The organism is Roseburia sp. OM03-7AC (assembly GCF_003462625.1).
Taxonomy (GTDB): Bacteria; Bacillota; Clostridia; order Lachnospirales; family Lachnospiraceae; genus Roseburia_C; species Roseburia_C amylophila.
On record NZ_QTZJ01000003.1, the window covers coordinates 115,343 to 173,013 of the forward strand.

Annotated in this window: 54 protein-coding genes, 3 pseudogenes and 1 riboswitch (2 of these 58 running past the window's edge); of the genes and pseudogenes, 29 read left to right on the top strand and 28 right to left on the bottom strand. The window is 44.3% G+C overall.

The window, feature by feature from the left end:
• Positions 1-3, top strand: partial view of an alpha/beta hydrolase gene (locus DXB39_RS08525; protein ID WP_117841667.1) — the 3' portion only. 576 nt of this gene lie to the left of the window's left edge; only the last 3 of its 579 coding nucleotides appear in the window; its start codon lies off the left edge, out of view; its stop codon occupies positions 1-3.
• Between the two features lie 25 nt (positions 4-28).
• Here DXB39_RS08525 and DXB39_RS08530 read toward each other — a convergent pair whose 3' ends face one another.
• The 13 genes from DXB39_RS08530 to DXB39_RS08590 form a co-directional block, all read right to left on the bottom strand.
• Positions 29-898: an ABC transporter ATP-binding protein gene (locus DXB39_RS08530; protein ID WP_117697743.1), complete on the bottom strand. Its 870-nt coding sequence runs from the start codon at positions 896-898 to the stop codon at positions 29-31.
• A complete protein-coding gene (locus tag DXB39_RS08535; protein ID WP_117841604.1) occupies positions 895-1,614 on the bottom strand; it encodes an ABC transporter ATP-binding protein in 720 nt (239 codons plus the stop codon). The genes DXB39_RS08530 and DXB39_RS08535 overlap by 4 nt, the downstream gene beginning before the upstream one ends.
• Complete coding sequence (locus DXB39_RS08540) at positions 1,614-4,445, bottom strand: ABC transporter permease (RefSeq protein ID WP_117841603.1); 2,832 nt, start codon at positions 4,443-4,445, stop codon at positions 1,614-1,616. Before DXB39_RS08540 ends, DXB39_RS08535 begins: the two co-directional genes overlap by 1 nt.
• Before the next feature lie 11 nt (positions 4,446-4,456).
• Complete coding sequence (locus DXB39_RS08545; RefSeq protein WP_117841602.1) at positions 4,457-6,727, bottom strand: biotin/lipoyl-binding protein; 2,271 nt, start codon at positions 6,725-6,727, stop codon at positions 4,457-4,459.
• Complete coding sequence (locus tag DXB39_RS08550) at positions 6,724-7,710, bottom strand: hypothetical protein (RefSeq protein ID WP_117841601.1); 987 nt, start codon at positions 7,708-7,710, stop codon at positions 6,724-6,726. Before DXB39_RS08550 ends, DXB39_RS08545 begins: the two co-directional genes overlap by 4 nt.
• A gap of 9 nt (positions 7,711-7,719) precedes the next feature.
• Positions 7,720-9,174 (bottom strand): DUF6034 family protein, encoded by a 1,455-nt coding sequence (locus DXB39_RS08555; RefSeq protein ID WP_117841600.1) that lies wholly within the window; start codon positions 9,172-9,174, stop codon positions 7,720-7,722.
• Positions 9,175-9,374: 200 nt separating this feature from the next.
• Positions 9,375-9,812, bottom strand: coding sequence for an EAL domain-containing protein (locus DXB39_RS08560; protein ID WP_158561824.1), 438 nt, complete (start codon positions 9,810-9,812; stop codon positions 9,375-9,377).
• 78 nt (positions 9,813-9,890) lie between these two features.
• Entirely contained in the window at positions 9,891-10,703 is an 813-nt protein-coding gene (locus tag DXB39_RS08565) for a hypothetical protein (protein ID WP_117841598.1), read from the bottom strand.
• Complete coding sequence (locus DXB39_RS08570) at positions 10,679-12,106, bottom strand: sensor histidine kinase (RefSeq protein ID WP_117841597.1); 1,428 nt, start codon at positions 12,104-12,106, stop codon at positions 10,679-10,681. The genes DXB39_RS08565 and DXB39_RS08570 overlap by 25 nt, the downstream gene beginning before the upstream one ends.
• Positions 12,103-12,762 carry a response regulator transcription factor gene (locus tag DXB39_RS08575; protein ID WP_022243011.1) on the bottom strand — a complete coding sequence of 220 codons (660 nt, stop codon included), beginning with the start codon at positions 12,760-12,762 and terminating at the stop codon, positions 12,103-12,105. The genes DXB39_RS08570 and DXB39_RS08575 overlap by 4 nt, the downstream gene beginning before the upstream one ends.
• 300 nt (positions 12,763-13,062) lie before the next feature.
• Positions 13,063-14,658, bottom strand: coding sequence for a GH1 family beta-glucosidase (locus tag DXB39_RS08580; RefSeq protein ID WP_117841596.1), 1,596 nt, complete (start codon positions 14,656-14,658; stop codon positions 13,063-13,065).
• A gap of 67 nt (positions 14,659-14,725) precedes the next feature.
• Entirely contained in the window at positions 14,726-14,971 is a 246-nt protein-coding gene (locus DXB39_RS08585; RefSeq protein ID WP_117841595.1) for a hypothetical protein, read from the bottom strand.
• A gap of 195 nt (positions 14,972-15,166) precedes the next feature.
• Entirely contained in the window at positions 15,167-16,102 is a 936-nt protein-coding gene (locus DXB39_RS08590) for a glycoside hydrolase family 113 (RefSeq protein ID WP_117841594.1), read from the bottom strand.
• Positions 16,103-16,255: 153 nt separating this feature from the next.
• On the opposite strand from DXB39_RS08590, the gene DXB39_RS08595 reads away from it, so the two are divergent.
• Complete coding sequence (locus DXB39_RS08595) at positions 16,256-17,152, top strand: AraC family transcriptional regulator (protein WP_117841593.1); 897 nt, start codon at positions 16,256-16,258, stop codon at positions 17,150-17,152.
• 24 nt (positions 17,153-17,176) lie between these two features.
• Here the strand turns inward: DXB39_RS08595 and DXB39_RS08600 are convergent, their stop codons facing one another.
• Genes DXB39_RS08600 through DXB39_RS08615 form a run of 4 tightly spaced genes read right to left on the bottom strand, consistent with a single transcriptional unit; the run spans position 17,177 to position 19,001 of the window.
• Positions 17,177-17,494: a LiaF transmembrane domain-containing protein gene (locus tag DXB39_RS08600; RefSeq protein WP_117697767.1), complete on the bottom strand. Its 318-nt coding sequence runs from the start codon at positions 17,492-17,494 to the stop codon at positions 17,177-17,179.
• A gap of 5 nt (positions 17,495-17,499) precedes the next feature.
• A complete protein-coding gene (locus tag DXB39_RS08605; RefSeq protein WP_117841592.1) occupies positions 17,500-18,036 on the bottom strand; it encodes a hypothetical protein in 537 nt (178 codons plus the stop codon).
• Between the two features lies 1 nt (position 18,037).
• On the bottom strand, positions 18,038-18,496 hold the full coding sequence (locus tag DXB39_RS08610; protein ID WP_117841591.1) for a hypothetical protein: 459 nt from the start codon (positions 18,494-18,496) through the stop codon (positions 18,038-18,040).
• A 1-nt stretch (position 18,497) separates the two neighbouring features.
• Positions 18,498-19,001 (bottom strand): RNA polymerase sigma factor, encoded by a 504-nt coding sequence (locus DXB39_RS08615; RefSeq protein ID WP_117697773.1) that lies wholly within the window; start codon positions 18,999-19,001, stop codon positions 18,498-18,500.
• A 710-nt stretch (positions 19,002-19,711) separates the two neighbouring features.
• Here DXB39_RS08615 and DXB39_RS08625 point away from each other — a divergent pair.
• Complete coding sequence (locus DXB39_RS08625) at positions 19,712-21,070, top strand: MATE family efflux transporter (protein ID WP_243006014.1); 1,359 nt, start codon at positions 19,712-19,714, stop codon at positions 21,068-21,070.
• 111 nt (positions 21,071-21,181) lie between these two features.
• On the opposite strand, the gene nrdD is transcribed toward DXB39_RS08625, so the two are convergent.
• The 5 genes from nrdD to DXB39_RS08650 all read right to left on the bottom strand — a co-directional run bounded on the left by nrdD (position 21,182) and on the right by DXB39_RS08650 (position 29,202).
• Complete coding sequence (nrdD, locus tag DXB39_RS08630) at positions 21,182-23,344, bottom strand: anaerobic ribonucleoside-triphosphate reductase (protein ID WP_117841589.1); 2,163 nt, start codon at positions 23,342-23,344, stop codon at positions 21,182-21,184.
• 94 nt (positions 23,345-23,438) lie between these two features.
• Positions 23,439-25,361 carry a type I pullulanase gene (pulA, locus tag DXB39_RS08635; protein ID WP_117841588.1) on the bottom strand — a complete coding sequence of 641 codons (1,923 nt, stop codon included), beginning with the start codon at positions 25,359-25,361 and terminating at the stop codon, positions 23,439-23,441.
• 108 nt (positions 25,362-25,469) lie between these two features.
• Positions 25,470-25,545, bottom strand: a riboswitch (cyclic di-GMP riboswitch).
• 88 nt (positions 25,546-25,633) lie between these two features.
• Positions 25,634-27,103: a UDP-N-acetylmuramoyl-L-alanyl-D-glutamate--2,6-diaminopimelate ligase gene (locus DXB39_RS08640; protein ID WP_117841587.1), complete on the bottom strand. Its 1,470-nt coding sequence runs from the start codon at positions 27,101-27,103 to the stop codon at positions 25,634-25,636.
• 17 nt (positions 27,104-27,120) lie between these two features.
• Complete coding sequence (gene dapF / locus DXB39_RS08645; RefSeq protein ID WP_117841586.1) at positions 27,121-27,981, bottom strand: diaminopimelate epimerase; 861 nt, start codon at positions 27,979-27,981, stop codon at positions 27,121-27,123.
• A gap of 36 nt (positions 27,982-28,017) precedes the next feature.
• On the bottom strand, positions 28,018-29,202 hold the full coding sequence (locus tag DXB39_RS08650; RefSeq protein WP_022243024.1) for a trans-sulfuration enzyme family protein: 1,185 nt from the start codon (positions 29,200-29,202) through the stop codon (positions 28,018-28,020).
• A gap of 209 nt (positions 29,203-29,411) precedes the next feature.
• Here DXB39_RS08650 and DXB39_RS08655 point away from each other — a divergent pair, with 209 nt between their 5' ends.
• The 3 genes from DXB39_RS08655 to DXB39_RS08665 all read left to right on the top strand — a co-directional run bounded on the left by DXB39_RS08655 (position 29,412) and on the right by DXB39_RS08665 (position 32,895).
• On the top strand, positions 29,412-30,245 hold the full coding sequence (locus DXB39_RS08655) for an AraC family transcriptional regulator (protein WP_117841585.1): 834 nt from the start codon (positions 29,412-29,414) through the stop codon (positions 30,243-30,245).
• A gap of 537 nt (positions 30,246-30,782) precedes the next feature.
• Entirely contained in the window at positions 30,783-31,946 is a 1,164-nt protein-coding gene (locus tag DXB39_RS08660; protein WP_117841584.1) for an SLC13 family permease, read from the top strand.
• An 88-nt stretch (positions 31,947-32,034) separates the two neighbouring features.
• Positions 32,035-32,895 carry a class I SAM-dependent methyltransferase gene (locus DXB39_RS08665; RefSeq protein ID WP_117841583.1) on the top strand — a complete coding sequence of 287 codons (861 nt, stop codon included), beginning with the start codon at positions 32,035-32,037 and terminating at the stop codon, positions 32,893-32,895.
• A 118-nt stretch (positions 32,896-33,013) separates the two neighbouring features.
• Here DXB39_RS08665 and DXB39_RS08670 read toward each other — a convergent pair whose 3' ends face one another.
• Entirely contained in the window at positions 33,014-33,310 is a 297-nt protein-coding gene (locus tag DXB39_RS08670) for a hypothetical protein (protein ID WP_117697786.1), read from the bottom strand.
• Positions 33,311-33,525: 215 nt separating this feature from the next.
• On the opposite strand from DXB39_RS08670, the gene DXB39_RS08675 reads away from it, so the two are divergent.
• Positions 33,526-34,356, top strand: a complete 831-nt coding sequence (locus DXB39_RS08675; protein WP_117697788.1) for a substrate-binding periplasmic protein — start codon at positions 33,526-33,528, stop codon at positions 34,354-34,356.
• Entirely contained in the window at positions 34,343-36,535 is a 2,193-nt protein-coding gene (locus tag DXB39_RS08680) for an ATP-binding protein (protein ID WP_117841582.1), read from the top strand. The genes DXB39_RS08675 and DXB39_RS08680 overlap by 14 nt, the downstream gene beginning before the upstream one ends.
• Before the next feature lie 96 nt (positions 36,536-36,631).
• Here the strand turns inward: DXB39_RS08680 and DXB39_RS08685 are convergent, their stop codons facing one another.
• The 4 genes and pseudogenes from DXB39_RS08685 to DXB39_RS08700 all read right to left on the bottom strand — a co-directional run.
• Positions 36,632-38,653, bottom strand: coding sequence for an ABC transporter permease (locus tag DXB39_RS08685; protein WP_117841581.1), 2,022 nt, complete (start codon positions 38,651-38,653; stop codon positions 36,632-36,634).
• Positions 38,646-39,413 carry an ABC transporter ATP-binding protein gene (locus DXB39_RS08690; protein WP_117841580.1) on the bottom strand — a complete coding sequence of 256 codons (768 nt, stop codon included), beginning with the start codon at positions 39,411-39,413 and terminating at the stop codon, positions 38,646-38,648. Before DXB39_RS08690 ends, DXB39_RS08685 begins: the two co-directional genes overlap by 8 nt.
• A 256-nt stretch (positions 39,414-39,669) precedes the next feature.
• Complete coding sequence (locus tag DXB39_RS08695; protein ID WP_243006013.1) at positions 39,670-40,131, bottom strand: transcriptional regulator; 462 nt, start codon at positions 40,129-40,131, stop codon at positions 39,670-39,672.
• A gap of 58 nt (positions 40,132-40,189) precedes the next feature.
• Positions 40,190-41,629, bottom strand: a pseudogene (locus DXB39_RS08700) (recombinase family protein); the annotation flags it as partial.
• A gap of 300 nt (positions 41,630-41,929) precedes the next feature.
• On the opposite strand from DXB39_RS08700, the gene DXB39_RS08705 reads away from it, so the two are divergent.
• The 11 genes and pseudogenes from DXB39_RS08705 to DXB39_RS08755 all read left to right on the top strand — a co-directional run bounded on the left by DXB39_RS08705 (position 41,930) and on the right by DXB39_RS08755 (position 50,511).
• A complete protein-coding gene (locus DXB39_RS08705) occupies positions 41,930-42,913 on the top strand; it encodes a DUF6017 domain-containing protein (RefSeq protein WP_022621156.1) in 984 nt (327 codons plus the stop codon).
• Between the two features lie 23 nt (positions 42,914-42,936).
• The gene (locus DXB39_RS08710) at positions 42,937-43,158 is read left to right on the top strand and encodes a DUF5348 domain-containing protein (RefSeq protein WP_002569164.1); all 222 of its coding nucleotides are present in this window, start codon (positions 42,937-42,939) and stop codon (positions 43,156-43,158) included.
• A gap of 41 nt (positions 43,159-43,199) precedes the next feature.
• Positions 43,200-43,676 carry a PcfB family protein gene (locus DXB39_RS08715; RefSeq protein WP_002586631.1) on the top strand — a complete coding sequence of 159 codons (477 nt, stop codon included), beginning with the start codon at positions 43,200-43,202 and terminating at the stop codon, positions 43,674-43,676.
• Positions 43,673-44,425, top strand: a pseudogene (locus DXB39_RS08720) (type IV secretory system conjugative DNA transfer family protein); the annotation flags it as partial. The gene DXB39_RS08715 and the pseudogene DXB39_RS08720, both read left to right, overlap by 4 nt.
• A gap of 691 nt (positions 44,426-45,116) precedes the next feature.
• A complete protein-coding gene (ltrA, locus tag DXB39_RS08730) occupies positions 45,117-47,027 on the top strand; it encodes a group II intron reverse transcriptase/maturase (RefSeq protein WP_117841578.1) in 1,911 nt (636 codons plus the stop codon).
• A gap of 132 nt (positions 47,028-47,159) precedes the next feature.
• Positions 47,160-48,224 (top strand): annotated as a pseudogene (locus tag DXB39_RS08735) (VirD4-like conjugal transfer protein, CD1115 family); the annotation flags it as partial.
• Positions 48,211-48,381: a hypothetical protein gene (locus DXB39_RS14930; RefSeq protein ID WP_002569167.1), complete on the top strand. Its 171-nt coding sequence runs from the start codon at positions 48,211-48,213 to the stop codon at positions 48,379-48,381. The pseudogene DXB39_RS08735 and the gene DXB39_RS14930, both read left to right, overlap by 14 nt.
• A 407-nt stretch (positions 48,382-48,788) precedes the next feature.
• Complete coding sequence (locus tag DXB39_RS08740; protein ID WP_008395948.1) at positions 48,789-48,947, top strand: Maff2 family mobile element protein; 159 nt, start codon at positions 48,789-48,791, stop codon at positions 48,945-48,947.
• Between the two features lie 136 nt (positions 48,948-49,083).
• Positions 49,084-49,293, top strand: coding sequence for a helix-turn-helix domain-containing protein (locus tag DXB39_RS08745; RefSeq protein ID WP_015514784.1), 210 nt, complete (start codon positions 49,084-49,086; stop codon positions 49,291-49,293).
• A 221-nt stretch (positions 49,294-49,514) separates the two neighbouring features.
• Complete coding sequence (locus tag DXB39_RS08750) at positions 49,515-50,042, top strand: hypothetical protein (protein WP_117841577.1); 528 nt, start codon at positions 49,515-49,517, stop codon at positions 50,040-50,042.
• 43 nt (positions 50,043-50,085) lie between these two features.
• Positions 50,086-50,511: a hypothetical protein gene (locus DXB39_RS08755; protein ID WP_022261510.1), complete on the top strand. Its 426-nt coding sequence runs from the start codon at positions 50,086-50,088 to the stop codon at positions 50,509-50,511.
• A 44-nt stretch (positions 50,512-50,555) separates the two neighbouring features.
• Here DXB39_RS08755 and DXB39_RS08760 read toward each other — a convergent pair whose 3' ends face one another.
• Positions 50,556-51,377 carry a helix-turn-helix domain-containing protein gene (locus DXB39_RS08760; RefSeq protein ID WP_006859270.1) on the bottom strand — a complete coding sequence of 274 codons (822 nt, stop codon included), beginning with the start codon at positions 51,375-51,377 and terminating at the stop codon, positions 50,556-50,558.
• A gap of 251 nt (positions 51,378-51,628) precedes the next feature.
• On the opposite strand from DXB39_RS08760, the gene DXB39_RS14770 reads away from it, so the two are divergent.
• The 10 genes from DXB39_RS14770 to DXB39_RS08815 all read left to right on the top strand — a co-directional run.
• Entirely contained in the window at positions 51,629-51,820 is a 192-nt protein-coding gene (locus DXB39_RS14770; protein WP_154314213.1) for a hypothetical protein, read from the top strand.
• Positions 51,821-51,912: 92 nt separating this feature from the next.
• Positions 51,913-52,098: a hypothetical protein gene (locus DXB39_RS08770; protein ID WP_033118356.1), complete on the top strand. Its 186-nt coding sequence runs from the start codon at positions 51,913-51,915 to the stop codon at positions 52,096-52,098.
• Entirely contained in the window at positions 52,099-52,431 is a 333-nt protein-coding gene (locus tag DXB39_RS08775; RefSeq protein WP_006859272.1) for a hypothetical protein, read from the top strand. It begins immediately after the preceding gene.
• Positions 52,428-52,730: a DUF3847 domain-containing protein gene (locus tag DXB39_RS08780; protein ID WP_006859273.1), complete on the top strand. Its 303-nt coding sequence runs from the start codon at positions 52,428-52,430 to the stop codon at positions 52,728-52,730. The genes DXB39_RS08775 and DXB39_RS08780 overlap by 4 nt, the downstream gene beginning before the upstream one ends.
• 287 nt (positions 52,731-53,017) lie before the next feature.
• Entirely contained in the window at positions 53,018-53,377 is a 360-nt protein-coding gene (locus DXB39_RS08785; protein ID WP_117841576.1) for an SdpI family protein, read from the top strand.
• 152 nt (positions 53,378-53,529) lie between these two features.
• Positions 53,530-55,119, top strand: a complete 1,590-nt coding sequence (mobQ, locus tag DXB39_RS08790) for a MobQ family relaxase (RefSeq protein ID WP_006859284.1) — start codon at positions 53,530-53,532, stop codon at positions 55,117-55,119.
• A 64-nt stretch (positions 55,120-55,183) separates the two neighbouring features.
• Positions 55,184-55,825, top strand: coding sequence for a CHC2 zinc finger domain-containing protein (locus tag DXB39_RS08795; protein ID WP_014081132.1), 642 nt, complete (start codon positions 55,184-55,186; stop codon positions 55,823-55,825).
• Between the two features lie 13 nt (positions 55,826-55,838).
• Positions 55,839-57,131, top strand: coding sequence for a virulence-associated E family protein (locus DXB39_RS08800; protein ID WP_007884071.1), 1,293 nt, complete (start codon positions 55,839-55,841; stop codon positions 57,129-57,131).
• A gap of 242 nt (positions 57,132-57,373) precedes the next feature.
• Positions 57,374-57,571 (top strand): hypothetical protein, encoded by a 198-nt coding sequence (locus DXB39_RS08810; RefSeq protein ID WP_006858666.1) that lies wholly within the window; start codon positions 57,374-57,376, stop codon positions 57,569-57,571.
• A gap of 6 nt (positions 57,572-57,577) precedes the next feature.
• A protein-coding gene (locus DXB39_RS08815; RefSeq protein ID WP_007884068.1) for a recombinase family protein crosses the window boundary here: on the top strand, positions 57,578-57,671 show its 5' end (the start). 1,571 nt of this gene lie beyond the right edge of the window; only the first 94 of its 1,665 coding nucleotides appear in the window; it begins with the start codon at positions 57,578-57,580; the stop codon falls past the right edge of the window.

Here is a 57,671-nt window from a genome sequence, read left to right on the forward strand (position 1 = left end):
TAAATACTTTGTTGCAGCAAGTACCGGTTTATTCTTTTTGAATCAGGATTTTGCCATCCTGAACCTCAATCCGCACTTTATTGGAATCGATACCGGCTTCTTCTAACATTTCTTCTGTCAGCTGCAGCCGGTGGGCTTTATCTAAAACGGAATATTCTTCATGGGTAAATTCTGCTGCACTTGCAAGACGCTGCAGTTCTTCTAAAGATACTTTCCGAATCTTTTCGGTACTGATTTTGCCATCGGAAATCAGCACTGTCCGCTCCACTTTATCCGCCAATGCCATATCATGGGTCACTATGATTATTGTAATTTTAAATTCTTCATTCAGTTTGTGGAACAGCTCAAATATCTGATTTGCAGTCTTTGTATCTACTGCGCCGGTAGGTTCATCCGCCAGAAGAATCGACGGCTGATTGGAAAGTGCAACGGCAATGGCAATCCGCTGCTGCTCGCCACCGGATAGCTGGGAAGGGAACTTATCCGCATGTGCTTCCATACCGACTGCCTTTAATAAATCTCTGGCACGCTTCCGCTTCTCCCGGGCGGATGTTCCCGGATGAACCTGCATGGGTGCTTCAATATTTTCCAGCGCCGTAAGATAAGAGAAAAGATTTCTTGCACTCTTCTGCCAGACGAATCCCACTTTGTCACGGCGGTATAAAACCAGTTCTTTTTCCGTATAGGACGATAAGTCCTTTCCATCCACCATAAGGATTCCTGCTGTGGGTGATTCCAGTCCTCCGATGATATTAAGCAGCGTCGACTTTCCACTGCCGGATTTGCCGATAATTGCCATCATTTCCCCATCTTCTATCGTAAGATCCAGTCCTTCCAGTGCCATGACTTTATGCTGTTCCATCTCATATATCTTTACCAGGCTGTCACACTGAATCATTTTACCAGCCTCCCATCCTTTAATTCATAGACGAAATCACCAAGTTCCATCAGATTCGGGTCATGGGTGGTCATGACTACAGTGATATGCTCCTGCTCTACCAGTTCACGGAAAAGTTTCATGACTGCAAGCCCCGATGCCGTATCCAGTGCACCGGTTGGTTCGTCTGCAAAAATCACCTGTGGTCTGTGGGCAACTACCCGGGCAATTGCCACCCGCTGCTGTTCACCGCCGGACAACTGATATGTCATATGATAAATCCGTTCTTTCAGTCCGACCCGCTCTAAGATTTCTATTACACGCTTCTTCTGTTCTCCCCTATTTTTCTGCTCTTCCTTATCCTTCTTCCGTTTCTCTTTATCATCGGATAACCGCAGGGCAAATTCCACATTTTCATAGGCATTCATCACAGGAATCAATGCCACAGACTGAAAAACAAATCCCATCCGGTAACGCCGCAAGTCCTCCCGCTCCCTGTCTTTTAAATGTTCCAAATCTTTTCCGAAAAATTCCACTTTTCCTTCCGTCGGTACATCAAGAGCACTTAAAAGATTAAGAAGGGTTGTCTTGCCGGAGCCGGAACGTCCCTTTAAAATAGTAAGACTGTTGCTTGGTATCTCCATGGAAACGCCGTCCAAAGCCCGGACGATGCTGCCATCTCCCGACGAAAAATATCTTTTTATATTTTCTGTGCGTATTGCTATCGTCTGTTCCATCAGCTGTCCTCCCCTAACCGAAGTGCCTTTGCAATTTTCATGCTCCGCAGTATTTTCCGGATAATCAGATAACAGAATAACATCACTGCCAGAAGTACCGCTAAAAGCTTCAAAAGGTCTGTAGGATAAATGTATATTTCTATGGCAAGATTATGCTTTTGCGGCAGATAGACCACCATAAGCAGACGTACAAACAAAAGCGTTGTCACTGCTCCGATTCCGCCACCGGCAAGCAGTGGCCCGGCGGAAGTAAATAGCTGTTCCGTCAAAAGCAGCTTTCGAATCTCTCCCATGCGCATTCCCATTGCCCGGTAGACTCCCAGCAGCAGTTCCCGTTTTTTCAGTGTCATAATCCAATAGAGTAAAAATCCTACCGAACATACCACCAAAGATAAAATAAAGCTTAATGTAAACATTCCATTTGTCACCTGTACCATGGCTGAATTCCGGTTGTCGGCAAGCTGTTCCTGCAATAAGGTAATATGTTGCGGCTGAACACCTGCTGCCGCAAGACTTTTCGTAAACATAGTCTCTTTCACACCATCTGAAAGCTTCATCCACACCTGGTAAGGGGTCTGACCAAAAGCACTGATAACGGTGGCATAATTTGCTACCAGAAGATACTGTTCCTGTTCATTTAAATTGCCTTCTTCATCCTTTACATAAGCATATCTTTCATAACCAGGGAAGCAGTCTATGATTGCACAGACCTTTGCCTGCCTGCTGCCCATGGCATCTTCACCAATCTCTGCCGGCAGATACCTTGTATAACTTAAAGTATCTCCCACCTTTAACTTTAATTTGTCTGCCAGATTGGAAGAAATTATTACCCCATCCGGCTCCTCTGCCAGTGCATTCAGTGCATAAAACCAGTGTTCTTTGTTGACACCAGCTTTAAGCCGTGCAGTCTCCCCGAATCCTTTTGTGTGGATTGCCATAAGTTTTCCATCAAAAACTGTTCCGTTTTTCGCAGTAATATCCGTCTTTTCATCGATCAGTACCCTTGTGGCATTTTCACAGACATTTTCTTTGATTAATGTTTCATATCTTCCAAAATCAGGCTCCAGATATTTCCAGCTGGTTTCCTTTTCTTCCATTTTCGAAACCTGCAGCCGGAAGTTTTCTTCCACCACTGCATCTGCTCCGGTGACATATGCAATCTGCTCTTCCATATTCTGATTCATGGTCCGTGCCATATTCGCATCAAAGATTCCACTGGCTATGGTCATAACCAGAAACACTGCTAAAAATCCCGATTGATACCAGGTTCTTTTCAACTGTAAAAATGCCGCATATCCTGCCGGGTGGAATCTGTTCTTAAAAACTCTGTCCACTGCAAGAATCAGATTATAAAAGAGACGTATAAACAATAATCCTGCTGCCAGTATAAACACCGATGTATTCAAAAGGATTACCGGGTCCATTCCCTTTCCGGCAATCATTTCCATTGCAAGACTCTCCTTCTGCCGGTTGTAGTTATAAAGCAGATACCCGGATAAAAGTAATAGCAGAATATCCAGATAACATTTTTTCCAGAATGGATTTTTCACAACACCGTTTTTTGCCATACTTTCATTTACAATGGTGTATTTTGTCCGCCGCAGCGCCGGTATGGTCAGAAACAGAATTACAATAGCCGCCGCCACCAGAGCGTAGAGAATCATTCCGCCATTTAAGGTATACATGCTTACATCTTTTCCGGTAAATTTTAAAAACCCGTCGGTGGAAGCTGCTCCTTTGCACATTCCATATCCCAGCAAAAGTCCAAGCACTGCGCCTATCAATGCCAGAAAGGATGCCTGCAGAAGATAAATCATTCCCACCTGCAATTTGGTTGCGCCCCGGCTCCGGAGTACCGCAATTTCTCCTTCTTCCAGAGAAAGTATCTGGGAGGATACCATATAGATAAATAACAGCAGCAGTACAATGCATGGCAGTTCCAATGCCCACAACATCTGCTGTATGGTTCGCTGCTTTGTGAAAAAGGACGCCAGGGTATCTGCCATATTATCCCGATACTTTGTATCTGATGTCCGGAACTGCTGCATATAATCTGCATATTCTGCCGCATGCTTTGCATCTATCTGCCGGTAATCTAACATCAGATTTTCTTCGTAACTGATTTCATCCTGTCCAAAGGAATCTATCATGGCATCAAAAGTATTCTCTGATACAAACAGTGTATTTCCAAAATCACTGAGCGTGTGATACCAGTAACTATCATTGATATTCTTTTCTTTTATGATGCCTGTCACCTTAAAATCCACTTCATAAACTTCTGCTTCACCCTGGATTTTCATATGAAGCACTTCTCCTGTCACCAGTCCGTAGGCATCCATCGTCTCTTCACTGACAAGGCATGGATAACAGCCGTTTATTTTCACCTGATTTCCGCTGTCTAAACCCTCTCCGTATGTAATATCTGTGTTCTTCGATAATTCCGGCAGATATCCAACGGTAAAATATTCATTGGTTCCGCCCAGGCTGGTATCTGCTTTTCCACCGGAAAGGCTTAAATACTGCTCGGATGCCACTGTATCCACCGCCACATATTCGGTCCATTTTTTCTCATATGCCACAAGTTTCTCTAACACTTCCTTTGCAGAACTATAATCCTTCGAAGAATAGCTGCCACTACGATTCATCACTGCAGGAAATGTTTCCTGTTCCTTTGCATATGTTTCAAATCCTGTTCTTAATACCTGGTTTCCGGCACCACGTTCAAACATCGGATGACAGACAAATAATGCGATAAATAATGTAATTCCAAGAAGCAGGCACAAATTCAGTCCTTTTTTATTCTTTATTTTACAAAAGACAAAACGTAACATTCCAAATCCTCCTACTCTCTTGCCAGTACATCGCCAGACTCTATTCCAAAGAGAACCACTTTCCCATTTCCGGTAAGTGTATCATCCAGTAAAACATACTGTTTCACCAGATGGTCCCCTTCTATCTTCCACACAAAATATGACACTTTATCCGGATGCATTGCATCCTTCTCTTCATAAATCATTCCTGCCGGAAGCACTATAACATCCTCCATGGAAATATAAGGGAAGTCCACGCTTTCTCCATTTCCCATATCATCTACGATTTCATCATTCATCCGTACATAAAATGCCGGTGTATCATACCCGGAGGTTGTCTGAAAGGTATAATGAGCACCATTTTCATCGATATAAAGACAGCCCTCATCCAGATTATTGCTGCCTGCTGCAAATCCCACACAGGTTCCGGTGTAAGTCGTATCCCCGGATGTAATACTTACCGGTTCTCCCGCCTCTGCAATATCATCCGTATACACCGTTACGGACTTACTGCTCACCATCTGCACCAGAAGTAAGTCTGATGCTTCTCCTTTCATCTTAAGGATTTCCTCTCCGGCTTCTACTGTGTCTCCTTCCCAGGCAGTTATTTTCGAAACCTGTCCATCCGCATCTGCATAAACGGATAATTTTCCGGTTCCGTCATTTCCGCGGCTTAACGTATCGTAAGCTGCCTGCAGTTGTTGCAGCGTATAGCTATGGTCTGCTTCTGCAACTTCTTTTTGAAGGGTTATGATCTGCCGGTCATAGTCACTGACAGAATCTGTGGCATTCTGCAATTCTATAAGCTGTGCATCGTAATCTGCCTGCTGTTTCTGATATGAAGTATTCTCCGTCTCTATGGCATTGGCTGCTTCTGTAATGGCTGCCTTTCCTTCCCCGGTATCGATAATATAAAGAAGGTCTCCCTTTTTTACTTCCGCATCCTTTTCTACCGCAATTTCTACAAGCACTCCTTCTTTTTCTGTAAGATAAACCCTCGCATTCTTATCTGCCCTGCCATATTTTAATCCGTGGTTTTCCACCTGAAAATCTGACCGTTCCACCATATACTCCGTATAATCCGAAGGCATCCGCTCCATTGTCTCATAATAGACCGCTTCCCCTTCCTCTAATCCATCCGTAATCTGGGTATTATGGTCATCTGCCGCCCCTGCTGTTACTTTACGCTTTTCTCTGGTATCATCCCCGGCTTTCACATAAACATAAGTTTCCCCATCTTCCTGATACAGGGAATTGTTTCCCACCAGCAGGACATGCTCCGCTCTTTTCTCTTCAAAATATATTGGATATAGCTCTCCCGCCTTAAGCTCCACGCCCTCCGGCTTTTCTATCAAAACATTGGGATAATTATTATTTATCTTTGCAAGCACCAGCTCATCGGTGCTGTATTCCCGCTCAGTAACCGGCACTCTTTCGCCAGATTGCAGCATATATTTTTCAGGAACATCTTTATATTTATAATTCTGTACCGTTACATCCTTAAGCTCTATTGCAAGGTCTTCTGTATCTGCCACAACAACGACATTTTCTCCTGTACCGGCATTCCGGCTTACCGTCAGGCTCTTGGTATAAACCACTTCACCACTGTGATTTGCCTTTAACGTTCCATCTGCTATCAGAGCGTCCAATGCTGCAATCTCTTCATTCAGCTTCTGCACCCGGTACTCATGAAGCTTCGTATCGTAGCGGCTGTTTTCCTGCAGGACGGCTATCTGAGAGGTGATGTCCTCTGCCTCTGTCTCCTGCGTGTTATTCTCTGTTGCAGATTCCTGCATATTATCCTCTTCCTGAATGTTATTCTCTGCGGCATCCTGAATGTTATTCTCTGCAGTATCCTGCTGCTTCTGCTGGTTTGCCAATTTATCCTGCTTCAATTGGTTGATTTTCTGGTTTAATTCGTATACGGTATTTTCATGCGACAGCTCCTGCTGCTTTGCTTTCCGGGACGCACTTGCCTCGTCTACATCTGCGTATGCCAGCACATCACCTTTTTCTACGGTATCGCCCGGTTCTACCAGAATCTTTGTCACCGTGACATTGGCTTCATATGCCTGTCCGTACTCCTTTGGCACTGCCGTTCCCAGCAGCACGTTGGTGGTTCCGATATTTCCATAGGTCACCTGCTGATAAGAAGCATTACTTGCCGCCGGCTCTTCCAGGTCTGGTATTGTTTCTGTTTTCTTACTTCCACAGCCGCCAATTAACATTACAAAAAACAGGCCTGTCAGGACTACTGGAATCACGCTTTGTGCGTTTCCTGCGTAACTTTTTTTCTTTCTCACAGAGTCACCTTCTCTCCACCGGAAAGTCCGGATGTAACAACCCAATGATTCCCTACTTTTTCTCCAACCGTTACCGGCACTACCTTTCGATATCCGCTATCATCCAGAAGATAGACAAAGTGTCCCTCTTCACCTTCCTTTACGGCAGAGGCTTTCACATAAATGACATTTTCCAGCGTGGGCTTCGTAATCACAAGACTCAGCACGTCTGCCTCTGAAAGTGATGTCATATCCGATACCGGTGAAAATATGATTTTATTTTCTTCCACACCGGCAACCTTTAATTCATAGGACAGTGCATCCAGTGTAGCTGTATAAGTATCTCCCATGTTAAATTCATAGCCTTCCGGCAGGTCTGCTTCATAGTTACCGGTTCCACACACTTCAGTAATCAGATTATTTCCCGGCACAAAGCCTCCTTTTTGCAGATAATTATCCATGGCTGTAATGGTACCGGATTCTTTGGCTGTAATCTGATAGCGGGACAGCTTTTCTTCTGCCTCTTCCACATAAAGTTCTGCCACTTCAATATCCCGCTTTAAATTTGCAATATCTTCATTATAATCCAGGGATGCATCACAGCTCATGAGGTTTACATAATGTTCTACCAGAAGCTGTTTATCCGCAATCTCATCCTGATACTGTGTCATTTTTGCTTCCAGACTGTCTGAACGGAAGGATACCAGCAACTCTCCCTTTTCCACTTTATCGCCTACTGCCACATATACTTTGTCTAATTTCAATTCCGTATTTGTTGCATCATAAGTAATCTTTTCCAAACCCTCTGCTTTTAATTTCAAGGTAATTTCCGGCGTCAGATTTCCTTTTTTCACTTCCGTGGTATCATAAGCCAGCTTCTCATATGGTGTCCGGGCAGTTGACACAAGCTCTGGCTCTGCTTTTCCGCATCCCGTCAGCAAACTGCCTGCTGCCAGGCACAAAAGCAGTTTCCATTTTCCAGTTCTTTTCTTTCTATCTGCCATAGGCACACCTTACCTTTCATCCAAAGGATGAATCAGTGTACCATCCATGGCATTGACAAATACCGGATGCCGGTTCATATCATTTCCGGATGCCATATAAAGACACCACGCCGGCACATAACTGTAGCAGCCTTCCTTCTGGTCATCTTTGATACGCGCATAACCAAGCTTTAACTTATTAAAACTCTTCCACTCATCCAGTTGGTAATCGTCTCCATTTTTTATAATCTCATCTTTGATTATATTTTGAATCGTTGATAACGGCAGCAGTTCCACTTCTTTTGAAATCTTTGTAACGCTTACCGGATACTGCATAAATACTTCTGTAATTCCATTATCCGTAACCGCAAATCGTATCTCATCCTCTAATTCAAAATTTACATCACTGTTTTCCGGCGTAACCCAGGAAATATCAAAGTCGTTATAATCCAAAGAATCACTAAATGCCAGTCCATTGACACCGGTTCCATAACCAAAGAGGTAGCCCCAGTCGATGACCTCCGCATAATCGGTATACTGTTCTCCATCCACTTCTATCTCATTTGCGCCATCCCAGGAATAATCCTGCTGCCCATAAAGCACCTGATTATCACGTCCTGTTTCTTTTAAGAACTGCTCCACTAACTGCTTTGCATCTTCTTGGGAAATACTGCATCCATTTTCCTTTTCCGAATTGTCGATATATGCAGTTACTGTATCATTCCCATATACAGCATCATAATCCTTTAGAGACTGTGGGCCATAATACTGATCCACATAAATGTCAGTCTTGTTTTTCACCAATGGTGATGCCACAATGTAGGCAATTGCATTTTTGTTTGTTTCTTTTACTTCAAATCGCACATTGCATAAAAGGTCTCCACAATACCCTGCATATTCATTGCAGCTGTCATAATCCTCTGCTGCAGTATAGGTATCTTTTGCAGTCTCTAATGCTTTTTCGTATTGTTTTTTCTGTTCTTCGGTTTCTTCCTTCCAGTCATTCAGCATTTCCTTATGTCTTTCTACATCCTGATGATGTACATTATTCTCCAAATCATCGATTTGAGACTGGACAGCAACAATCGTTCCATCCATGCTGTCAACGGCAGTCTGTAATTCTTCTTTTGTCAGATGCTCAAAATCATGGTAATAAATTTCAGAATCTTTAAAATATGCTTTCAGGAACTTTTTCTTATAATCGACATCTATCTTTAATTCTTCTGCCGCTACCACAGACATGGCATCTGCTTCCGGCACATCAATAGATGCATTGATTCTTACCTTCACATCTCCGTCAGAGGTTGTTACCGTAAAGCTGTCATCCCAGTTATCCGCTTCCCGGAATTCATCCAGTGTACCAACCACCCCTTTGGTTTCCTGTTCTGTTTCCATCTCATAATCTACTTTTTTCTCACCACATCCGGTAAGAAGTACCATCACCATACCTGCCAGAATCATTTTTCGTAAGATTGGATGTTTCATGCTGTCCCCTCCGTTTTCCATCTTTTATTTTCTGTTTACCTTTCCATTTTCCTCGTTTCTGGTGTTACTTTAACATGAAGATGTAAACTTTTTGTATCTTATCATTACAATAAAACCGGCAATTCTATGGCTGTATTTCTTATCGCCACAAAACTGCCGGTCTTGATAATTCTATTTTTACTTTTATTTTTTGTCTTTTCTTATTTTTTCCAGCTGTTCGAAAGAAGTATCTCCAGTTCATCTGCTCCAACCGGTCTGGAATAATAGTATCCCTGAAACCATGTGGCTCCCACAGTCCGGAGATAATCTTCTAATGCCTTATTTTCCACGCCCTCCAGACAACTCTTGATATTGGCTGCATTGGCAAAATCCACCATGCTCTGGACAATCGCCTTATTCTTTTTATTTACAAGAATCTTCCGGATAAAGCTCATATCAATCTTAATCTCATCAATCAGCATCTCCAGTGCCATGGCAGAAGATGAACTTCCTGTTCCAAAATCATCCATGGCAAATTTGATTCCATAGCCTCTTAATACTGCCATCCGCTCATTGATTACCGATACCGGAAGGCTTCTGCTGTAAAAAGCTTTTACTGTCCCACAAAGCCTGTTCCAGAACAAAATTTCCCAAATCATACATGGAAGGATCATTTTCGCAATAACTGCAGGTGACCATTTATGCCCCTGAAAATACCTTGCCTTCTTTTTTCTTTTTTATTTTACCATGTTACGCTTCGTTTGGCTATCTGATATTGTGCTGATTCCATAGATAAATCTTGTTTTATCAAAGAGTTCAAAGTACCGGTATGTGGCATCCTTTTCTTCCTGTATGTTATCGGATTTTATCCTCAGTCCGGCTACGTCCAACCCCGTGTAGGAAAGCTGTTCTGCCAGCTCTTTATCCACTGTTTTTTCTTCTTCATTGTCTTTAACGGATGAGGAAGCTTCCTCTGTAGCTGTAACATCCGATAAAATATCTTTTCCTTCTGCCTCCGCCAGCAAAACGGTGCCATCCTCTAACAGAAATACCGCATGCTTCTCTGTGCCATCATATTTTGTAAAAATAAGTTTCCAGTAGTAGGCACTGTAGGTATGAAATGTTGTATCCACCGCTTTCTCCGGAAATGCTTCCCAGGTATACCAGTTGGCATAAGAAGAAGCTAAATCGGAAGGATACTGCCCTTTCTGATAAATGGCTTCCATACTGTCTCTTGCCAGTGCCGCTGCCTCGTAATCCTTTAAAGTCATCTCATAGGAATAGGCTTCCTGTGTCTCACTCTCCCACTGCCCGGTAATCAGCTGGATGCGGTCATTAAGCTTAAGGCTTTCCGATGCCTCCTTTGCCAGCAGGGAATCGGAAGCAATATACTGTGCCGGAACCGCCTGCACTTCTCCCACTGCTTTACGTTCCTGCCCTTCAATCAGAATTCCCGGCAGAAAAATTCCTGTCAGCACCACCAGAAGTGTTCCTGCTATCATTCCACAGACACTTCCTTTTATCTTTAATTTTGTTCTTTTCTGAAACATATCCGCATCTTCGTCCCCTTCTTTGGCTCACTTTCTACGATAAGTTCCGCCTGATGATGTTCTAAAATCAATGCCACTAATGACATTCCGATTCCAGCTCCGCCTTCCTGTCTTGCCCGGGATTTATCTGCCATATAGAATTCATCGCAAATCCGCTCTGTCTCTTCCTTGGTCATGCCGATTCCATAATCTTTTACGGAAAGTTCATAATAAAATGGATTTTCCTCTTCCTGTATTCTCTTTCCGCTAAATTCAATGACACCATGCTCTTTGGATGCTTTTCTTGCATTATCCAGTAAATTCACCAGTACAGTCACCAGAAGTTCTTTATTTCCGTACAGTACTGCCGGCTCGATATTTTCCTTTAACACAAGCCCTTTTGCCTCAAAGGACGGTGTCACCACCTTAAGTACTTCACTGCTTACATTTTCAACCTGAACTGCTTCCTTTTCCATTTCATGTTCCCTTAAATAAATCAAATCAAAGAGCTTTCCCGACATCCGCTCTAACCGTCTGCCTTCGGAAAAGATATAACTTAATGCCAGAAGCTGTTCTTCTCTTGGAAGCTCCATGGAACGCATGGTATCTGCATAACCGATAATGGAAGTCATCGGTGTCTTAATCTCATGGGTAAAGTCTGCTACAAACTGATCCCTTTTCCGTACCATTCCCTGAAGCTCTCCTATCTTTTCTGATACTGCTTCTGCCATCCGGTTAAAGTTTTCTGCCAGAAGTCCTACTTCATCCTGACTCTTTACTGCAATCCTCGTCTCATAAGAGCCATCGGTAATCTCCTCTGCCACCCGGTTCAACTGCTCCAATGGCCTGGTCAGATACCGGCTGATAACATAAATAAACAGAGATTCTATCATAAGGCAAATGAAAAGAATCAGCCGGAAATAACGGATTTCCCGATCTCTTAATGCGTAGGCATCGGACACATCACTTCTGCTGATCATGCAGAGGTTCTCATCCCCTACCTTACTGGCTGCCATCACATAAATATAATAATGACCGTCCTCTTCAAAGATGGCATAATTCTTATTTCCATCCTCCTGCTGTGCTTCCCAGACTTTCTTTAAATTGGCATTTTCTTCTGTTTCGTTATAAACCAGCTTATCCCCATAATAAATAAAAAATGTCACATTTTCTGCCCGCATACCGCTGCTGACCTGTGCTCCAATGTCTGGAAGTGCGCCCTTTACCGACTCTTCCCGGTTCAACGCCTGAAGTACTTCATATTCCACCGAGGATTGCACCAGATTATTCTGAATGACTGCATTAGAAATCTGTGTTTCCTTCGCCAGTTCAAAATTCTTATGTATCATCAGATAGCCCACCAGTCCCAGACTGACGGAAAGCAGGATTAAATTTGTAATTAATACTTTATATCGAAATTTCATGCTTTATCCTCTAACCGGTATCCTGCCTTAAATACTGTTTTAAGCTCCGCTCCAAGATTCAGTTTTTTCCGTAATCTCTGGATATGAAGGTCTAAGGTTCTTGACTCTACGGAATATTCCGTTCCCCAGATTTCTTCATAGATTCTTTCCCGGAACAGTGTAATATTCCGGTTGCGCATCAGAATTTCTAAGAGTTCAAATTCCTTTGGCGTAAGCTCCACTTCTTTTCCTGCCTTTGTCACCACCTGATTTTCACTGTCTAATTCAATATCCATAAAAGTAATCTTCTGCTCCATCTTATGATAGCGGCGCAGCACAATATTAACCCGTGCCAAAAGTTCTACCACTTCAAAAGGCTTTACCATATAATCCTCTGCCCCGGAGGTCAGCCCCTGCATCCGGTCTTTTAGGGAATCCTTTGCAGTCAGAAAAATCACCGGAATTCCCATTGGACGGATGTATTCCATCAATTCAAATCCATTTAATTCCGGCAGCATAACATCCAATATAATCAAATCAAAATTTTCTGTTTCCAACAGGTCTGCAGCTTTCATTCCATTGTATACACAGACACACTGATAGCCTGCCTTCATCAGATTCAGCCGGATTAAATCCGATATTGCCTTTTCATCCTCTACAACCAATATCCGTATCATGCTGCCCGCTCCTTTTACTACTCTTTGATGTTTATTTTAACATATATTTGTATCTAAAATGTATCTGAACATTAAAAAAGAATGTGCCTTGCACATTCCCGCGCCTGCGGCGGTCGCTTGCGACATCTACCTTATACGCCGCAGTGCGCATCCTCGCGGAGCGTTTTTTGCTTTACAGGAAAGCAATTTCCTGTAAAGCAAAAAAAGTTTCTTCTATTCCTTCTGATTGCTCATCGGAATAAAAGAAACTTTTTTTATTCTCATTTTCTCTGGTCTAGAAGAAACAATTATTTTTTCATGCTACGCCTGCACCAGTGTCATTTTTCCACTGCAATGCATCTTCCGGATGCCCTCCGGTATCGTAAGCCTGTCTCCGGCATCTACCCAGATGCTGCCAATTAAACCGCTGCCGGATGCCACATAAATGACATCTGTGCTGTCAGAAAGCAGCAGATCCATTTCCCTCTCTACCTTAAATCCTGCACCTGTTACTTCTGCAGCACCACGCTCTATCCGGATTTTTCTATCCGGCTGGTTGCAGGATAACACTGCTCCATTGCTTTCCATGACTTTCTTATACCAGAATGCTGAATCCTTTACATAACGCTGCTGGGTTGCAAAGTCCACATAAATAATTCCGAACCGTTCGGAATAGCCCTCATGCCATTCGAAATTGTCCAAAAAAGTCCATAAGAAATAACCGGCAATCTCTGCTCCTTCATCCGCCGCCTTCTGCAGATTGCCAAGGTACTCATCTAAGAACTGGATACGGTTGGCATCATGTACACTGCCATCTGCTTCCACATTGTCATGACAGGACATTCCATTTTCCGTAATATAAATCGGAAGCTGATAACGTTCGTAGAGGAATTTTCCTGCCCAGTATAGGCATTCCGGTGTCACCGGCCATTCTGCGGCAGTCTTTGGGAATCCTGCCGGACGGTCTGCGAATTCCGGCTCACCATCTGCTCCTGCACGAACCGGATATCCGTTATAAATATTCTGTCCGTAAAAATCAATGGGCTGGTGAATCAGTTCCATATCTTCTTTCGTGATTTCCGGCAGATACTCCTTGTATTTCTCAAGGCCTTCCTTTGGATAATGTCCTAAAATAACCGGGTCAGAATACCAGGATACATTCCAGGTCCAGTTGTCGACATCATTATAAAAGCCAAAATATACCTTTTTTGCAGCTTCAATATCTTCCGGGGAATTACTTGCCGGATATGCCACCCCACTGGTTGGTGCATAGCCAATCTGAATCGGCTGCTTTGCATATTTCCGGAGCGTAATAACTGCTTTTCCATGTGCCCGCAATGCATTATGGGCAATCCGGAAGCTTTCCTCTGGTGTGACTTTCTTTCCCGGTGCATGAATACCACGGTAATATCCCAGTCCGATAAAGCACTGTGGCTCATTCAAAGTAAAAATCTTGTCGCAGATATCAGTAAAATTCTCTGCTACTACTTTTGCATATTCTGCAAACCAGTCTATGATTTCTTCATTGAGCCAGCCGCCTTTATCCTCCAATGCCTGCGGAAGTTCCCAGTGATAAAGGGTCATATATGGCTCAATGCCGTTTTTCTTCATTTCAAGAATCATATCACGATAGAGTGCCACCGCTTTTTCATTGACTCTTCCGGTTCCCTCCGGCATCAATCTCGCCCAGCTTACGGAAAAACGGTATGCCTTCACACCAAGTTCTCTCATCAGCGCATAGTCCTCTTTATAACGGTGCATGTCATCGGCACTGACATAGGCATTATGATGTTCGAAAGTTCTTCCCTCTTCGGTAAAGGTGTCCCAGATGCAGGTTCCTGCGCCATCGTTTTTGTCTCTTCCTTCTACCTGATAGGCACTGCTGGCAACGCCCCATACAAAATCTTTTCGAAACATTTGTTTTCCTCCTGATTCTATTTCTTGTGTTATTCTTCTGCTATTGTAAAAAATGACATTTATTTTTTTATGCAATATCTGCGCAGTTTACCGAGCACGGATGCCGCATAAGAACTGCAAGGGGCACTAAGAATTTTGCGAGACCTGTTCTTTCTTCCGGCAACCGGCACAAATTCACTTCCATGTTCATATGTGCCTCGCTGGCACTTCCCTGTGCCAGCGTTGCCAGATGTCGGACAAAATTCCAGGTGCCCCTAACAGCCCTTAAAATGCATTCGTACTTCGGCAAACCTCTCAGATATATTCTAATCATAAAAATATATCATTTTTCACAATTGCAGAAGGATTTCTCAATCGATTTCGTTATAAAAACACTCTACCACGAAACAACTGTTCCGGGATAGAGTGTTTTACCTTAAAAATGGTAGAAATCTATTTTATTAAAAAAAATCAGAATGTACGGATTCCATATGACATAACAGTTTGTTTTAAGTCATTTGACTTTTTGTTACTTTTGAATAGAATCGTAGTATTTTTTCACGATTTTCTCCGCTGGTTTTGCATATATTTCATAATCTTTTCTCTTTAGGGCAGCATTCTTCGTGTAGAGATGACTGTTCCAGGACCAGAATGCCATGCCCCTCACCCATTCTCTTTTTAAGCAGGCTTCAAACATTGCCTCATACCAGTCTGCCTGTCCCTTAGCATCTGCTTCTCCCTGCACCGTCCAGTCATTTGGCACTTTATTAGAATCCACGATAGACATACATCCTGCCTCTGCAAAGAAAAATGGTTTTTGAAATTTCTTTACCACCGCTTCAATCCGGTCAAGCTGGTTCTCCCAGTCCTCCAACGGATAATAGCCACTGGAAGAAATCACATCTACTGCATCCCACCATTTCACATTATGCTCCTGATATTTATCGGTATTATAGGAAACAAGTCCGTCAAATTCACTCCGGATATCAGCGATCAGCTTCCGCCACTCTGCTTCCCTGCGCTCTGCCATAACCATTTCGCAGCCTGCAATATGCATTTCCACACCCATTTCTTTTGCCAGCCTTGCATAATGAAGCTGAAATTCGGTATAGGATTCAAACCAGTTACACCACTTTGGTTCACAGACTACGTCTTCATCAAAGAAATTGACATGGGCACGCCAGGTTCCATTTTTGCAGTTTACCGTAGGCTTTAATGCCACACGCATGCCAAGCTCTTTCGCATAATCAATCATGCCCTTTAATTCATCATCTGACACCGTTGCTTCAGAAGTATAACAAATCTCTTCCGACTGTGCCGTATCCTGCAAGCCGTTTGGTGCTAAAATAACAAAATTGCTGTTGGTATTTTCTTTCATTTTCTTTAAGCTGTCAAAAGCACTCTTCTCCTGATAGCTCCCTTTTCTTGCAAATGGTGCATATGTCATGCCGCAGATATATTCCATGGTAAGTGTTTCCGTTCTCCTCTTTCAATGACTTTTTATGATGGAAACTATAGCATTCACCCTGGAATCTTGCTATAATGATTTATTATAAAAATAGTAAAAATCTCTTATAACAGGAATTCATTTATTTCAGAGATATTGGGGGACGACTTTATGAATTCACTTTTTGAATACAGTGACCGGCTGAATGCTCCTTTTGAATGTTTCTTATTTAATACGAGAATCCATTCTTTTCCTATCCGGTCCCACTGGCATTATTTTGTTGAGATTCTGTATATGTTAGAAGGCACCGCCATCATCAACTGTGATGATGATACTTATGTATTAGAAGAAGGTGATATGACACTATTTCTTCCGCAGGCAATCCATTCTATCTATACTGCCACAGAGCAGCCATTGGTTTATTATGTCATGAAATTTGACTTAAACCAGCTTGCACCATCCGGCAATGCATTAAGTACCACTTTTTCTGGGATTAATTTTGTATCACTTTTTAATCTGGCGAAGGGTGATTCCCATGCTCCGAAATATTTTTCCAAAGCGATGTTAACAGGCTATCCCATTGCCGGAATCTTTTCCTCCTGTGAACACGAAATGCAGCAGCAGGAATACGGTTACCGGATTCTGGTACAGTCCCAGATTAATTCCCTTTTAACCTTTATCCTGCGTATCTGGCGGGCACAGGGTTTTAATACGGATAAAGCTCTGGCTATTCCGCAAAACACAGAAGAAGCGTCCATACACTCCATTACGGAATATATCGACGCTCATGCCCAGGAGCCATTAAAGGTGGAAGATCTTGCCAGAATGTGTAATATGAGTTATTCCTATTTTGCCAAAAGCTTCCGGGAACTCTATGGCCAGTCCTGTAAAAAATATATTGAATTTATCCGCCTTTGCAAGGCTGAAGATTTGCTGCTCTTTACCAATCTTGACTTGAATTATATCAGTCAGGAAACCGGATTTTCCGATTGCAGCCATTTTATTAAGGCTTTCCGAAACAAGCACAAAATGACGCCAAAGCAATACCGGAAGGAGCATTCCTCTTAATGATAAATTCTTAAAACCTCATTCTTAAAGGTGCATGTAGATATCTGCCTGCTGAATTGCCACATCTGCTCCTGCCATCAGCATGGCAAAGAAGGTTAATGTGATGGTAAGGAATACCGCCTTACCATCATAGACAAATTCCACATTCTTCTTCCGGTTGGCAAGAAGAATTTCTATTCCAAGCAGGATAAAGATACATGGCCAGATATGGAAAATGATTTCATAGGTCAATACCGGCACAAACAGATGCACCAGAAACAGGATTCCAAACAAAACCAGTGCACTGCCTAAGGTAATGCTGCCCACTCTGTGGGTGCGTACTTCTTTCACATTCTCATCCATTTTCCTTATGCCTCCTTTTTCTCTTCTTCCTCAAGGGATTTTTTCTTACCATGAACCAGATAAATTCCTGCTGCTATAATTGCAATTCCTGCCAGCAGTCTTGGAAGCCGGTAACTGATTTCCTGAAGTACCCAGACCGTTTCATCCGGAATTAAATTTGCAATCATCCAATAGAAACTGTTCCAGATTAACATAATACCAAGCAGAATCAGCACGACTGCAATAATGGTATGATAACGCTTTACAAAGGATTTATCTTTCCCGCCTTCTCCACTTAAATGGAATAAATACTCATCCTCCACGGCATAGAATTCTTCATCTGATAAGCCTGCTAAATTGTGTACATGAAAGAAGCTGTAAAACCATGCAATTACTGCAAGCACTGCCAGCGGTCCAAGTTCAAAAATAGATGCTGCTACAATAATGCCAAAGAACATCGACATCAGGCTTAAGCCCATTTTCATAAATCCCATATACATTTCCCCTGCTCCCGGTAAAAGGGAACAGCAAAATCTTAAAAATCCATTTCTCTTTTTCGTCATGTTATCTTTCCTCCTTTAAAAACCATCCATTTGTCGTCTCAGTAATAAAATTGCAAAATGCACTGGACGCATCATTTACACTTTGTAAGAAATTCTGCTCTTCACTACGCTTTTTCGCTTTCTCTTTCTGTTCCTGTAAGTCCTTATTGACCTGCTCTTTTGCTTCTGCTACATAAGTTTCCATGTTTGGTCTGCTCTGCTGCTCCACCGTAGGAACTACAATCAGAAATGCGATTGCCGCTGCCGCCGCAACCATTACTTTCATGCTATAAGTCAGGAGCTTCCGCTTCGCTGACACTTTTTCTTTGTATACAATAACCTTCTGCTGCTGCTCAATTTTATGTAGAATATTTTCTTCTAAATATTCCGGTGCTTTTATCATCGGTCCTTCTTCTGTTTCCCGGATCAGTGCTTCTAACGCTTCGTCACTTAAATACTCCTGTATATCTTCTTTTCTCATATCAGCTCCGCTCCTTTCCATATAGTTTTCTAAGCATTGCCCGCGCCCGGTATATCTGTGTCTGCACGGTTTTCAAATTCTTCTGCTTTAACTCTGCTATCTCGCCGGCAGGATGTTCTTCACAGAAGTACAGCTTTGCGATTTCATCATAAGGTGGTTTCAACTGTCCGCATTTTTCCTGCAGTTCTTCCCGGACCACCTCTTCGATGCACTGCTCTTCCGGTCCCCCTGCTCTCGCCGGATGACTTCCTAAGACTTCGTCTTCGGTGGGTACCATCCGCCTTGCCGCCTGTCTGCTGTAATCAATACATTTATTCGAAGCAATCCTGCAAAGCCAGGCTTTCTCATTCTTACCGTCGAACTCTTCCTTGTGCTGGTAGGCAGATAAAAATGTTTCCTGCGTCAAATCTTCTGCTGCAAAGTAATCTCCGGTCATCTTAACGCAAATAGAAAATACCAGATTCTGGTATTTATGAACCATCTGCGTAAATGGTTCCTGACACATTTTTATCCACCTCCTTGTCTCTTAAGAACGTTCTCATAATATATAACGAGTATCTTTTTCTATTGTCTTCAATTTTTTCAAAAAATCAATCTTTTTTTAATTTATTCTATCCGGAATCCATTCTATTGACTTTTCTTTTCCGTGAAACTATAATCACTGTGGTTATCATGAATGATAGAGCAATTGCGAAAGAAAACATATATAACATATTTTAGCGGATAAATCTTCTGTTTCTTTTTAAATAGGAAATATTGTAATTCCATCCCCCGCATTTTTCTTTTTGCTATTCCGCCTGTCTTTCCAATGTTTGATAAGACACTTGGGCTGTTCGCCGAAATACGGATGCCTTTTGAAATCTGCCTAGGGGCACTTGGAATTTCGTCTGCAACCGGCAACACTGGCACATGGATGTGCCAGTGAGGTGTATCTGAACATGGATGTGAATATACACCGGTTGCCAGACGAAAGTAGAATCCCATCGAAATTCTTAGTGCCCCTTGCAGATTTCAGGCGGCATCCGTAATCGACGGACAGCACAAGCGTCTTTTATCAAAGCAAACGGAAAGACAGCCGGCAATCAGGAAAAATGCGAAGCAGGAATTACATAATATTTCCTATTAAGAAAAAGAAACAAAAGATTTATTTCTCAAAATATTTTAGAATCTTTTTCTTTCGCGATTGCCAATACATCTAATATACGAGGGATTTAAATGATGGAAAAGAAGAAAAACTCCATTGATATGACTCATGGATCTTTATGGAATAAAATTTTGATTTTTGCTCTGCCGCTGGCTGCCAGCAGTATTTTACAGCAGCTTTTTAACTCTGTGGATACCGCTGTCGTCGGTAACTTTGCCAGCAGTCAGGCTTTAGCTGCCGTGGGAAGCAACAGCTCTCTGATTGCTTTGATGATTAATCTTTTTATCGGTATTTCACTGGGCTCGAACGTTATTATTTCCCGGTACATCGGTCAGGGTGTCCATAAAAATATCAAAGCCGCTGTCCACACAGCTATTGTTGTCGCAATTGCAGGTGGTTTTTTCCTGCTTATCTTAGGGCAGTTTATTGCAAGACCTGTTCTTGTGCTGATGGGAACACCCGAGGATGTCATCGATCTTGCTGTTCTCTATCTGCGGATTTATTTCCTTGGCATGCCATTTATTCTGTTATATGACTTCTGCTCCTCGATTCTCCGGAGTACCGGAGACAGCAGACGGCCGCTTTATGCATTGATTGCAGCCGGCATTATCAATACCGGGCTGAATCTTATTCTGGTCATTGCCTTCCACCTTGGCGTATCCGGTGTTGCTATCGCTACCGTGGTTTCGAATATTGTAAGCTCCGGAATCCTGATTTACATCCTGCTGCATGAGGATGATCCGATTCGTTTAGAGCCAAAGGCACTTGCTATTTCCTGGCATGAATTAAAGAAGATTCTTGTCATCGGTGTTCCTGCCGGATTGCAGGGTATGGTCTTTTCCATTGCCAATGTCTGCATCCAGAGTACCATTAACAGCTTCGGCTCTGATGCTGTCGCCGGTTCTGCCGCAGCGTTAAACTTTGAATATTTTTCCTATTTTGTGGTAAATGCTTTTGCCCAGACTACTGTTACTTTCACCAGCCAGAATTACGGTGCCGGTGAATATGACCGCTGCAAAAAGGTATTCCGCTTAAATATGATATTTTCCCTTTTCTTCTGTGGACTCCTTTCCAGCGTCTTCATCTTAGGACGGGGCTTCTTCCTGCACCTTTACAGCAATGACCCGAAGGTACTTACCTTTGCCGTCCAGCGTCTGTTAATAGCAACAACTTTGGAGCTTTTGACTTCTACCTATGAAATCAGTGGAGGTGCCATGCGTGGGCTGGGACATTCCCTGTCGCCTGCACTGATTACCGTTTTCGGTTCCTGCGTCCTGCGGCTCATCTGGGTATCTACCGTCTGCCGGTATTTCCATGAGTTCTGGGTAGTTATGATTATCTATCCGATTTCCTGGGTGCTGACCGGAAGCATGATGCTCCTTGCCTATTACCTGCTGCGCAGGAAACTGTTCCGAAAAAGCGCACTATAGAAAATCCCGGAAGCAGATGGTTCCTTCTTCCAAAGAATGAATCTTTCTGTTTCCGGGGTATTTTTATGGAGCCAGCTTTAAAGTACTCCTTTTTCTTTTTCTAAATTTTCTTTATAAATGTAATACGCGGTCTTTGATTTCCTGAGTTCTTCCCTGATTCCAGAACTGGGTTCCGATATAACCACAGGTACGTCTTGCCACGTTCATCTTATCCTGGTCACGGTTACCACAGCTTGGGCATTCCCACACCAGCTTGCCGTATTTGTCTGTCACAATTTTAATCTCGCCATTGTAACCACATTCCATACAATAATCACTCTTGGTATTCAGTTCTGCATACATAATATGGTCATAAATATAACGGATGACAGACAGTACCGCCTCAATATTATCCTGCATATCCGGCACTTCCACATAGCTGATTGCGCCGCCCGGGGAAAGCTCCTGGAACTTTGCTTCAAAACCAAGCTTCTTGAATGCGTCAATGTGCTCTGTTACATGGACATGATAGCTGTTAGTAATATAACTCTTATCCGTAACGCCCGGAATAATTCCGAAACGCTTCTGTAAACATTTTGCAAATTTATAGGTCGTAGACTCAAGCGGTGTCCCATATACACTGAAAGCAATATTTGTCTCTGTCTTCCACTTATCGCAGGCATCATTTAAATGCTGCATCACTGCCAGTGCAAATGGTGTTGCTTCCGGATTAGTATGGGATTTACCGGTCATATAACGGGTACATTCACACAATCCTGCATAGCCTAAAGAGATAGTGGAATAGCCGCCATATAAAAGCTTGTCTATGGTCTCGCCCTTCTTAAGACGGGCCAGTGCACCATACTGCCAGAGAATCGGTGCCACATCAGAAGGTGTTCCCTTCAGGCGGTTATGTCTTGCCATCAATGCCCGATAGCATAATTCCAGACGCTCATCGAAGATTTCCCAGAAACGGGTCATATCTCCGCCGGAGGAACATGCAATATCCACCAGATTCAGTGTTACGACACCCTGATTGAACCGTCCGTAATATTTCGGCTTTCCTTCTTCATCCTTGTATACGCTTAAGAAAGAACGACAGCCCATACATGGATAGCAGTTGCCCTCTTTCAGCTGTTTCATGATTTTTTCTGAAATATAATCCGGTACCAGACGCTTTGCGGTACATTTTGCAGCCAGCTCTGTCAGATAATAATACTTGGAATCCGGCTCAACATTATCCTCTTCCAGCACATAAATCAGCTTTGGAAATGCCGGTGTAATGTAGATGCCCTGCTCATTTTTCACACCAAGAATTCTCTGCTTTAAGACTTCTTCAATAATCGCTGCAAGGTCGTCTCTTACCTGTCCTTCCGGTACTTCATCAATATACATAAAGACTGTTACAAACGGAGCCTGTCCATTGGTGGTCATCAGTGTGATAACCTGATACTGAATCATCTGGACGCCGCGCTTGATTTCGTCTTTTACACGAATCTCTGCTACTTTATTAATCTGTTCTTCTATTAATTCCAGTCCTGCCGCTTCAAATTCTGCTGCTACCTGACGCCGGAATTTCTGACGGCTCACATTGACAAATGGAGCTAAATGTGCCAGCGAAATACTCTGTCCCCCATACTGGGAACTTGCAATCTGGGCAATACTCTGGGTTGCAATATTGCAGGCAGTCTCAAAGCTCTTTGGCTTATCAATCATGGTCTCACTGATTACGGTTCCATTCTGCAGCATATCCTCCAAATTAACCAGACAGCAGTTATGCATATGCTGTGCAAAATAATCGGAATCGTGGAAATGTATAATTCCCTGCTCATGGGCTTCTACAATATCCTGCGGCAGCAGGAAACGCTTGGTAATATCCTTGCTGACTTCTCCTGCCATATAATCACGCTGCACACTGCTTACAGTTGGATTCTTGTTGCTGTTTTCCTGCTTTACTTCCTCATTCTTGCAGGCAAGCAGCGTCAGAATCTGGTCGTCGGTAGAATTGGTCTTCCTTACCAGAGCACGTTTATAGCGGTAAGTGATATAATTTCTGGCTACCGTATACGCACGCTGATTCATAATCAGGTTCTCCACCAGATCCTGAATCTCTTCTACGGTTAATGCACGGTTCATGGTATTACATGCCTTCTCCACATTTTCACCAATGGCATTAATCTGTGCCTCTGTCATACGCTCGCTGTCTACCACACTTTCATTGGCTTTACACACAGCCGCTAAAATCTTCTCTTTATCAAATATAACTTCCGTCCCGCTTCTCTTAATGATTTTCATATTCGCACCCCTATTCAAAATAATTCATTTTCAACGCGTATACTATATATTGTATCAGATTAAATTATCTTTTCAAGGTATTGTGCCAAATTGTTTATTCTTTTTCTAATACAAGAGCGGAAAGCGGCTCTACATCGGCCTTTTCGGAAATAATTTTTTTGCCGTCTGCACCTGCCGTTTTGTCATCCACCAGAATTTTCCATTTTCCTTCCGGCAAATTATACAAAATCTCTTCATCATTTCCGTTGAATATTACCAAAATGTTTTCTGGTGTATCATCTGCACCTTTTCCCTTTAAAAGATATGCCACAACATTTTCCGGTGTATCTGATAAGAAGCAGAGATTCTGTGTCATTTCCGCTTCACTCTGCATACGGAATACCGGATGGGCTTTCCGCAGTGCCATCAAACCCTTATAGTATGCTATCATATCCGGATATTCATGTATATTATCCCACTTGATGCTGTTTACCGCATCCGGCATATTATAGCTGTTTTCTGCAAAACCTTTTTTCTCCGGCAGCGGTTTGCTGCGGAGGAATTCTTCACCTGCCTGGATAAAAGGCACACCCTGGGAAGTAAATACAATGGCTGCGCACAACCGGTTCATGGCTTTCTTCTTTTCTTCCGATGCCTCCGGGCAGGAGACGGATAATTTATCCCACAGGGTATAGTTATCATGACAGGAGACATAATTAATACTCTGTCCCGGCTCTTTCGCCCACGGCTTACTGCCATAGGCATCATAATCTACCTGTGGATGTGCGACTGCTCCTGTAATGCCATAGCGCAATGCATTTTCCAGATGGGTGCCGCCATTAACGAAGCCCAGATGATCATCATAGAATACGCTTCCTTTTATGGTATCACGGATGTCATCATTGAACATGCCGATTCCCGGCATCTTTTTCGCACTGGCTTTAAATGCACGTTTCTCCTCTGCCAGAGAAGATGGGCCACCGTTCCAGCCTTCCCCATAAAGATAAATATCCGGACGGATTTCTTTTAAACGCTCTGCAATAACATTCATTGTATCAATATCCAGAACTCCCATCAAATCAAAGCGGAATCCATCGATATGATATTCCTTTGCCCAGTAAATCAGGGAATCTACGATTAATTTCTGCACCATCGGACGGTCACTGGCCACTTCATTGCCACAGCCGGATCCGTCAGTATATCCGGTCTCATCACTTCTATAATAATAGCCCGGCACAATCTTCTGAAGGTTGGAATCATCCCTTCGATAGGTATGATTAAAGACCACATCCATAATCACTCCGATTCCTCTGCTGTGCAATGCCAGCACCATCTGTTTCATTTCCTGAATCCGCACTGTTCCATCATATGGGCTGACTGCATAAGAACCTTCCGGAACATTATAATTATCCGGATCATATCCCCAGTTATACTGTGCTTTCTGATTTTTCTCATCTACGGTCTCAAAATCAAATGCCGGAAGAATCTGTACATGTGTCACACCAAGGTCACTGATATAATCCAGTGCGGTTGCCTCTCCGAAATGATTGGTGGTATTTGCCTCTGTCAGTCCTAAGAATTTACCGTTGTGGAACACACCACTGGATTCATCCATGGTAAAATCCCTTACACTGCCTTCATAAATCACTGCATCTACAATCTGCTCCGGATTCCGGTATTCATCCAGTTCAAATCCCTGCGGATTGGTCTTTGCAAGATCAATTACCATTCCACGCTGCCCGTTTACACCCGCTGATCGTGTATATGGATCAACTGCTTCCTGCTCTTCTCCGTGATTTACTACTGTATAGGTATAGTAGATTCCATTGCAATCGCCCTGTTTTTCAAAAACGTAAGTACCGTTTACTGACTTCTTCATAACATACTGTTCTATGAGATTATCTCCTTCGCCCTGTTTATAAAGGTTCAGCTTCACGGATTCTGCCTCCGGTGCCCAGACCTTAAATCTTGTCATTTTCGGTGAGTATACCGCTCCTAAATCATTTCCTGTGTATACTTCATAATCAAACTTCTGCATATTTGTTTCCTTTCCCTCGTTACCTGCGTACGGCTACAGGAAACACACTTTGCGCATTTCCCGCATAACCGAAAAAAGGAAGCTTCCGCCAATGCACGGATGCTTCCTTCTTGCAACTGGCTGTCATTTCAAAGACCCTATAGCTTTGCGTCACAGGCTTTCACCTGTTTTGCTGATACATAATCTTTATTATAATAGTGGCACAATTATAAGTCAATGACTCCGGTTACTTATTGCAATTCTTATATTTCAGCATAATTCACATATGTGAATTATAAATTTAACTCTTTTTTGATTTCGGCAATGGCTTCTCTTTCATCAAAATGATATTTTACACCTTTGATTTCCTGATAATCTTCATGACCTTTTCCAAGGAGCACTATCATATCACCCTTTTTGGCATTTTCGATACAATATTTGATGGCTGCCTTGCGGTCATCGATTTCGATATATTTTCCGTTGCTCTTTGCAAGGCCAATCTTAATATCGTTGTTAATGTCGCGGATTTCTTCATCTCTTGGGTTATCACAGGTCAGCACACTTAAATCTGCCAGTTCTCCTGTCACTTCCCCCATGTCATAACGGCGCAGCTTGGAACGGTTTCCACCGCCACCATAGACACAGATTAAACGTTTCGGATGATACTCTTTTAATGTGGTAAGCACACTTCTTGTGCTGACTTCATTGTGGGCATAATCAATAATTACCGTAAAATCTTTGGAAACCGGAACTAATTCCACACGGCCTCTGACTTTTACTTTATCCAATCCCCGTAAAATTGCCTCATCGGAAATTCCTGCCAGATGACAGGTCAGCATGGTTACCAGTGAATTGTATACTGAAAAGCTTCCCGGAATATGAACCACTGCATAAACATTCATACAGCCGGTAGTGGTAAAGTGCATGCCAATCTGTCCCTCTTCATCCAGATATCCAACAGCTCCCGCCATCAGGTCTGCGTCTTTCTTACAGGAGAAGGTATGAAGCTTACAGGTATGATTTTTGATTATTCCAGCTACGTGCTCATCATCTGCATTTACAATTCCCTCTTTGCACTGACGGAATAAGAGACTCTTGCATTCCTGATATTCTTCAAAGCTGGCATGCTCATTTGGTCCGATATGATCCGGTGATAAGTTGGTAAAGATTCCATAATCAAATACAATTCCTGCCACGCGGTGCATCTTAAGTCCCTGGGAGGATACTTCCATTACTACATATTCACAGCCGGCATCTACCATGGCACGGAACATCTTATGTAATTCATAAGATTCCGGTGTGGTATTCTTTGCCGGAAGCTTCTCCTCGCCGATCAGGGCACCGATGGTTCCAATCAGTCCGACTTTCTTACCGGCTTCTTCTAAAACGCTCTTTATCATATAAGTAGTAGTGGTCTTTCCTTTTGTTCCGGTCAGTCCAATGGTGGTAAGCTCTCTGTCCGGGTGTCCAAAGAAAGCAGCCGACATAATTGCCAGGGCATAGCGGGCATCCTCTACCTGAAGTACAGTACAGTCTGCCGGAATATCAGCTTTCACTTCATGCTCTACTACAAAGGCTTTTGCTCCTTTTTTTGCTGCATCTTCTATAAAATCATGTCCATCTACAACTGCACCCACCATGCAGACAAATACGGTGTCTTTTTCTACTTTTCTCGAATCATAGATAATATCGCTGATTTCTTTCTCCATCTCTCCCTGCAGACAGGTATAGGTCAATTCTTCACATATTTCTGCTAATTTCATACTTCTCTCCTAATGTATTATTCCGCTGTTCCGATAATGTGGCTTGCATCAATTTCCGATTCAAATACCGTATGGGAAGGTCCGGTCATAAACATATGTCCACTTTCTTCCTCCCATTCAATATAGAGCGGTCCGCCAATCTGCTCTACCGTTACTTTCCGGTCTAAGCGTCCGGTTAATACGCCGGCTACCACTGCAGTACAGCATCCGGTTCCGCATCCGATAGTCTCTCCGGTTCCTCTTTCCCATTCCCGGATTTTCACATAATCCCTGCGTACAAATTCCACAAAGGTTACATTGGTCTTATTGGTAAAAAGCTCTGTCATATGCTCAATGGTTTTTCCGTATTTTTCCACATCAAGGTCTGCCACACTGTCTACATACATGGCACAATGCGGGTTGCCCCAGGATACCGCAGTAATGTGGAAGGTCTTATCCAGTACCTGTACCGGCTGCTCTACAAATTCATCCAGCTTTGTATTGACCGGAATCACTTTCGCAGACATTCTCGGTGCTCCGATATCTGCTCTGATATTACTTACCAGGCCGTCCGTCACAGTCAAGTTCAGATGCTGCATGCCTCCTAAGGTTTCAATTACAAGGTCCGTCTTATCCGTCAGTCTGTGGTCATATACATATTTTCCAACGCTGCGCAATGCATTTCCACACATCTCGCCTTCTGTTCCATCCGGGTTAAACATCCGCATCCGGAAATCCCCTTTCCCGGACGGGCAAATCAATACCATTCCGTCAGAACCAATGGCAAAATGCCGGTCACTTACGAATCTCGCAAGCTCCGGCAGATTGTCAAGATGCTGATGAATGGCATCGATATATACATAATCGTTTCCAAATGCCTGCATCTTTGTAAATTTCATTTATTTTCTCCTTGCTTTCTCTTTCCTTTATTTTTCTTAAGCATTCATTGCCCGGTCTAAATCTGCAATGATATCATCCACATTTTCAATTCCTACTGACATACGAAGGAAACAGTCTGTAATACCAAGCTTCTCTTTTACATCAAGCGGTGTATCCTCATGAGTCTGTGTGGTCGGATATGTGATTAAGGTCTCTGTTCCGCCAAGACTCTCTGCAAACATAATCATATCTACATTTTTAAGAATCTTCTTAACGGTCTCATAGCTGTCTACGGTAAAGGAAATCATTCCGCCAAATCCTGTGGTCTGACGGCAGGTTACTTCGTAATCCTTATGGTCTTCAAAACCAACATAATATACTTTCTTTACCTTCGGCTGTGTACGAAGCCACTCTGCTACCTTCCTGGCATTCTCATTGTGACGGTCCATACGGACTGCAAGGGTCTTGATTCCCCTTAATACCAGCCAGCTGTCTAACGGTGCCAGCTGGCTTCCATGGGATTTGATATGGATGTGAATCTTATCTGCGATTTCTTTGTTATCCTTTACCACTACGATTCCGGAAATGGTGTCATTGTGTCCCCCCAGATATTTTGTTGAACTGTGGGTTACGATGTCAGCTCCCAACTGCAGCGGTTTCTGGAAATATGGTGTTAAAAATGTATTATCTACAACGGTTAATGCTCCGATGGATTTTGCGATTTCAGAAATGGCATGAATGTCTGCCACCTTCATCATCGGATTGGTCGGTGTCTCAACGAAGAACATTTTTGTATTCGGTCGAATAGCTGCCTTTACTTCGTCTAATTCAGACATATCTACATAAGTATGCTCGATTCCATATTTTCCAAATACATCTCCAATGATACGGAAGGTTCCACCATAAATATCATCGGAAAGAATTACATGCTCGCCCGGATTTAATAAGGAAAATACTGCCATATTCGCAGCCTGTCCGGAAGAAAATGCAAATCCCTGGATACCGCCCTCTAAAATTGCCATGGTACGCTCTAATTCCTGTCTGGTCGGATTCTCAAGACGGCTATAGGCAAATCCTGTTGTCTGTCCTAATTCCGGATGACGGAAGGTTGCTGCCTGAAAGATTGGCATGCTGACTGCGCCGGTTAATGGTTCCGTTCCTAATGCTCCATGTACTGCCTTGGATTCAAAATGTAAATCCTCTTTTGTACTGTAATCGGTATAGTTGCTGAAGTTTTTCATATTGTTACCGCCTTTCTTCGTCTTAATTACCCACCAGATATTTTCGTTTCCAGCAGGGCAGCTGCCGGATGACACACTTGTCCTGCTTTTCATATATCAATCATTATACCAACATTTTATTGAAATTGATAGTAAAATAATGCTTTCCTTATTGCAAATCGTGCTTTATACTGTCCATAGACTGATTTTGTATATAGGATGTGATTTTTATGAAAAAATATGAGAAAACCGGATATCTTCATCATGATTTTAAGATATTTCACCTGACTGACCACGAAATGTCTGCCTACGACTTTCATTATCATGATTTTCATAAACTACTCTTTTTCCTAAGCGGCAATGTCACCTATTGTATTGAAGGAAAATCCTACCAGCTTACCCCGGGGGATCTGGTTCTTGTCCGTGCCGGTGAAGTCCACCGCCCGGTCATTCATGATACCACCCCCTACGAGCGGATGATTATTTATGTCTCTCCGGATTTTGCAGTTACATCATCCGATAAGACTATTTTCTTAAACCAGTGCTTTCTTCCGGACGCTGCCATGCCGTCCAATGTCCTGCATTTATCCGGCATGAAGGAACGGCGGCTCTTAGATACCATGACCGAGCTTGTCCACTCATTTTCCGGGGACTGCTTTGCCAATGAGCTTTACCAGAATACACTTTTCTTAGAATTTATGATTCACTTAAACCGGGCTGCCCTGTCCGGCACTCTGCAATATGAAGATTCCTTTCAGGCAAATGAAAAGATTCTGTCGGTTCTTACCTATATGAATGAACATCTGACGGAAGATATTACGGTGGATTCTTTAGCAGAGCACTTTTTTACCAGCCGCTATTATCTGATGCATTCTTTTAAGGAGCAGACCGGGTATACCATCGGAAATTATCTTTCCACAAAGCGGCTTCTCTTTGCCAGGGATTTAATCAGCTCCGGCACTGCAGTAACCGATGCCTGCTTTGCCTGTGGCTTTCACAATTATTCTACTTTTCTTCGTGCCTATAAGAAGCAGTTTGGGAAATCCCCACGGGAAATGATTTAGGTGCTGCGAAAGAATAACATTTTAACAGAAATTTCTTTGCTATTTGAAGTAGGTGTGTTTATGTGCGTCAAAATACCAGTAGTTCTTAATATTATGTTTTGCTTGTCTGCAAGCAGTCTTTCCGTTGCTTTGACATAAGATAGTGCCACTGTCCGTCGAATACGGATGCCACATAACGCCTGCAAGGGGCACTAGGAATTTCGGATAATTAAGAAGTCCGTCTGGCAACCGGCGCATATTCACATCCATGTTCAGATGCGCCTCGCTGGCACGTCCTGTGCCAGCGTTGCCGGATGCCAGGCGAAATTCCAAGTGCCCCTAACAGCCTTTATCAGGCATCCGCACTTTGACGAACAGTGGCGCTATCTTTGTTAAACATTGGAAAGACTGGTTTTATCGCCAAAAGCAAAACTAATATTTTAGAACTACGGTATTTCGATGCAAAACAAAGATACTTTACATAGCGAAGAAATTATTAGCAAAATGTTATTATCTTTCGCAACTGCCTAAGATATGATTTCATAGAAGGAGACCTGTATGTTTACAAAAGTGAAAGAATTTTTCAAAAAAGAAACCGTCTGCTGCATTGCTTTCCTGCTGGCAGTTGTTTCCATGTTTTTTATTCCACCATCCGTAAATTACTTTTCTTATATTGATTTCCGGGTACTGGCTCTTTTATTCTCCCTGATGGCTGTGGTAAGGGGTTTTTCTTCGATTGGCGTCTTTACCAGACTTGGAACCCTGCTCCTTCATAAGGTACATTCCCTGCGGACACTGGCAGCCCTTTTTGTCTTTCTCTGCTTCTTTTTCAGTATGCTGATTACCAACGATGTTGCCCTGATCACTTTTGTGCCTTTTACAATTTTGGTGCTGTCGATGGCTGACCAGCGACAGGCATTGATTCCGGTTATTGTCTTAGAAACGATTGCTGCCAATCTCGGCAGTATGCTGACTCCCCTTGGCAATCCGCAGAATCTCTATCTGTATACAATTTCCGGTCTGTCTCTATGGGATTTTATCCGGATCATGCTGCCCTATTCTGCTGTGTCTGGATTACTGCTTATCCTTTTTCTTCTGATTCTTCCAAAAGTCTCTTTCCAGGCAGGCAATTTTTCTACAGTCCAAACGGAGTCTTCCGCCTGTTCCATTGATAAGCCAGACTCTTCCCGCAGTCACAGGAATCCCCGGATTCTGTTTGCCGCTTATTGCATTCTTTTTCTGATATGCCTTCTGACGGTACTGCACATTCTGCCATTTCAGATAATGCTGCTTATCGTTTTCTTTGGTTTTCTTATTCTTGATTACCATGTGTTAAAAGATGTGGATTATTTTCTGCTGCTTACTTTTTTCTGTTTCTTTCTCTTTATCGGGAATATCAAACAGATTCCTTTTGTTCACGACCTTATTGCCGTGCTTTTAGTTCAGCATGAAGTGTCCATAGGAATTATCAGCAGCCAGATTATCAGCAATGTGCCTGCTGCCATCCTGCTTTCCGGTTTTACCAATAATTATTCCGCACTGCTTATCGGTGTCAACTTAGGTGGTCTTGGCACACTTATTGCTTCACTGGCAAGCCTTATTTCCTTTAAGTTCTATGCCAATACCGATGGCAGTAACAAGAAACGTTATCTTGGTATCTTTACCCTTTATAATGCCATTTTTCTTGTGATTCTCTTCGGACTTTACCGATTCTTTGGTTGACGGAACATTTTTGCCCTTATATAATAGGATTCAGATATTTTAAGGAAATAATCATGAATCATACCGTAAGAATATTGGAGGAAATGCTATGTGGCTTGCAGATAACTGGAAAGATTATGAAGTAATAGACTGTTCAAAAGGTGAGAAATTAGAGCGCTGGGGTGACTATATCCTGGTTCGTCCGGATCCTCAGGTTATCTGGGATACACCACGCAAAGAAAAAGGCTGGCATAAAATGAACGCCCACTATCACCGCAGTAAAAAGGGCGGCGGCGAATGGGAATTCTTTGACCTGCCACAGCAGTGGAGTATCCACTACCGTAACCTTACTTTCCAGTTAAAGCCTTTCAGTTTCAAGCACACAGGTCTTTTCCCGGAGCAGGCTGCTAACTGGGACTGGTTCTCTGAACTTATTAAAAAAGCAGGAAGACCAGTTAAAGTCTTAAATCTTTTTGCCTATACCGGTGGTGCTACGATTGCTGCCGCAGCAGCAGGTGCATCCGTTACCCATGTAGACGCTTCCAAAGGTATGGTTACCTGGGCCAAGGAAAATGCTGCTTCTTCCGGTCTTGCAGATGCACCAATCCGCTGGATTGTAGATGACTGTGTCAAATTCGTGGAACGTGAAATCCGCCGTGGCAACCACTACGATGCTATTATTATGGACCCTCCATCCTATGGCAGAGGTCCGAAAGGAGAAATCTGGAAAATCGAAGAATCTATCCATCCGCTGGTCAAACTCTGTGCCCAGCTTCTGGTGGACAGACCTTTGTTCTTCCTGATTAATTCCTATACTACCGGCTTACAGCCAGCTGTCCTCTCTTACCTTATCGGAACAGAACTAAAACGTTTCCCTGGCAAAGTCACAGCCGACGAAATCGGTCTTCCGGTCAGTTCCAACGGACTTACACTTCCTTGTGGGGCTTCCGGACGGTTCGAGGGAATTTAAATTTAATGCAATTCTTTATATATAAATCAGATACAAATTTGCATTTCAATTAAACGTCAAAAAGGCATGACGTTAATCCGTCATGCCTCTTCATCCCTATCCTTTTCGAATCTTCTCATTAATAATCTTCATGTCCAATAAACTTGCACTTAGCAATATATCCACCACACCAGATGGCTCCTGCCACTGTTACGGACAACAGACACTTGAATACCGCCAGTGCGATGATTCCAATTGTAAGATTTCCTGCAAAGTATGCAGAAACCACCCCCTGTATCGGTTTACATAACATAAGCCAGCCTCCCACATAAAGGGCTAGCAGCGTTCCGATGACAGAACAGAGTGTTCCGATCATCAGTCTCAGTGTTTTATGGCTAATCTGTGTTTCCTCTGCCTGTTTTGTAACTTCTTTCATCCTAATTTCCCTCTTCTCTAACATATCCCTTAGCATTTCTACTTGTTTAAACTTTTCAGATAAAAATTTGCATTTCTATATCAAATATACAATTTTTTTGTCGAAAGTTCAAGTGATTTTCTATTGCAATCTGTTGTAATCTGTTGTATCTGCGTCTTTCTTACTTTATAATAGTAACACAGTAAAAAGATTTTTTTCAGGGGTGACTCTATTATATGAATGGTTCGAAAAAACTACAACAGCTATTGGCTGTTCTCTGTATTTTTACAATTTTATTATGCAGCTGTAGAAAAGCAGAAAATACTCTCTCCACAAAACAGGAAAATTCGCTGCCAACTATTGTAATCGGCAGCGACAATTATCCGCCTTTTAATTATAGCGGAACAGACGGCAGACCAACCGGCATTGATGTGGAACTTGCCACGGAAGCCTTCCACAGAATGGGCTATCAGGCTGAATTTGTCACCATCGACTGGGAAAATAAAAAAGCTCTTCTGCAGGATGGCAGTATCGACTGTGCATGGGGCTGCTTTAGCATGGACGGACGAATGGATGAATACAAATGGGCGGGACCTTATATGATCAGCCAGCAGGTGGTTGCAGTCAGTCCGGACAGCAATATTTACACCCTGCAGGATCTTGCCGGTAAAAACATCGCCGTTCAGGCTACCACGAAACCGGAAGATATTTTTCTCAACCAGACCGACCCCGACATTCCAAAAATTAACGGGCTTTTCGCCATGCAGAATCGTGAGCTGATTTACCCAATGTTAAGCAAAGGTTATGTGGATGCGGTTGCTGCCCATGAAACTTCTATTTTACAATATATGTCTGATTATCATGTGGAATACCGCATTCTGGATAAACCGCTTCTTACTGTCGGACTGGGTGTGGCTTTCTCTCTTGATGATACCAGCGGGCTTAACGAAAAACTGTCTGATACTTTAGAGGAAATGCAAAAAGATGGAACCTCTGAGAAAATCATCGGAAAATACTTAGCACATCCAAGTACTTATCTGGAGGTAGAAAATTATGAAGTCAAATAAGAACAAACCCTTTAGACTGCGTTTTTTCTGGCCTTTTTCAATATTTCTTGGCATCCTGTTCTTCCTTCTGGTATTTTTTACTTCCGCAAACGATGATATCGAATCCACAGAAGAACACCTTGCAGATACGGTTAATTATTTGAAGAAACAATGCTCCACCTACAGCAATTTAAATTTAGCCTCCGAAACCAAGAGCCTGATGCGTATTATTGAATGCTGTCAGCAGGCTGCCCACAATATTTCTACGGATAACTGTCTGCATGGCACAACATCCATGGAAAAAGCTTCCATGGAAGAATTTACAAAAGAGTTTTATATTACCGGCATTATTTTTCTGGATGAAACCGGAACTGTAACCTCTGAATATTGTACTGATTCCATTGGCAGTGCCGGCCTAACCGATACGCTGGAAAAAGAAGTTCTTCTGGATGTTGCCATACATCCGGAAAAAACATACTCTTCCAGAATCAACTGTGAAGATGGCTCTTATATCGACCTGGCAGCGGTAGGACGTACCGATACCTCTGGTATTATTGTAACTTATTACCATACACCACTTGATTATATTGAAAGTTACAGTATCTCTTTTCAGAATTTGCTGTCCGGCTACAGTATCAGCCGTAACAGCACCATTGTCATTACCAGTGGTGATAAAGTGATTGCCTCAAATGAAGAAAAACTCGAAGGAACAGATATTAATGATATTGAAGTACTACAGAATATAAACAAAAAAGCGGTAAGTGGACAGATGGTTCATGTTCATAATACAGTCTCCTCACCAAAGCATGTCTTTGGTATGTTAGATCAGGGACAGAATTATTATATCTACGTCTATCTGCCTGAGCATGCAGTTTTTGAAACGACTCCGCGAAAAGTATTTTATTATATGTTTAGTTATATCTGCCTTCTTCTGATTTTCCAGATGCTGCGCTGGAGGACTGACCAGAGCTACCAGAAAGCCCAGTTGAAGAAGGATAAACTCTATCAGGAATCACTAAAGGAGGCTGCCCAAAAGGCAGAAAGTGCCAACCTTGCCAAGACCGAATTTTTGCAGCGGATGAGTCACGATATCCGGACGCCGATTAACGGAATCCGTGGTATGGTGGAAATTGCCGGACATTATAAAGATAACCCTGTCAAACAGCAGGAATGTCTCGAAAAAATCCAGGAGTCTTCTGGTCTGCTGTTAGAACTTGTAAATGAAGTTCTTGATATGGGAAAACTGGAATCAGGCGAAATTGTCTTAGAATCCCGCCCGTTCCATGTTCTACACCTGGTCAATGATATCACCACCATCATAGAAAAGCAGGCTGCGGAACGTGGCATCGAAATTATTTGCGGAGTTCCTTCTGTCCAGCATCCCTGTCTCATCGGAAGTCCTATTCATATCAAGCGGCTTCTTATGAATATTGTAAGCAATGCAGTAAAATATAATAAGGAAAATGGAAAAGTCATTCTAAGTTGTCATGAAGTACGTTTCACGGAAGATACTGCCTGGATTGAATTTACCTGCTCTGATACTGGAATCGGCATGAGCAAAGAATTTCAGGAGCATTTATTTGAACCTTTTACTCAGGAAAACCATAATGCCCGTTCTACTTACAACGGTACCGGACTTGGCATGGCAATTGTAAAGAATCTTTTGGATAAAATGGGCGGAACCATTGATTTTTCCAGCGAAAAGGATATTGGCACCACTTACCGGATTACGATTCCTTTTTGTATCGACCATAATGCCGCTTCCACTTCCGAAGCGGAAACTTCCGATGAAGAAATCTCTCTTTCCGGCTATCATATTCTTCTGGCAGAAGATAATTCTCTTAATCTTGAGATTGCGGAATTTATTCTGACGGATGCTGGTGCAACGGTTACTGAAGCCCACAATGGAAAGGAAGCCCTGACCTTATTTGAAGCCTCCTCTCCGCAGGAATACGATCTGATTCTGATGGATGTCATGATGCCAGTTATGGATGGCTACCAGGCTACGAAAGCCATCCGTTCCCTGGACCGTGCAGATGCCGCAACCATTCCGATTCTTGCCATGACTGCCAATGCTTTTGCAGAAGACCGGCAGAAGACTTTTTCTGCAGGAATGAATGAACATCTCACCAAACCGCTGGATACGGAACTTCTTTTAAAAACAATTGCTAAATACACACCTCGGAAGAAGCTCCTATAACGCCATAGTGCAGCGGGAACTTTCTCTTCTTTGCCAGACAACCGTAAGAAACTGCCGGCAGCAGATTCTTACGGTTATTTGATATTATTAGAGTCTCTACCTAATCTGATGCCCGACAATTCGATAATAGGTTCTTGAGGTCATCTTGTATACTAGCAGATAAATAACTGTAAATACTGCAATCGTACCAAGAAGACAGTATGCAAACAGTCTTCCATTATTCAGATTCATCACTGCCAGTATCATCCGGATCATTGGAAATGCTGCCAGCACATGTAGCGCGGCGGTAACAATCGGTAGTAAAAATACCATCCGGATCTGTGCACTGATGGTCTTTTTTACTTCCGCATTGCTCATTCCTACTTTTTCCATAATGGCAAAGCGCTCTTTATCCTCATACCCTTCCGAAATCTGCTTATAAAAAATAATAAGTACGGTAATCATCAAAAACAGGATTCCAAGGAAAATGCCAAGGAACAGAAAGCCACCATACATCTGCTTGAACGAATCTTCATTTTCTGCTTTATTTTCCAGCATAATATAATAGGTTCCTTCCTGTCCTTCTCCCATACCGGATGCACCAATTGCCGCAGATACTGCATTTCCACAGGCAATTTTTTCTTCCCTGTTTCCATCGATGTCGATATACAGAGAATAATAATAGCTGCTGGCATTTTTCCCATAAATCTCTTTCTGTGCTTCATACAACGGTGCCATATCTTCTACGCTGTTTACTACCATATAATAGACCTGATTATCCATCCAATGTCCATTTTCAGAAGAAAAATGCTGTTTCTGTAAAATAGGATAAGTATAATCTCCAACCGTAATCGTATCTTTATCATAGTCATCACTGGTTGCCAACACCACTTCGTGATCCGAAAGCTCCGGAACCCTTACATTATAAGCTTCCTCATAATCTTCCCTTGTAATCATGCGGAGCATAATAATATCAGAACTATAATCGCCCTCATCATCATGTTTTCGAATTACAAGATTTCCATCTTCTGATATGCAGGAAAATGTCAGCGTCATCATGCCCTGTTCTTCTTTTATACTGCGGTTCTCCTGCTGGATGGTGCGGTTCACTAACTCCCGCAACGTATCACCTTCTGTAATCGGATTTTCACTGATAATGGATACTCCGATATCTCCCTGATAACGGGTTGCCAGTTCATCATCCAGTCCGGCATACATACTTACCGTTGAAGAAATTACCACCAGTACCATTGTGGATAAAATACAGATGCTTGCCAGTCCTGCTGCATTCTGTTTCATCCGGTAAATAAGACCAGAGACTGCCACAAAATGTTTCTTTTTATAATAATAACTTTTTCTCTTTCTTAAGAACTTAAGCACGGCAATGCTGCCTGCCATAAATATAAAATAGGTTCCAATAATTACAAGTATTACCGCTACAAAGAACAGAAGCACTGCAGTTACCGGATTATCTACTGTAATTGCCATATAGTAGCCTGCTGCAAGTGTTACAATTCCAACTATTGCCATCAGCTTTTTCGTCTTCGGCTCCCGCTCGCCCTGGCTGCTTCCATGCAGCAGTTCCACCGGTTTGGCAAGCTGTATCTGAAACAGATTATATATAAAGGTCAGCATAAAAATACCGGCAAACAAAAGGATGGTACTTACAACGCCACTTTCTGATACATAAAAAACAATTTCTGCATGGTATCCAATCATGGCGTACAATAACATACACATCAGTTTACTGAAAGCAATTCCTGCAACAAGTCCGCCACCGATGGCAACCACTGCCGAAAAAAACGTCTCCAGAAAAATTACTTTTGCCAGATGCCTTTTCTCCATTCCAAGAATGTTATAAATACCAAGCTCCTTTTTTCTCCGTTTCATAATAAAGCTGTTGGTGTAAAACAGGAATATCACAGAGAAAAATCCAATGATAACTGCACCCAGTCCCAGCACAAACTTTACATCCACGGCACCAAATGGCAGTTCGTCCAGTCCCGGATTGTAATTCAGATACAACATGGTATAAAAGAATGCCACCGTCAGCATCCCGGTCAACAGATACGGCAGGTAAAACTGTCTGTTGTGCTTTATATTATTTACTGCCAGTTTTCCATATAACCCCTTATTCATGTTTCTCACCACCTGTCGTAAGCATCGTCAGTGTATCTGAAATCTTTGCATACAATTCCTCACTGGTTAAATTACCACGGTAAATCTGGTGGAATACTTCCCCATCTTTAATAAACAATACTCTTCTTGCATGGCTTGCAGCCTTAGTGCTATGTGTTACCATAAGAATTGTCTGCCCCCGCTCATTAATCTTATTAAATAATGTCAATAAATCTTCCGTTGCTTTGGAGTCCAGTGCTCCAGTAGGCTCATCTGCCAGTACCAGCTCCGGCTTGATTATCAAGGCTCTTGCTACCGCCGCACGCTGTTTCTGTCCGCCAGATACTTCATAAGGATATTTTCCAAGAATATCAAGAATTCCAAGCTGCGCCGCAATCGGTGTTATGCGCCGCTCCATCTCTTTATAATCCACACCGGATAACACCAGCGGAAGAACGATATTATCTTTTAATGAAAAATTATCCAAAAGATTAAAGTCCTGAAATACAAATCCAAGATTTTCTCTCCGGAATGCGGAAATCTCTTTTTCCCGGATATCCACAATGTTCTTGCCATTTAATATGACCTGTCCACAGGTCGGCTTATCCAGTGCTGCCAGAATGTTTAAAAGCGTGGTCTTTCCGGAACCGGATTCTCCCATGATTGCTACATATTCCCCTTCTTCCACAGAAAAGTTAAGACTTTTTAATGCCTCTACCTGATTTCCACCCAGACGGGTTGTATAAACTTTTTTCAGATTATTTACTTCTAAGATTGCCATTGTTTTCTCCTCACTTTATTGCTCTGTCATCTTTTCCATTATCATAGCAAAAAAGGAAAATGTCAGCCATGGATTCTGCTTACATTTTCCTTTTATCTCTTACATTTTTGTAAGATTGAAATTATATTTTCTAGCTTTTTTATTGTACCATAATTATATTCCACATTTTTCAGGTGATAAATTTGCTAATATTTACATTTTTCAGGACATAATTTTGTATATCACTTATCTCTACTTCACATGCTGTGCATCCATCTTATTTTGTCAACACTTTTCTGCAATACTTACGTGCACCACATCGTGGACAGGTCAGTTTTCTTTTTCGGATGGTATGTGGTCCCATAATATAATCCTTCATCTCTGGCACAAATCTGCCATGACATTCCGGACATTCATACGCTCCTGCATCACGGTCAAGAACGCAGGCAATCGCAATACCCATTATAATTACTGCCGTACCTAACACAATTAAAAGAATCCTCAACCAGTTTTCCATTACAAGAGCTCCTGACACCACAAATAATGGTGTTGCTGCAACAATTACTAACATTGCCACCATTGCTGATAAAATTATTTTTTTCTTACTTTCCTGTGCTTCTTTTACTAAATTCACCATATTTTCTTCCGCCTTTCTACGATAATCTTCTTCAGAAACTCTTTCTCCGGATAAAAGCTCATTTACAGTAATATCCAGTTCCCCACACAAAGGTAATAGCAACGACACCTCCGGAAAACCATTTCCAGTTTCCCTTAGTTAAAGATATGAACCCTCTTTATCAGTCTACTTTTCCAATAAATCGGTAATATATCTCTATTTCCTGTATTCTTTCGTTCTCCTCATTCGTTGTTGCTTCGTGAATAAGGATTTTTTCTATCATTGCATTTAATAACGGTGCTGTCAGTTCCTTTGGTACGGAATACTCCTTGATTAACTCAATCCACCTTTCAGCACCTATCATATCCTGTTCCATTTTACTTAATTCTTCTCTTAGGTTGGTTATCTGCTGTTCCAGTTCTATCTGTTCTTTCTGATATTTCCCCGACAGCATGATGAAGTTTCGTTCCGTTATCTTCTCACAGGCTCTATCTTCGTACATTTTCGCAAACAAGCGGTCAATCTCATTTTGTCGGTTCTCGGCTTTCTTCAAGGCACTTGCCTTTTTCTTCTTTTCCCGTATTCGCTCTGCATTGCCAGCCTTTTGTATCTTATTCAACACCTTTTCTTCGTCCTGCTGTACTGCCTTAGCCCAATACTGCAATCGTTCCAATACGGCTTGATACAACACATCATAACGGATATAGTGCATAGAACAAGTACCTTTGCCAAACTGCCCGTAGTAACTGCAAGCATAATAACTGTATGGCGTTTTATTTGCCTTATTTGTCGCAAACCGCATAGACCAGCCACAATCCGCACACTTGACAAGCCCTGCAAATATCGGCGTTGCTTTTTCCTTTGTCTGTCTACGCCTTGATTTTATCTGTTCCTGCACACGATAGAACACTTCCTTGTCAATAATCGGTTCATGGGTATTTTCTACTCGAAACCATTCACTTTCGGGCTTACGCACTTTTTTCTTGCTCTTGAATGAAACTGTTGATTGTCGATTATGAACGCTGTTTCCGATATAGACTTCACTTTTTAAGATTGCCTTGACATGAGCAATCGTCCACTCATAACGCTTGCTTTCGGGCTTTCCCTCAAAGATGTGTGCAAAAGTACCGTACCTTGTGAAATTCAGCCAAGACGCTGTCGGAACTTTTTCTTCTCGCAGTACCTTTGTGATTTTTGCACTACCGTAACCTTGATAGGCTAGGGAGAAGATTTTTTCAACAATCCATTTTGTTTCCTCATCAACCAGCAGTTTTCCTTTGATGTCGGGGTGTTTCTTATATCCTAACGGAGCATAAGCCCCATAATACGCACCCTCTGCAAATTTTGTCTTAAATGCCGATTTCACTTTACGGCTTGTATCTCTTGCCACCCATTCATTAATGATATTTTTAAATGGTGCAATCTCACTTTCGCCTTTTTCGCTGTCTACACCGTCGTCAATCGCTATGTAACGGACATTATGGCTGGGAAAATACAATTCTGTATATTGTCCTGTCATAATATAATTTCTGCCAAGTCGGGAAAGGTCTTTCGTTACAACACAGTTGATTTTTCCTGCCTCTATATCTTCAATCATTCTCTGGAAACTCGGTCTTTCAAAAGCTGACGTTAGATAACGATACTTTTGAAAACACTGGAAAATCAAGGTTTTTCGAGCGACGGACAAGCAGGGTATTGTACTAAAAACTGAATACGACGCAGAAGCGGCGTTTCTTACTCTCTACATGGGAGAGCAGGAACGCCGCTTTTTTCATGCCCTTTGTTACGCAGTAGGGGCAGAAAAAGCCTTGCTACAAGCGGTTTTCCGGGCGCGTATCTGGCGCGGAAAGGGATTTATACCTTATCCCCCGAAACCGCGCTTCTACTGCGTAACAAATCCAAAGCAAAGGAGCTATGAACTATGGCAGTTTTCAGAGTGGAACGGAACAAGGGCTACACCGTAATGAGCAACCACCACCTACGCAACAAGGAGCTTTCCCTAAAGGCAAAGGGGCTGTTATCGCAAATGCTGTCACTCCCCGAAGATTGGGACTACACCTTGAAAGGCTTATCCCTTATCAACCGGGAGAAGATAGACGCTATCCGCGAAGCCATTAAGGAGCTTGAACGCGCCGGGTATATCGTCCGTTCAAGGGAGCGCGACGAGAAAGGACGCTTGCGGGGCGCGGACTATGTGATATTCGAGCAGCCGCAGCCGCCTACGCCGGATTTACCTACATTGGAAAATCCAACATTGGATAATCCAACGCAGGAAAAACCAACATTGGAAAAACCTACGTTGGAAAATCCAACGCAATTAAATAAAGATATACAAAGAACTTACTTACCAAAAAAAGAAAAAATAATTACTGATGAACAAAGTACCCATTCCATTCCTATCCTTTCCCCTAACCCCTCTCCTTGCAGAGAAGCGGCTACGCCGCCGGAACGGAAAGGAACGGAAGCGGCAGCACAGAGCGCAGTTGATATATACCGGGAAATCATCAAGGACAATATCGACTACCACATTCTCAAACAGGACATGAAGTTTGACAGTGACAGGCTTGACGAGATTGTAGACCTCATGCTTGAAACCGTATGCACCGCAAGGAAGCGGGTACGGATTGCAGGGGACGACTACCCGGCAGAGCTTGTGAAATCTAAGTTTATGAAACTGGACGGCGAGCATATCCGCTTTGTGCTTGACTGTATGCGGGAGAACACAACGAAAATCCGCAACATCAAGCAATATCTGAAAGCAGCCCTTTTCAACGCCCCGTCCACTATCGGCAATTATTACACTTCCCTTGTCGCCCATGACATGGCAAGCGGCGCACTGTCACCGAAAAAGCCGCAGTACGGCGACCCGGACTATTATTCATGCAAACCGGGCGAAAGCCTGTAAAACAACAAAAGGAGGATTTTATTATGGCACAGAAAATGACAGGAGCATTGGTATTTGACGAGCGCACCGACCGTTACGACATCCGCTTTGACTTAAACAGCTACTATGGCGGGCTGCATTGTGGAGAATGTTTTGACGTATTCGTGCGGGGCAAGTGGAAGCCGACCCGGATTGAGTACGGCGACAACTGGTATCTTGTGGGTATCAGAGCCGAGGACTTGAACGGGCTGCGGGTGCGTATCTGACCGCCGCCCCATAAAGAAACGCGAAAGGAGGACGCGACAAATTGCAGGACGAAGTAAACGAAAAGACCATAGCCCTTTACATCAAGACCGGGAAGCTGACCGCCCAGACGCTCCAAAAGGCAATGAAAGCCATACTGTCAAAGGGAAAAAAACAGCTTTCCAAACCGCCACAGGGCAAGCAGAGCTTAAAGCAGCTTATGAAGCAGAACGCGGGCGTTTCCAACATTGAGATTACCGAGGGCAATATCAAAGCCTTTGAGAGTACGGCGAAAAAGTACGGTATCGACTTTGCGCTGAAAAAGGACGCGACGGAAAGCCCGCCCCGCTATCTGGTTTTCTTCAAGGGGCGGGACGCGGACGTACTGACCGCAGCCTTTAAGGAATTTTCCGCAAAAAAGCTGACACAGGAGAAAAAGCCCTCAATCCGAAAGCTGCTCTCTACCCTCAAAGAAGCTGCACAGGGCAGAAACGCGGAACGGGCAAAGGTCAAGAACAAGGACAGGGAGGTATCGCTATGAAGCCGGAAATCAAGAAGCTGCTTATCCTAAATCTCCCGTATCTGCTCTTTGTCTGGCTCTTTGATAAAGTGGGCGCGGCTGTCCGGCTCTCCCCCGGCGCGGACGCAAGCGCAAAGCTGCTACATCTTGGGGACGGTTTTACCGCCGCCTTTTCCAGTATCGCGCCGAGCTTCCACCCGGCAGACTTAGCTTTAGGCATTGCGGGGGCGGTCATTGTCCGGCTGATTATCTACACCAAAGGCAAGAACGCGAAGAAATACCGCCGCGGGACAGAATACGGTTCGGCGCGTTGGGGCGGGGCTGACGACATAAAGCCGTACACCGACCCGGTATTTGAGAACAATATTCCCTTAACACAGACGGAACGGCTCACCATGAACAGCCGCCCGAAGCAGCCGAAATACGCAAGAAACAAAAATATCCTTGTAATCGGCGGTTCCGGCAGCGGCAAGACCCGGTTCTTTGTGAAACCGTCGCTCATGCAATGTACGTCAAAGGATTTTCCAACGTCGTATATCGTCACTGACCCGAAAGGAACACTGATTTTGGAAACCGGGAAAATGTTACAGCGGTACAAATACCGTATCAAAGTGCTAAATACGATTAACTTCAAAAAATCCATGAAATACAATCCCTTTGCCTATCTGCGGAGCGAAAAGGACATTTTGAAGTTAGTCAATACCATTATCGCCAACACCAAAGGCGACGGGGAAAAATCCGGCGAGGATTTCTGGGTGAGTGCGACTCGTTCGCAGACGGTAAAAAGTCTGCGCACGAGCAACGGTTTTCCGTTGTTCGGAGAACTGGTAGTTTGATAGGTGGAATGACGGGGTAACGCCCTGAAACGCCTACCCTTGATGGGCGTGCATTAGCTGTAATGGCTGGTGTACGAAGCCCCATGACAAAGGCTGAGAGTAACCGTAACCACTGCCTAAAGTGGTCGAAAGCGGTCTGGAGGCAGACTGTGTTACCTATAAGCCGAGGGTCTATAAGATACCTATGGTTAGAATGTTCGCTTTGGCGGGCGGACTGACGAACCTGCGAATGTACAGGTCTAAAAGAAGACCACGCAGAAATGTGTGGGTGCGTTAATGCGCAGTCGGTGTGGTTTAGTAGAAATTGATCCTACGAACGACCATGCTGTGTTACAGGCACAGGCAAGCCGACAGGTCTATAGCAGGAACCTACGGGTATGTATGAACAGATAGAACTATCGGAACGAGGAAAGGCAGCAGATTCCGCAAGGAATAGTCTGACGAAAAACAATAAGCAGACGAACTGCTGCTGAAAAGTAGTGGTCGAACTTATGATGTGCTTGCGTTATGTGAGCTACGGAGGAATGGCCACAAGTCGGTTGAGATAAGCAGGCATTATTCAATCCAACATAAGGATTCGAGTAAGACCAAAAGGGTCACTTTCGCAAAAAGGAGGTGATGCCTTATGCCAAAGAAAAACAAAACTCTATGTGTAGATGACTTACGTCATGCCGAGTATTACGGTATGCAGCCAGTCTTTGATGAACTCTATCATCGAAGTTTGGAGGGAGAAAATTTTACCGACCTTATGGGTTTAATCCTGAGCCGGGACAACATTCTTCTGGCATATCGGAACATCAAAGCAAACGGAGGAAGCTACACAGCAGGAACAGACAACAAAAACATCAGTGACATCGGGTGTTTACCGCCCGAAACAGTTGCAGAGAAAGTGAGGTTTATTGTCACAGGAAGTCAGCACGGATACCGCCCAAAGCCGGTAAGACGCAAAGACATTCCGAAACCAAATGGAAAAACCAGACCGTTAGGTATTCCCTGTATCTGGGACAGGCTGGTACAGCAATGTATCAAACAGGTCATAGAGCCAATCTGCGAAGCGAAATTCAGCGACAACAGTTACGGCTTTCGCCCGAACCGTTCCGTGGAACACGCCGTGCAGAAAACTTACACCATGCTTCAACGCATGAACCTGCATTATGTGATTGAGTTTGATATAAAAGGATTTTTCGACAACGTAAATCACAGCAAGCTAATGCGGCAAATATGGGCAATGGGAATACACGACAAGCAGTTGATTTTCATTATCAAGCGGATTCTGAAAGCACCGATTAGAATGCCAGACGGCACTACACTCATTCCAGACAAAGGCACTCCGCAAGGCGGTATCATTTCACCGTTGCTTGCCAATATCGTGCTGAATGAACTGGACAAATGGGTTGAGAGCCAATGGCAGAACCACCCTCTTGTAAAGGAATACGGGTATGAGAGGAGAATCAGAAACTCGATTACTTTTGACCGGAGCAAGGCATTCCTCAAAATGAGGAAAACAGGGTTGAAAGAAATGTATATCGTGAGATATGCAGATGATTTCAGAATTTTCTGCCGGAATAAAGAGGACGCTTTGAGAACGAAAGAGGCTGTAACGGCATGGATAACCGAGAGGCTGAGGTTGGAGGTATCGCCAGAGAAAACAAGGATAGTCAATGTCAGAAAACGCTATTCAGAGTTTCTTGGGTTTAAGATACGCGTCAGACCGAAAAGCAGGAAGTACATCGTGCAATCTCATATCTGTGACAAAAAGTTGGAACTGGAAAGGCAAAAACTGGTGGAACAGGCGAAACGAATTGCCCGACCTTCAGAGGGAAAAAGACCTTTGGACGAAATACGGCTGTACAATTCAATGGTTCTGGGAATACAGAATTATTTTCAACTTGCCACCTGCATCAGCATTGATTGCAGGAAAATCCACAGACAGGTCATGACAGTTTTAACAAATCGGCTCAATACAGAAACCGGGTGCAGACTTGTTCGAGAGGGCGGCGCAATGACCGAGAGCGAAAAAGAACGGTTTGGAAAGTCGGCAATGATACGGTATGTATCTGGAATCGACCAACCTATCTACCCTATCGCATACATCAAGAACAAGATACCGATGGCAAAGAAAGCGGCGGTTTGCAGTTACACGGTAGAGGGACGGGCATTGATACACACGAACCTAAGTATGAACTCATCTGTTCTATCAGGTTTGAGGAATCAACCGTCTATGGGGCGAAGCACAGAACTTACTGACAGCAGGATTTCACTATTCTCGGCTCAACGTGGAAAATGTGCGCTAAGTGGGGAACTCTTTGAAAATGCGGCTGACATAGTATGCTGGCTGAAAACACCGGCAGAATTGGGCGGCAAGGAACGCTATCGAAACATGAGTTTGTTCCATAATAGATTTCTTCCACTCCTGCAAGAGTGTCCTAAGAATGAGCTAAAAGAGATAGCCGACACGCTCAAGGCAACAAAGGAACTGATGTTAAAAGTGAACAGTCTGCGCCAGCAGGCTGGTTTGTCCGCAATAGAAAACTAACATTTCATTTGGTGATTGATTAAATGCTTGTGAAAACAACCGATGGAACGCCGGATGCGGTGAAAGTCGCACGTCCGGTGTGGAGTGGGGGAAAATCCGGCGATAACTTCAAAGGATTACCTATCACTATAAGCGGAAAAGCTCTACTACACCGCGCTAATCGGCTATATCTGGTATGAAGCCCCGGAGGACGAGAAGAACTTCACGACGCTGCTTGAAATGATAAATGCGTCGGAAGCCCGCGAGGACGACGAGGATTTCCAGAACCCGGTTGACCTCATGTTTGAACGTCTGGAAGAAAAAGACCCGGAGCATTTTGCAGTCAAGCAGTACAAAAAATACAAACTTGCGGCGGGCAAGACCGCAAAAAGCATACTTATCTCATGCGGCGCGAGGTTAGCCCCATTCGACATTAAGGAGCTGCGGGAGCTTATGGAAACCGACGAAATGGAGCTTGACACCATAGGCGACAGAAAGACCGCCCTTTTCGTGATTATCAGCGACACCGACGACACCTTTAACTTTGTCGTGAGTATTCTCTACACACAGCTATTCAACCTCTTGTGCGACAAAGCAGATGATGAATACGGCGGGCGGCTTCCCGTCCATGTAAGGTGCTTGCTTGATGAATTTGCGAATATCGGGCAGATACCGAAGTTTGAAAAGCTCATAGCCACCATACGGAGCCGGGAAATCTCCGCGTCAATCATCTTGCAGAGCCAGTCACAGCTAAAGGCAATCTACAAGGACAACGCCGATACCATAGTCGGCAACTGCGACACCACGCTTTTCTTGGGCGGCAAGGAAAAAACGACGCTCAAAGAAATATCGGAGATTTTAGGCAAGGAAACGATAGACAGCTTCAACACTTCCGAAACAAGGGGGCGGGAGCTTTCGCATGGGCTGAACTATCAGAAATTGGGAAAGCAGCTTATGACGGAAGATGAAATCGCAGTCATGGACGGAGTGAAATGTATCTTGCAGCTACGCGGGGTGCGCCCGTTCTTTTCGGATAAATTCGACATAACGAAGCACCCGAAATACAAGTACCTGTCCGACGCAGACCCGAAGAACGCCTTTGACATGGAAAAGCACCTTAAACGCCGCCCCGCCATTGTCAAGCCCGACGAGGTTTTTGACTATTACGAGATTGACGCGGCAGACTTACAGGAGGACGCAGACCATGAGGAAACGTAGCGCAGAGGAAAAACAAAAGCAGCTTGAACGGTTTTTAATGAATGTTGCGGAAGCCGCCGACGCTGCATTATGGGAGTATTGGCGGGAAAAGGAAGCGGAACACCGCCGTTTTGCAACGGAGTATGTCACGCGCCGGGGGCTTATCCCGCAACAGTGACAGCATGGCAGACCGCCGGGGGACAGGGGAAGCTACACTTCCCCTACGCTGCCTGGCGGCAGCTACCCCTTTGTGAACTTGCGGGAAGCGAACACCTTGCTACGCAAGCTATTCACTTCCCGCAAGTCTGAAAAAAACGTCCGGCAGCACAGCGGGACACAGAAAGGAGCGATTGAAGCAATCACATCTATCCATACCGGCTACATGATACGCGCCCCCACTTTCCGGCGCGGTACACAGCGGCAGGAGCCGCACCCCTTACAACTGAATACCGCCGCGCCGCAGGACTTACGCAGCGCGGGGACAGCCGCCTTTACCAGAGGGCGGTTTTTTTGTGCGGCGGCATATGCTGACCGCCTTTTGTCCGCTTGCCGGACAGCCGCAGACGCGGCAGAAAGGATATATTTATGGCATTTTTCAATAGCGCAGTAGACGTTTTGCAGACCCTTGTTGTAGCACTTGGAGCCGGGCTTGGTATCTGGGGCGTGATTAACCTCATGGAGGGCTACGGCAACGACAATCCGGGCGCGAAAAGCCAGGGCATGAAGCAGCTCATGGCTAATTAGATGTAATAAAAGCGGAGAAAGGAAAAGCACAATCCAGACGGAACCGGCGGTGTAGTCAAGAAATATTGTGGAAACGCAAGATTTCTGCTATAATGGGTATAAAACACTTGACGATGGAAAGAAAGGCGGGAAGCCTATGCACATTAGTTATCAGCCACTATGGAACACACTGAAAGAGCGTGGCATGAGGAAAGAGGATTTGCGGCTTGCCGCCGGTCTTACCACAAATATGATTGCCAACATGGGCAAGGGAAAGAATATCAGCATGGAAACGCTGGTTCGCATTTGTGAAGCCTTGAATTGTGGTATTATGAATGTGATTAAATTAGAACAGGACAATATCTAAAGCGATATAATTTTATATTTGATTCGATTTGCACAAAAAATTAAATTTTAATGGTGTATATTTTCTATTGTACCCAATGTAAATAAGTGCTATCATAAAATAAAACAAGTACATTTGAAACATTTTATGATTTGAGAGTGTGCTTGCAGGTTAGTAGCATATTGCCAATAACTGAATACAAAAAATGTAGGTTCTGGTCATTTTAGAAAGGAGCATTGTTTATGAAAAAATTTAGTAAAAGATTGTTTACCTCGTTGGTAGCGTTTTGTATGCTTTTTGCTGTGAGTGCGGTTCCTGCTTTTGCAGCGGAAACAACAACGGAAATAACGGATACTCAACAGCCGGTAGTCATTGGAGAATATGACGGATACTTAACCGATGTTATGATTTCCGATGGTGTCACCAAAAGAGCAGTCGCTAATGTTCGTATTAACTCTTATGCAACTTATGATGAGGATGATGGGATTCAAGTTCATGTGAAGTTGTATGTACCGTGGTATGAATCTCCAAAACCGGAGTTCACTGGTATGACTGGTACAGTTAATGTGCTTATGAACAAAAAATCCACCAATACGGCATTTGCAGAATTAGCCGACGGTGAAGAAACAATCGAAACTGATGTGGATACTGGAAGAACAGGTAATAGCGGAGATAAGGGAACGGTTTCTGTTTCTGGTGTTGCTACCGCTAATAATGCCTTGGCAGGCGGTGGAGCTTTCGCTATTTCTTACCCTGTGACACTTCCCTAATTAAATGCAAAACAGTTGTGAATTAAGGTTGGTAATAGGTAAAATGAAACGGTTATTGGCAATATGCGTATGTTTTTTTATGTGTGTAGGCTTATGTTCGTGTGATTCTTCCCAAACTCGGTCGGTATCATCATATAACTGGTCTTTAGAATTTATTACTGATTTAGATGGTAATATGTTATTCTCAGGTTCAGTGCATGATGACATACCAGTATTGGATTTGACATTGAGTTTTGAAGAAAAAAGTTTTATCTTAACAGATAACACTCATAAACAAGAATGGACAGGTACATATTCGCTTGAAAAGATTGACAATTCTTCTTCGAAACTCGGATTAACTTTTGAAAATTTAGAGGAGCCTGTTACAGGCGTATATGGAACAAGAGTTTATTCTGATGATTCAGAAAGCGCAACAATTACATTACAAACTGATGAAAATATCCTGTCTTTTGTTGGAGAAGATTCATAAATAAAAACAGCCGCTGTAGGAACAAAATCCTACAACGGCTGTTTTTATTTCCACGGCCTGCGCCGGAAGTTCATACCAGACTGTTTTATCAGCGGGGATTTCTTGAACAGCTTTTTCAAAAGGCTTCGTTCCTCTTGTGAGAGCCGCTTGTATTTGAGCCGGAACGCCTTGCAGAATATCTCCGTGAATTGCTGAACCCTGTCCCCCGGAGATTGCATGGCCTTTTGTACTTCCCGTATAAGTTCATCGGCAGGCGTGGTATCCGGCGCACTTTCGCTGTCATTTTCGTGCGCCTTGCGTATATCATGGAGAATGACGTCCCATGTTTTGTGCGTCACATGGCAGAAAAAATCTTCTTCCTCTATCTGACAGGCTTCCAACACTTTGATTGCCCGGTCTGCCGCAGCTTCGGGGTGTTCTTCCAGTACCATAGCCCGTAAAGCAGCCAGTGAGCTGTTTGTGTCATGGAAGTGCATGGTTGCTATCCCGTCCACATAGATTTCTGCGTCTGCCAGCAATTCCTTAAATTTTTCATGGGAGATAATCTCACACAGCAGCCGGTTATTGAAGCGTTCACTTTTCAGCAGTTCCACGACTTCATCACTCAAATGTAATTCTTCTATCGGGGTGTTTTCATATCTCCGATTATTGGTAAGGCCGAGCAGATAGTCAACCGACACCTGATAGAAGTCTGCCAGCTTCAACAGGCTGCCGTGGTTAATTTCCTTGTATTCGTCGTTGTCGTTTTCATAACTGCCGAGGGCTGATTTTGAAATGCCGGTTTCCTGTGCCAGTTCTTCCAGATTCAAGCCCCGTTCCACCCGTAAATCTTTCAGGCGTTCCTGTACGGAAATGCGGGTTTTCATAAACACATCGCTCCTTCCTGCGGCTGGCTGCCGCTGTTATTCCTTATTATACCATATACCGTTCCGAAATCGTGGAATTTTTCGATTTTGGGGCGGTTTTCCTATTTTATGGACATACGGGAAAGGGTTCAAAAATGAGCTATGATTAAGTCAGTTCATCGATGGATTATTTCCAATCGAATGACCGGCCTGATGGGATATGCTCCCCGGCGATGTAGCGCAACGACCTGCGGCAAGGAAATGGAGGAACCTTGACCGCAGCGAGCGTACCAACGGGAACGAAACGCCGCTGTGAGATTCAGGGGCAGGAACGACAGCAGGACAACCCGGCAGAACTGATACCAAAACGCTACCCAAACACGACAAATCGGCGGGGTGTAGTCTGCCCCGTCCGTAATACTATGGGGCATTTCAAAGCGGCTCTATGGCCGTATTTTCCTTGAAAATCGCCCCGAAACATGACACCAAAAACCTTTATCCGCCTGTTCCCGTTGTTACGGCTGAAATGGGCGGATTTTCTATGATAGGAGGCACTATGCCGAGAATGAGCAAGAAACGGAAGTTGGAGCTTTCCTTCTTCCTCAATGACCGGGGGCGTGTGGCCTACAACGACCTGTGCCGGAAGTGCCAGCATAAGTGCAAGCAGAGTTTCCGGGCTGTCGTGATAGACTGCCCCCATTACCTGTCAAAACGAGCCAAGCGAAAGGAGAAAATCAGTTAAATGGAATTTGAATTTATGAGCGCAGACACGGTTCTGCCGCCTTGTATGCCGCTACCCGCCGCAATGCTTCGGCTGCCGATCAGCAGCACAGCAAAAGTCATGTATGCCCGTCTGCTGAACACCACCCTTACGGCAGGGATAGAGGATAGCAACGGCATTTTGTTTGTCCGTTTTCCTATCATGGAATTAGCGGCAGCCCTCTCCCGCAGCCCCGTCACTGTGAAGCGTTCCCTGAAAGAATTGGAGGACATCGGGCTTATCCTGCGGGTGCGCCGGGGTGTGGGAGAACCAAACCGCATTTACACGCTGCTTCCCAAAGGAGGGCTGCCATGATAAATGAGAAGCTGGAAAAGCTGAATCAGGAGATTGCCAAAGGCGAAGCCAGACTGCGGCGGGCGCAGCATGAAGAAAAAATACTGGAACACCAGGTGAAGCAGCTTACCCGGAAGGAACGGACGCACCGGCTCTGTACCAGAGGAGCTATGCTGGAAAGTTTCCTTTTAAGGCCGGAAGTGCTGACAGACGAGGATGTGATGGACATTCTGAAACAGGCATTTTCTCAAAGTGGCATGAAGGAAATAGTTGCAGAAAGCGTGAAAGGGCGGGTAGCCGGGGAATCCCTTACGGAGTAAGGGCGCAACTATACACCGGTCAAGCCGGTGCGTTGCGCCCTGCCGGGGGCTTCCTGCGGAAAGCGGATGATTTTCAGCACCGTTGCGGCTGCTTCCAATCATCACAGGGGACGCTACACTTCCCCTGCGCTGGCTGCGCCAGCTACCCCTTTGTGGACTTGCCGCCCGGGAACACCTTGCGCTGCAAGCTGTTCCCGTCCAGCAAGTTTACAATTTATCTATTCCAAAACAGGACTGCCCGTAGTATAATAAAGCTAATGACGAACACTATCTAAGGAGATGGTTTTATGTATGGATTGATTGCTTTGAATTTCATCATACCCTTTGTTATGGTTTTTGTAGGATATATCTTAAAGAAGCACCCGGTAAAAGATATAACATCCGGTAACGGATACAATACGCCTACATCTCGGAAGTCACAAGAGCATTGGGATTATGCACAAAGCATAGCACCTAATATTTTTATTGGTATTGGCAAAACATTAGGTTTGGTAGAAATCGTTTTGTGTATATCCTTACTTCTTCTTAATATTTCTACACAGACTACCGTATTTGCAGGAGTAGTTGTTGGAATTATTTTTCTGATTTTTGGATTTTATAAAACAGAAACTGGAATTACAAGTAAATTTGCGAACAAAAACTTTTAAGCTATTAGACAGCTTTCCATCATCGAGCCAACCTGACCCGAACCTTCAAAACTGAATACTAATCGCCTACCAGCGACACCACTAAGCAGGAAATCAGAAACGGTTTCCTGCTTTTCTTTTGCCCAAAATCAACCACAGGAAGGAGGAACGCTATGCCCTGTCCACACCATGATATAAAAATAATCCAGCGCAGCAACCACCAGTCAGCCGTTGCGTCTGCCGCCTACCAGAGTGGGGAACGGCTGTTTTCCGAGTACGACCAGAAGCAGAAATACTATTCCCATAAAAGCGAGATTGTCCATACAGAAATCATGCTGCCGCCCCACGCCCCACCAGCGTATGCAGACCGCAATACTTTGTGGAACGCCGCCGAAGCTATCGAGAAGCAATGGAACTCCCAGCTTGCCCGGAGAATCGTGCTTGCCATACCGAGGGAAATCCCCCCGGAACAGCACGCCGACCTTATCCGGGACTACTGCCGGGAGTTTTTTGTTTCTAAAGGCATGATTGCCGATTTTGCCATCCACGACAAAGGGAATGGGAATCCCCACGCCCACATCCTGCTGACCATGCGGGCAATGGACGAAAACGGGAAATGGCTTCCCAAGAGCCGGAAGGTTTATGACCTTGACGAGAACGGCGAGCGTATCCGGCTCCCGTCCGGGAGCTGGAAAAGCCACAAGGAGGATACCGTGGACTGGAACGACCAGAAGTACGGAGAGATCTGGCGGCAGGGCTGGGCGGCTACCGCTAACCGCTATCTGGAAGCCAACGGACGCCCGGAGCGCCTTGACCTTCGTTCCTATGAACGGCAGGGGCTTGATAAAATCCCCACCGTCCATATGGGGCCAGCAGTCAGCCAGATGGAGAAACGAGGGATACAGACCAACATCGGCAACTTGAACCGGGACATCAAAGCCGCCAATTCCCTTATGCAATCTATCCGGCAGATGGTACGCCACCTGAAAGGCTGGATTGCAGACCTGAAGGAGAAAAAAGCCGCCCTGCTGGAAGCCTTGCAGGAATCGAAGGAACCCACCCTGCCGGAGCTGCTGGGGAAATATCTGGATTTGCGCCGGGAGGAACGTACAGGCTGGACAAGCAAAGGCCAGCTTACAGGCAGCGTTGCCGATTTCAACAAGGTTATGGAAGCTATCCGCTATCTGCGGGAAAAGGAGCTGTCCACTGTGCAGAGTTTGGACGCTTATCTGGATACCGTCAGCGGGCAGGCCGTTTCCATCCGGGCAGAGATGAAGCCGAAAGAACAGCGTATGAAAGAAATCAACACCCTGCTTTCCCATATCGCCAACTTTGAAGCCCATAAGCCGGTTCATGTGGAGTATGCTGCCATCCGGTTTAAGAAGCCACGGGAACAGTTTGCCGCCGCCCATCGGGACGAGCTGGACGCCTATAATGCCGCTATCCGTTATTTCAAGGTGCATTTGAAGGAGAAGAAGTACAGCATTAAAAAGCTGAATGAGGAACAGACACAGCTTGCCGGAGAAGTTGCCGGATATAAGGAACGGTTGTCCGCATTACAGGAGGATGTGAAGATTCTCCGGGATGTGCGTCACTGGCTCAATCAGGTTCTTCCGTCTGAACAGTACCGCCAGACCGCCGAGCCGGGAAAGAAACCGTCCATCCAGCAGGCAGTCAAAGGCCGGACGCAGCGTATCCGGGAAGAACAGGCCGAGAAACGGAAGCAGCCCCGCACAGAGAAAAAACAGGATATGGAACTTTAATAGGCGCTTGCTATTTTCTTTTTCGAGAATGACAGGCGCTTTTCTTATTTTCAGGAGGATTTATTTGAATGTATTTAAAGCTGTCAAGCAGTCTGTTACCACCCGGCAGGCTGCGGAGCATTTTGGAATCCGGGTGGGACGAAACGGGATGTGTGTCTGCCCCTTCCATGCTGATAAAAACCCCAGCATGAAGGTTGACCGGCGCTTTCACTGTTTCGGCTGTCAGGCAGACGGGGATGTGATTGACTTTGTTTCCCGTCTGGAAGCTGTCAGTCCGAAGGAAGCCGCCCTCATGCTGGCGCAGGAGTTCTCCATCCCCTATGAGGACAGGGAACCACCCGGCAGGAGAAAACCCAAACCCCGGCAGGAAACCCCGGAACAGCGGTTTTGCCGCATGGAGCGTTACTGCTTCCGGGTGCTGTCCGATTATTACCATCTTCTGCGCCGCTGGAAACGGGACTATGCCCCTAAGATGCCGGAAGAAGCATGGCACCCGCTTTTTGTGGAAGCCTTGCAGAAGCAATCCCATGTGGAATATCTGCTGGATGTGCTGCTCTCCCCGGATATGGAGGAACGGGCAGTCCTTATCGTTGACTATGGAAAGGAAGTGAGCAATCTTGAAAGACGAATGGCAGAGCTTGCCGCCCAAGATACGGCAGGCCGCAGAACAGACCATACAAGAAGCAGCCCCGCCCCGGAGCATTGAGGAAGTAAAGGCCATGCTGGAAAGCACCGAGAAAGGCAGCGTCCGCAACAGTATCCGCAACTGCCTGACCGTCTTTCAGAATGACCCGCTGCTTTCCGGGGCAATCGCAAAAAATCTGCTGACCGAGCGAGTGGACATTGTAAAGCCCATCGGCTACCACCGCATCGGCACCGCCATCACGGACACGGATATGAACTATCTGCTCCTGTATCTGGAAGAAACCTATGGGCTTACCAGTGAGAAAAAGATTACCGCCGCCATCGGGATTGTTGCCAATGAAAACGGCTACCACCCCGTCCGGGACTACCTGAACGGCCTTTCATGGGATGGGCAGGAGCGTATCCGCTATTGCCTGCGCCACTTTCTGGGAGCCGACACCGACCAGTACACCTATGAAGCCCTGCGGCTGTTCCTGCTGGGAGCCATCCACCGGGCATTTTGCCCCGGCTGTAAATTTGAAGTCATGCTCTGTCTGGTGGGCGGTCAGGGAGCCGGGAAATCCACCTTTTTCCGGCTGCTGGCAGTAAAAGACGAGTGGTTTTCCGATGATTTGCGGAAGCTGGATGATGATAACGTGTACCGCAAGCTGCAAGGCCACTGGATTATCGAGATGTCGGAGATGATTGCCACCGCCAATGCCAAGAGCATTGAGGAAATCAAGTCATTTTTAAGCCGACAGAAGGAGGTCTATAAAATCCCATACGAAACCCACCCGGAGGACAGGCTGCGGCAATGTGTGTTCGGCGGCACTTCCAATGCCCTTGACTTCCTGCCCCTTGACCGTTCCGGCAACCGGCGCTTCCTGCCGGTCATGGTGTACCCGGAACAGGCCGAGGTTCACATTTTGGAGGACGAAGCCGCTTCCAGAGCCTATCTTGCACAGGTCTGGGCAGAAGCCATGACGGTTTACCGCAGCGGGGATTTTAAGCTGTCTTTCAGCCCGGAAATGGTGCGCTATCTCAAAGAACACCAGCGGGATTTCATGCCGGAGGACACCAAGGCCGGGATGATACAGGCATACCTTGACCGCTATACCGGCGGCATGGTGTGTTCCAAGCAGCTTTTCAAGGAAGCCCTGAACCACCCCTTTGACGAGCCGAAGCAATGGGAAATCCGGGAAGTCAACGACATCATGAACCATTGCGTGACGGGCTGGAATTACTTTTCCAACCCCCGTGTGTTCCCGGAATACGGCAGGCAAAAGGGCTGGGAGCGTGAAACGAAAGCAACGGACATCAGCAACGGAGCTGAAAAAATCCCGGAAGGATTTGAGGAAGTCACGGAACAGATGGAGCTTCCCTTCTGAAAAATGCAGCCGGTTGCCGACCCTGTTGCACTCCCGTTGCCGAGCCGGTTGCCGGGAAACCCCCCGTAACTGCGGGCTTTTCCCCTTATCAGCAACCAAAACAACAGAAAAATAAAAGAAAATAAAAATAAGAGCCAAACTGCCAGACAGAGATAGTTTTCAGGTTTTTTGAAGCCCGTTGCCGGACTTCGTTGCCGACCTTCTCCTTGTCTGGCTTATTCTATTATGGAGGATAACTGCCTATGGCAAAAACGAAAACAGAGATTCATGTTACCACAGTTTTTGACGGCGAACTGGACGCCACAGACGTCTTTGTGAGCCTGATTGCCCAAAAATATGGGCAGAATACCAGCAAAGAAAATCTTGCGAAAACACAAGATTTAGAGTATAATAAGGATGAGGTTCAGAAGAACCGTGTTCCGTCTGGATTGTGCGGGTAAACGGTTATGATGAACGGATATGAATATACAGACATGGACGCAATACTGGCAGGCAGCTTCCGGGCAGCCATCTATTGCAGGCTTTCCAAAGACGATGACC

Excerpts from the sequence above, each read along its gene's own strand:
- DXB39_RS08530 (WP_117697743.1), bottom strand. The coding sequence starts at position 898 with ATGATTCAGTGTGACAGCCTGGTAAAGATATATGAGATGGAACAGCAT.
- DXB39_RS08535 (WP_117841604.1), bottom strand. The coding sequence starts at position 1,614 with ATGGAACAGACGATAGCAATACGCACAGAAAATATAAAAAGATATTTT.
- DXB39_RS08540 (WP_117841603.1), bottom strand. The coding sequence starts at position 4,445 with ATGTTACGTTTTGTCTTTTGTAAAATAAAGAATAAAAAAGGACTGAAT.
- DXB39_RS08550 (WP_117841601.1), bottom strand. The coding sequence starts at position 7,710 with ATGGCAGATAGAAAGAAAAGAACTGGAAAATGGAAACTGCTTTTGTGC.
- DXB39_RS08555 (WP_117841600.1), bottom strand. The coding sequence starts at position 9,174 with ATGAAACATCCAATCTTACGAAAAATGATTCTGGCAGGTATGGTGATG.
- DXB39_RS08560 (WP_158561824.1), bottom strand. The coding sequence starts at position 9,812 with ATGATTTGGGAAATTTTGTTCTGGAACAGGCTTTGTGGGACAGTAAAA.
- DXB39_RS08565 (WP_117841598.1), bottom strand. The coding sequence starts at position 10,703 with ATGTTTCAGAAAAGAACAAAATTAAAGATAAAAGGAAGTGTCTGTGGA.
- DXB39_RS08570 (WP_117841597.1), bottom strand. The coding sequence starts at position 12,106 with ATGAAATTTCGATATAAAGTATTAATTACAAATTTAATCCTGCTTTCC.
- DXB39_RS08575 (WP_022243011.1), bottom strand. The coding sequence starts at position 12,762 with ATGATACGGATATTGGTTGTAGAGGATGAAAAGGCAATATCGGATTTA.
- DXB39_RS08580 (WP_117841596.1), bottom strand. The coding sequence starts at position 14,658 with ATGTTTCGAAAAGATTTTGTATGGGGCGTTGCCAGCAGTGCCTATCAG.
- DXB39_RS08585 (WP_117841595.1), bottom strand. The coding sequence starts at position 14,971 with ATGATTAGAATATATCTGAGAGGTTTGCCGAAGTACGAATGCATTTTA.
- DXB39_RS08590 (WP_117841594.1), bottom strand. The coding sequence starts at position 16,102 with ATGGAATATATCTGCGGCATGACATATGCACCATTTGCAAGAAAAGGG.
- DXB39_RS08595 (WP_117841593.1), top strand. The coding sequence starts at position 16,256 with ATGAATTCACTTTTTGAATACAGTGACCGGCTGAATGCTCCTTTTGAA.
- DXB39_RS08600 (WP_117697767.1), bottom strand. The coding sequence starts at position 17,494 with ATGGATGAGAATGTGAAAGAAGTACGCACCCACAGAGTGGGCAGCATT.
- DXB39_RS08605 (WP_117841592.1), bottom strand. The coding sequence starts at position 18,036 with ATGACGAAAAAGAGAAATGGATTTTTAAGATTTTGCTGTTCCCTTTTA.
- DXB39_RS08610 (WP_117841591.1), bottom strand. The coding sequence starts at position 18,496 with ATGAGAAAAGAAGATATACAGGAGTATTTAAGTGACGAAGCGTTAGAA.
- DXB39_RS08615 (WP_117697773.1), bottom strand. The coding sequence starts at position 19,001 with ATGTGTCAGGAACCATTTACGCAGATGGTTCATAAATACCAGAATCTG.
- DXB39_RS08625 (WP_243006014.1), top strand. The coding sequence starts at position 19,712 with ATGATGGAAAAGAAGAAAAACTCCATTGATATGACTCATGGATCTTTA.
- nrdD (WP_117841589.1), bottom strand. The coding sequence starts at position 23,344 with ATGAAAATCATTAAGAGAAGCGGGACGGAAGTTATATTTGATAAAGAG.
- pulA (WP_117841588.1), bottom strand. The coding sequence starts at position 25,361 with ATGCAGAAGTTTGATTATGAAGTATACACAGGAAATGATTTAGGAGCG.
- DXB39_RS08640 (WP_117841587.1), bottom strand. The coding sequence starts at position 27,103 with ATGAAATTAGCAGAAATATGTGAAGAATTGACCTATACCTGTCTGCAG.
- dapF (WP_117841586.1), bottom strand. The coding sequence starts at position 27,981 with ATGAAATTTACAAAGATGCAGGCATTTGGAAACGATTATGTATATATC.
- DXB39_RS08650 (WP_022243024.1), bottom strand. The coding sequence starts at position 29,202 with ATGAAAAACTTCAGCAACTATACCGATTACAGTACAAAAGAGGATTTA.
- DXB39_RS08655 (WP_117841585.1), top strand. The coding sequence starts at position 29,412 with ATGAAAAAATATGAGAAAACCGGATATCTTCATCATGATTTTAAGATA.
- DXB39_RS08660 (WP_117841584.1), top strand. The coding sequence starts at position 30,783 with ATGTTTACAAAAGTGAAAGAATTTTTCAAAAAAGAAACCGTCTGCTGC.
- DXB39_RS08665 (WP_117841583.1), top strand. The coding sequence starts at position 32,035 with ATGTGGCTTGCAGATAACTGGAAAGATTATGAAGTAATAGACTGTTCA.
- DXB39_RS08670 (WP_117697786.1), bottom strand. The coding sequence starts at position 33,310 with ATGAAAGAAGTTACAAAACAGGCAGAGGAAACACAGATTAGCCATAAA.
- DXB39_RS08675 (WP_117697788.1), top strand. The coding sequence starts at position 33,526 with ATGAATGGTTCGAAAAAACTACAACAGCTATTGGCTGTTCTCTGTATT.
- DXB39_RS08680 (WP_117841582.1), top strand. The coding sequence starts at position 34,343 with ATGAAGTCAAATAAGAACAAACCCTTTAGACTGCGTTTTTTCTGGCCT.
- DXB39_RS08685 (WP_117841581.1), bottom strand. The coding sequence starts at position 38,653 with ATGAATAAGGGGTTATATGGAAAACTGGCAGTAAATAATATAAAGCAC.
- DXB39_RS08690 (WP_117841580.1), bottom strand. The coding sequence starts at position 39,413 with ATGGCAATCTTAGAAGTAAATAATCTGAAAAAAGTTTATACAACCCGT.
- DXB39_RS08705 (WP_022621156.1), top strand. The coding sequence starts at position 41,930 with ATGGCAGTTTTCAGAGTGGAACGGAACAAGGGCTACACCGTAATGAGC.
- DXB39_RS08710 (WP_002569164.1), top strand. The coding sequence starts at position 42,937 with ATGGCACAGAAAATGACAGGAGCATTGGTATTTGACGAGCGCACCGAC.
- ltrA (WP_117841578.1), top strand. The coding sequence starts at position 45,117 with ATGCCAAAGAAAAACAAAACTCTATGTGTAGATGACTTACGTCATGCC.
- DXB39_RS14930 (WP_002569167.1), top strand. The coding sequence starts at position 48,211 with ATGAGGAAACGTAGCGCAGAGGAAAAACAAAAGCAGCTTGAACGGTTT.
- DXB39_RS08740 (WP_008395948.1), top strand. The coding sequence starts at position 48,789 with ATGGCATTTTTCAATAGCGCAGTAGACGTTTTGCAGACCCTTGTTGTA.
- DXB39_RS08745 (WP_015514784.1), top strand. The coding sequence starts at position 49,084 with ATGCACATTAGTTATCAGCCACTATGGAACACACTGAAAGAGCGTGGC.
- DXB39_RS08750 (WP_117841577.1), top strand. The coding sequence starts at position 49,515 with ATGAAAAAATTTAGTAAAAGATTGTTTACCTCGTTGGTAGCGTTTTGT.
- DXB39_RS08755 (WP_022261510.1), top strand. The coding sequence starts at position 50,086 with ATGAAACGGTTATTGGCAATATGCGTATGTTTTTTTATGTGTGTAGGC.
- DXB39_RS08760 (WP_006859270.1), bottom strand. The coding sequence starts at position 51,377 with ATGAAAACCCGCATTTCCGTACAGGAACGCCTGAAAGATTTACGGGTG.
- DXB39_RS08770 (WP_033118356.1), top strand. The coding sequence starts at position 51,913 with ATGCCGAGAATGAGCAAGAAACGGAAGTTGGAGCTTTCCTTCTTCCTC.
- DXB39_RS08775 (WP_006859272.1), top strand. The coding sequence starts at position 52,099 with ATGGAATTTGAATTTATGAGCGCAGACACGGTTCTGCCGCCTTGTATG.
- DXB39_RS08780 (WP_006859273.1), top strand. The coding sequence starts at position 52,428 with ATGATAAATGAGAAGCTGGAAAAGCTGAATCAGGAGATTGCCAAAGGC.
- DXB39_RS08785 (WP_117841576.1), top strand. The coding sequence starts at position 53,018 with ATGTATGGATTGATTGCTTTGAATTTCATCATACCCTTTGTTATGGTT.
- mobQ (WP_006859284.1), top strand. The coding sequence starts at position 53,530 with ATGCCCTGTCCACACCATGATATAAAAATAATCCAGCGCAGCAACCAC.
- DXB39_RS08800 (WP_007884071.1), top strand. The coding sequence starts at position 55,839 with ATGCTGGAAAGCACCGAGAAAGGCAGCGTCCGCAACAGTATCCGCAAC.
- DXB39_RS08810 (WP_006858666.1), top strand. The coding sequence starts at position 57,374 with ATGGCAAAAACGAAAACAGAGATTCATGTTACCACAGTTTTTGACGGC.